This is a genomic window from Sphingomonas daechungensis (assembly GCF_014489495.1).
Lineage (GTDB): Bacteria > Pseudomonadota > Alphaproteobacteria > Sphingomonadales > Sphingomonadaceae > Sphingomicrobium > Sphingomicrobium daechungense.
This window is the reverse complement of sequence record NZ_CP060780.1, coordinates 2,793,093-2,848,495: the sequence shown is the minus strand read 5'-3', so window position 1 is coordinate 2,848,495 and position 55,403 is coordinate 2,793,093. Positions and strand designations below refer to the sequence as shown.

The 55,403-nt window shown below is 63.4% G+C and carries 52 protein-coding genes and 15 pseudogenes (2 of these 67 cut by a window edge); 32 read left to right on the top strand and 35 right to left on the bottom strand.

Annotation, left to right across the window (positions count from 1 at the left end; translation table 11 throughout):
- Positions 1-1,498: pseudogene (locus H9L15_RS15565) on the top strand (PHA/PHB synthase family protein) (it extends 276 nt beyond the left edge of the window).
- A 14-nt stretch (positions 1,499-1,512) separates the two neighbouring features.
- On the opposite strand, the gene H9L15_RS15560 reads toward H9L15_RS15565, so the two are convergent.
- From H9L15_RS15560 to rarD, 3 genes are all read right to left on the bottom strand, one after another.
- On the bottom strand, positions 1,513-1,734 hold the full coding sequence (locus H9L15_RS15560; RefSeq protein ID WP_187714724.1) for a hypothetical protein: 222 nt from the start codon (positions 1,732-1,734) through the stop codon (positions 1,513-1,515).
- Positions 1,735-1,773: 39 nt separating this feature from the next.
- On the bottom strand, positions 1,774-2,124 hold the full coding sequence (locus H9L15_RS15555) for a hypothetical protein (RefSeq protein WP_187714723.1): 351 nt from the start codon (positions 2,122-2,124) through the stop codon (positions 1,774-1,776).
- A gap of 204 nt (positions 2,125-2,328) precedes the next feature.
- Positions 2,329-3,237 (bottom strand): EamA family transporter RarD, encoded by a 909-nt coding sequence (gene rarD, locus H9L15_RS15550; protein ID WP_187714722.1) that lies wholly within the window; start codon positions 3,235-3,237, stop codon positions 2,329-2,331.
- Positions 3,238-3,355: 118 nt separating this feature from the next.
- On the opposite strand from rarD, the gene H9L15_RS15545 reads away from it, so the two are divergent.
- Genes H9L15_RS15545 through H9L15_RS15515 form a run of 7 tightly spaced genes read left to right on the top strand, consistent with a single transcriptional unit; the run spans position 3,356 to position 7,659 of the window.
- Positions 3,356-3,991: a DUF4893 domain-containing protein gene (locus H9L15_RS15545; protein ID WP_223276336.1), complete on the top strand. Its 636-nt coding sequence runs from the start codon at positions 3,356-3,358 to the stop codon at positions 3,989-3,991.
- Complete coding sequence (locus H9L15_RS15540) at positions 3,991-4,362, top strand: ribose-phosphate pyrophosphokinase (protein ID WP_187714720.1); 372 nt, start codon at positions 3,991-3,993, stop codon at positions 4,360-4,362. The genes H9L15_RS15545 and H9L15_RS15540 overlap by 1 nt, the downstream gene beginning before the upstream one ends.
- Positions 4,363-4,371: 9 nt before the next feature.
- Entirely contained in the window at positions 4,372-5,469 is a 1,098-nt protein-coding gene (locus H9L15_RS15535) for an RluA family pseudouridine synthase (RefSeq protein WP_187714719.1), read from the top strand.
- Positions 5,469-6,080, top strand: coding sequence for an FMN-binding negative transcriptional regulator (locus H9L15_RS15530; protein ID WP_187714718.1), 612 nt, complete (start codon positions 5,469-5,471; stop codon positions 6,078-6,080). Before H9L15_RS15535 ends, H9L15_RS15530 begins: the two co-directional genes overlap by 1 nt.
- Positions 6,073-6,744, top strand: a complete 672-nt coding sequence (locus H9L15_RS15525; RefSeq protein ID WP_187714717.1) for an HAD-IA family hydrolase — start codon at positions 6,073-6,075, stop codon at positions 6,742-6,744. Before H9L15_RS15530 ends, H9L15_RS15525 begins: the two co-directional genes overlap by 8 nt.
- Entirely contained in the window at positions 6,737-6,967 is a 231-nt protein-coding gene (locus H9L15_RS15520) for a hypothetical protein (RefSeq protein WP_187714716.1), read from the top strand. The genes H9L15_RS15525 and H9L15_RS15520 overlap by 8 nt, the downstream gene beginning before the upstream one ends.
- Positions 6,964-7,659, top strand: coding sequence for an ATP12 family chaperone protein (locus tag H9L15_RS15515; RefSeq protein WP_187714715.1), 696 nt, complete (start codon positions 6,964-6,966; stop codon positions 7,657-7,659). The genes H9L15_RS15520 and H9L15_RS15515 overlap by 4 nt, the downstream gene beginning before the upstream one ends.
- Here H9L15_RS15515 and gmk read toward each other — a convergent pair.
- Positions 7,656-8,312, bottom strand: a complete 657-nt coding sequence (gene gmk, locus H9L15_RS15510) for a guanylate kinase (RefSeq protein ID WP_187714714.1) — start codon at positions 8,310-8,312, stop codon at positions 7,656-7,658. The genes H9L15_RS15515 and gmk overlap by 4 nt on opposite strands.
- Positions 8,313-8,437: 125 nt before the next feature.
- On the opposite strand from gmk, the gene H9L15_RS15505 reads away from it, so the two are divergent.
- The 3 genes from H9L15_RS15505 to murA all read left to right on the top strand — a co-directional run bounded on the left by H9L15_RS15505 (position 8,438) and on the right by murA (position 11,003).
- The gene (locus H9L15_RS15505) at positions 8,438-9,172 is read left to right on the top strand and encodes a phasin family protein (RefSeq protein WP_187714713.1); all 735 of its coding nucleotides are present in this window, start codon (positions 8,438-8,440) and stop codon (positions 9,170-9,172) included.
- A gap of 152 nt (positions 9,173-9,324) precedes the next feature.
- Positions 9,325-9,672 carry an ATP-dependent Clp protease adapter ClpS gene (gene clpS / locus H9L15_RS15500; protein WP_398286376.1) on the top strand — a complete coding sequence of 116 codons (348 nt, stop codon included), beginning with the start codon at positions 9,325-9,327 and terminating at the stop codon, positions 9,670-9,672.
- A 47-nt stretch (positions 9,673-9,719) separates the two neighbouring features.
- Positions 9,720-11,003 (top strand): UDP-N-acetylglucosamine 1-carboxyvinyltransferase, encoded by a 1,284-nt coding sequence (gene murA / locus H9L15_RS15495; protein WP_187714711.1) that lies wholly within the window; start codon positions 9,720-9,722, stop codon positions 11,001-11,003.
- Here murA and H9L15_RS15490 read toward each other — a convergent pair.
- From H9L15_RS15490 to H9L15_RS18170, 7 genes and pseudogenes are all read right to left on the bottom strand, one after another.
- Positions 11,000-11,257 (bottom strand): GNAT family N-acetyltransferase, encoded by a 258-nt coding sequence (locus H9L15_RS15490; RefSeq protein ID WP_262984993.1) that lies wholly within the window; start codon positions 11,255-11,257, stop codon positions 11,000-11,002. The genes murA and H9L15_RS15490 overlap by 4 nt on opposite strands.
- 5 nt (positions 11,258-11,262) lie before the next feature.
- Positions 11,263-11,427 (bottom strand): hypothetical protein, encoded by a 165-nt coding sequence (locus H9L15_RS15485; RefSeq protein ID WP_187714709.1) that lies wholly within the window; start codon positions 11,425-11,427, stop codon positions 11,263-11,265.
- Positions 11,424-12,626: a DUF445 domain-containing protein gene (locus H9L15_RS15480; protein WP_187715943.1), complete on the bottom strand. Its 1,203-nt coding sequence runs from the start codon at positions 12,624-12,626 to the stop codon at positions 11,424-11,426. The genes H9L15_RS15485 and H9L15_RS15480 overlap by 4 nt, the downstream gene beginning before the upstream one ends.
- 101 nt (positions 12,627-12,727) lie before the next feature.
- Positions 12,728-15,887, bottom strand: a pseudogene (locus H9L15_RS15475) (efflux RND transporter permease subunit).
- Between the two features lie 12 nt (positions 15,888-15,899).
- Positions 15,900-16,373, bottom strand: coding sequence for an efflux RND transporter periplasmic adaptor subunit (locus H9L15_RS19200; RefSeq protein ID WP_262984839.1), 474 nt, complete (start codon positions 16,371-16,373; stop codon positions 15,900-15,902).
- Between the two features lie 92 nt (positions 16,374-16,465).
- A pseudogene (locus H9L15_RS19195) lies at positions 16,466-16,846 on the bottom strand (efflux RND transporter periplasmic adaptor subunit); the annotation flags it as partial.
- Complete coding sequence (locus H9L15_RS18170) at positions 16,843-17,082, bottom strand: hypothetical protein (RefSeq protein WP_223276334.1); 240 nt, start codon at positions 17,080-17,082, stop codon at positions 16,843-16,845. The pseudogene H9L15_RS19195 and the gene H9L15_RS18170, both read right to left, overlap by 4 nt.
- 206 nt (positions 17,083-17,288) lie before the next feature.
- Between H9L15_RS18170 and H9L15_RS15465 the strand changes: the two genes are divergently transcribed.
- Positions 17,289-17,549 carry a GlsB/YeaQ/YmgE family stress response membrane protein gene (locus H9L15_RS15465; protein ID WP_187714708.1) on the top strand — a complete coding sequence of 87 codons (261 nt, stop codon included), beginning with the start codon at positions 17,289-17,291 and terminating at the stop codon, positions 17,547-17,549.
- A gap of 98 nt (positions 17,550-17,647) precedes the next feature.
- Positions 17,648-18,367 carry an SIMPL domain-containing protein gene (locus tag H9L15_RS15460; protein WP_187714707.1) on the top strand — a complete coding sequence of 240 codons (720 nt, stop codon included), beginning with the start codon at positions 17,648-17,650 and terminating at the stop codon, positions 18,365-18,367.
- A 60-nt stretch (positions 18,368-18,427) separates the two neighbouring features.
- Here the strand turns inward: H9L15_RS15460 and H9L15_RS15455 are convergent, their stop codons facing one another.
- From H9L15_RS15455 to H9L15_RS15445, 3 genes are all read right to left on the bottom strand, one after another.
- Positions 18,428-18,679, bottom strand: a complete 252-nt coding sequence (locus H9L15_RS15455) for a GlsB/YeaQ/YmgE family stress response membrane protein (RefSeq protein ID WP_187714706.1) — start codon at positions 18,677-18,679, stop codon at positions 18,428-18,430.
- 173 nt (positions 18,680-18,852) lie between these two features.
- Positions 18,853-19,152 (bottom strand): CtrA inhibitor SciP, encoded by a 300-nt coding sequence (gene sciP, locus H9L15_RS15450; RefSeq protein WP_187714705.1) that lies wholly within the window; start codon positions 19,150-19,152, stop codon positions 18,853-18,855.
- 17 nt (positions 19,153-19,169) lie between these two features.
- The gene (locus H9L15_RS15445; RefSeq protein WP_187714704.1) at positions 19,170-19,475 is read right to left on the bottom strand and encodes a hypothetical protein; all 306 of its coding nucleotides are present in this window, start codon (positions 19,473-19,475) and stop codon (positions 19,170-19,172) included.
- Positions 19,476-19,557: 82 nt separating this feature from the next.
- Here H9L15_RS15445 and mnmA point away from each other — a divergent pair.
- Both mnmA and H9L15_RS15435 read left to right on the top strand, forming a co-directional pair.
- Positions 19,558-20,674: pseudogene (mnmA, locus tag H9L15_RS15440) on the top strand (tRNA 2-thiouridine(34) synthase MnmA).
- Positions 20,658-21,176 (top strand): NUDIX domain-containing protein, encoded by a 519-nt coding sequence (locus H9L15_RS15435; RefSeq protein ID WP_187714703.1) that lies wholly within the window; start codon positions 20,658-20,660, stop codon positions 21,174-21,176. Before mnmA ends, H9L15_RS15435 begins: the two are co-directional and overlap by 17 nt.
- Here H9L15_RS15435 and H9L15_RS15430 read toward each other — a convergent pair.
- The 3 genes and pseudogenes from H9L15_RS15430 to pdxH all read right to left on the bottom strand — a co-directional run bounded on the left by H9L15_RS15430 (position 21,111) and on the right by pdxH (position 23,950).
- On the bottom strand, positions 21,111-22,250 hold the full coding sequence (locus H9L15_RS15430) for an APC family permease (RefSeq protein WP_187714702.1): 1,140 nt from the start codon (positions 22,248-22,250) through the stop codon (positions 21,111-21,113). The two genes, H9L15_RS15435 and H9L15_RS15430, sit on opposite strands and share 66 nt — an antisense overlap.
- A gap of 133 nt (positions 22,251-22,383) precedes the next feature.
- The gene (locus H9L15_RS15425) at positions 22,384-23,250 is read right to left on the bottom strand and encodes a cation diffusion facilitator family transporter (RefSeq protein ID WP_187715942.1); all 867 of its coding nucleotides are present in this window, start codon (positions 23,248-23,250) and stop codon (positions 22,384-22,386) included.
- 77 nt (positions 23,251-23,327) lie between these two features.
- A pseudogene (gene pdxH, locus H9L15_RS15420) lies at positions 23,328-23,950 on the bottom strand (pyridoxamine 5'-phosphate oxidase).
- A 50-nt stretch (positions 23,951-24,000) separates the two neighbouring features.
- On the opposite strand from pdxH, the pseudogene H9L15_RS15415 reads away from it, so the two are divergent.
- The 5 genes and pseudogenes from H9L15_RS15415 to H9L15_RS15400 all read left to right on the top strand — a co-directional run bounded on the left by H9L15_RS15415 (position 24,001) and on the right by H9L15_RS15400 (position 28,562).
- A pseudogene (locus H9L15_RS15415) lies at positions 24,001-24,945 on the top strand (DnaJ C-terminal domain-containing protein).
- Between the two features lie 128 nt (positions 24,946-25,073).
- Positions 25,074-25,418 carry a YhjD/YihY/BrkB family envelope integrity protein gene (locus H9L15_RS19190; RefSeq protein ID WP_262984838.1) on the top strand — a complete coding sequence of 115 codons (345 nt, stop codon included), beginning with the start codon at positions 25,074-25,076 and terminating at the stop codon, positions 25,416-25,418.
- Positions 25,364-25,819: pseudogene (locus H9L15_RS19185) on the top strand (YihY/virulence factor BrkB family protein); the annotation flags it as partial. The gene H9L15_RS19190 and the pseudogene H9L15_RS19185, both read left to right, overlap by 55 nt.
- 196 nt (positions 25,820-26,015) lie before the next feature.
- Positions 26,016-26,819 carry an enoyl-ACP reductase FabI gene (gene fabI, locus H9L15_RS15405; RefSeq protein WP_317617546.1) on the top strand — a complete coding sequence of 268 codons (804 nt, stop codon included), beginning with the start codon at positions 26,016-26,018 and terminating at the stop codon, positions 26,817-26,819.
- A gap of 12 nt (positions 26,820-26,831) precedes the next feature.
- On the top strand, positions 26,832-28,562 hold the full coding sequence (locus tag H9L15_RS15400; RefSeq protein ID WP_187715941.1) for a carboxylesterase/lipase family protein: 1,731 nt from the start codon (positions 26,832-26,834) through the stop codon (positions 28,560-28,562).
- A 9-nt stretch (positions 28,563-28,571) separates the two neighbouring features.
- Here the strand turns inward: H9L15_RS15400 and H9L15_RS15395 are convergent, their stop codons facing one another.
- From H9L15_RS15395 to H9L15_RS15385, 3 genes and pseudogenes are all read right to left on the bottom strand, one after another.
- Entirely contained in the window at positions 28,572-29,861 is a 1,290-nt protein-coding gene (locus H9L15_RS15395; protein ID WP_187714700.1) for an adenylosuccinate synthase, read from the bottom strand.
- 140 nt (positions 29,862-30,001) lie between these two features.
- Positions 30,002-31,584: pseudogene (gene serA, locus H9L15_RS15390) on the bottom strand (phosphoglycerate dehydrogenase).
- A gap of 94 nt (positions 31,585-31,678) precedes the next feature.
- Positions 31,679-32,837: pseudogene (locus H9L15_RS15385) on the bottom strand (phosphoserine transaminase).
- Between the two features lie 361 nt (positions 32,838-33,198).
- On the opposite strand from H9L15_RS15385, the gene H9L15_RS15380 reads away from it, so the two are divergent.
- The 4 genes and pseudogenes from H9L15_RS15380 to H9L15_RS15365 all read left to right on the top strand — a co-directional run bounded on the left by H9L15_RS15380 (position 33,199) and on the right by H9L15_RS15365 (position 35,986).
- Entirely contained in the window at positions 33,199-34,149 is a 951-nt protein-coding gene (locus H9L15_RS15380) for a M23 family metallopeptidase (RefSeq protein ID WP_187714699.1), read from the top strand.
- A 38-nt stretch (positions 34,150-34,187) separates the two neighbouring features.
- Positions 34,188-34,522: pseudogene (gene erpA / locus H9L15_RS15375) on the top strand (iron-sulfur cluster insertion protein ErpA).
- A complete protein-coding gene (xth, locus tag H9L15_RS15370) occupies positions 34,519-35,292 on the top strand; it encodes an exodeoxyribonuclease III (protein ID WP_187714698.1) in 774 nt (257 codons plus the stop codon). Before erpA ends, xth begins: the two are co-directional and overlap by 4 nt.
- A 385-nt stretch (positions 35,293-35,677) precedes the next feature.
- Positions 35,678-35,986, top strand: a complete 309-nt coding sequence (locus H9L15_RS15365; protein WP_223276332.1) for an excalibur calcium-binding domain-containing protein — start codon at positions 35,678-35,680, stop codon at positions 35,984-35,986.
- Between the two features lie 8 nt (positions 35,987-35,994).
- Here H9L15_RS15365 and H9L15_RS15360 read toward each other — a convergent pair whose 3' ends face one another.
- A complete protein-coding gene (locus H9L15_RS15360; RefSeq protein ID WP_187714696.1) occupies positions 35,995-37,134 on the bottom strand; it encodes an N-acetyltransferase in 1,140 nt (379 codons plus the stop codon).
- Between the two features lie 95 nt (positions 37,135-37,229).
- Between H9L15_RS15360 and H9L15_RS15355 the strand changes: the two are divergent.
- Positions 37,230-38,329, top strand: a pseudogene (locus tag H9L15_RS15355) (fatty acid desaturase family protein).
- A 269-nt stretch (positions 38,330-38,598) separates the two neighbouring features.
- Here the strand turns inward: H9L15_RS15355 and lptG are convergent.
- Both lptG and lptF read right to left on the bottom strand, forming a co-directional pair.
- Positions 38,599-39,696, bottom strand: coding sequence for an LPS export ABC transporter permease LptG (lptG, locus tag H9L15_RS15350; protein ID WP_317617545.1), 1,098 nt, complete (start codon positions 39,694-39,696; stop codon positions 38,599-38,601).
- Complete coding sequence (gene lptF, locus H9L15_RS15345) at positions 39,693-40,895, bottom strand: LPS export ABC transporter permease LptF (RefSeq protein WP_187714695.1); 1,203 nt, start codon at positions 40,893-40,895, stop codon at positions 39,693-39,695. Before lptF ends, lptG begins: the two co-directional genes overlap by 4 nt.
- A gap of 160 nt (positions 40,896-41,055) precedes the next feature.
- Between lptF and H9L15_RS15340 the strand changes: the two genes are divergently transcribed.
- Entirely contained in the window at positions 41,056-42,039 is a 984-nt protein-coding gene (locus H9L15_RS15340) for a diacylglycerol/lipid kinase family protein (RefSeq protein WP_187714694.1), read from the top strand.
- 1 nt (position 42,040) lies between these two features.
- Complete coding sequence (locus tag H9L15_RS15335; protein WP_187714693.1) at positions 42,041-42,904, top strand: hypothetical protein; 864 nt, start codon at positions 42,041-42,043, stop codon at positions 42,902-42,904.
- Between the two features lie 165 nt (positions 42,905-43,069).
- Here the strand turns inward: H9L15_RS15335 and H9L15_RS18165 are convergent.
- The 8 genes and pseudogenes from H9L15_RS18165 to H9L15_RS15300 form a co-directional block, all read right to left on the bottom strand.
- Positions 43,070-43,624 (bottom strand): annotated as a pseudogene (locus H9L15_RS18165) (ATP-binding protein); the annotation flags it as partial.
- A gap of 869 nt (positions 43,625-44,493) precedes the next feature.
- Positions 44,494-44,844 carry a hypothetical protein gene (locus tag H9L15_RS18160; protein ID WP_223276331.1) on the bottom strand — a complete coding sequence of 117 codons (351 nt, stop codon included), beginning with the start codon at positions 44,842-44,844 and terminating at the stop codon, positions 44,494-44,496.
- 50 nt (positions 44,845-44,894) lie between these two features.
- Positions 44,895-46,094 (bottom strand): serine palmitoyltransferase, encoded by a 1,200-nt coding sequence (spt, locus tag H9L15_RS15325; RefSeq protein WP_187714692.1) that lies wholly within the window; start codon positions 46,092-46,094, stop codon positions 44,895-44,897.
- Complete coding sequence (locus tag H9L15_RS15320; RefSeq protein WP_187714691.1) at positions 46,091-46,339, bottom strand: acyl carrier protein; 249 nt, start codon at positions 46,337-46,339, stop codon at positions 46,091-46,093. Before H9L15_RS15320 ends, spt begins: the two co-directional genes overlap by 4 nt.
- A 241-nt stretch (positions 46,340-46,580) precedes the next feature.
- Complete coding sequence (locus H9L15_RS15315; RefSeq protein ID WP_223276330.1) at positions 46,581-47,096, bottom strand: DUF1993 family protein; 516 nt, start codon at positions 47,094-47,096, stop codon at positions 46,581-46,583.
- Positions 47,097-47,338: 242 nt separating this feature from the next.
- Complete coding sequence (locus H9L15_RS15310) at positions 47,339-48,391, bottom strand: acyltransferase family protein (RefSeq protein WP_223276329.1); 1,053 nt, start codon at positions 48,389-48,391, stop codon at positions 47,339-47,341.
- Between the two features lie 158 nt (positions 48,392-48,549).
- Entirely contained in the window at positions 48,550-49,053 is a 504-nt protein-coding gene (locus H9L15_RS15305) for a hypothetical protein (RefSeq protein ID WP_187714690.1), read from the bottom strand.
- Between the two features lie 2 nt (positions 49,054-49,055).
- The gene (locus H9L15_RS15300; protein WP_187714689.1) at positions 49,056-49,367 is read right to left on the bottom strand and encodes a helix-turn-helix domain-containing protein; all 312 of its coding nucleotides are present in this window, start codon (positions 49,365-49,367) and stop codon (positions 49,056-49,058) included.
- A gap of 128 nt (positions 49,368-49,495) precedes the next feature.
- Between H9L15_RS15300 and H9L15_RS15295 the strand changes: the two genes are divergently transcribed.
- From H9L15_RS15295 to H9L15_RS20630, 4 genes and pseudogenes are all read left to right on the top strand, one after another.
- A complete protein-coding gene (locus tag H9L15_RS15295) occupies positions 49,496-50,116 on the top strand; it encodes a LacI family DNA-binding transcriptional regulator (protein ID WP_187714688.1) in 621 nt (206 codons plus the stop codon).
- Positions 50,013-50,536, top strand: a pseudogene (locus H9L15_RS15290) (substrate-binding domain-containing protein). The gene H9L15_RS15295 and the pseudogene H9L15_RS15290 overlap by 104 nt, the downstream one beginning before the upstream one ends.
- Positions 50,529-50,873, top strand: a pseudogene (locus H9L15_RS20635) (pyridoxal-phosphate dependent enzyme); the annotation flags it as partial. The pseudogenes H9L15_RS15290 and H9L15_RS20635, both read left to right, overlap by 8 nt.
- Positions 50,773-51,396, top strand: coding sequence for a pyridoxal-phosphate dependent enzyme (locus H9L15_RS20630; protein WP_398286964.1), 624 nt, complete (start codon positions 50,773-50,775; stop codon positions 51,394-51,396). The pseudogene H9L15_RS20635 and the gene H9L15_RS20630, both read left to right, overlap by 101 nt.
- A gap of 89 nt (positions 51,397-51,485) precedes the next feature.
- On the opposite strand, the gene H9L15_RS15275 is transcribed toward H9L15_RS20630, so the two are convergent.
- From H9L15_RS15275 to H9L15_RS15260, 3 genes and pseudogenes are all read right to left on the bottom strand, one after another.
- The gene (locus tag H9L15_RS15275) at positions 51,486-52,403 is read right to left on the bottom strand and encodes an NAD-dependent epimerase/dehydratase family protein (protein ID WP_223276328.1); all 918 of its coding nucleotides are present in this window, start codon (positions 52,401-52,403) and stop codon (positions 51,486-51,488) included.
- A pseudogene (gene obgE / locus H9L15_RS18155) lies at positions 52,388-53,428 on the bottom strand (GTPase ObgE). Before obgE ends, H9L15_RS15275 begins: the two are co-directional and overlap by 16 nt.
- A gap of 37 nt (positions 53,429-53,465) precedes the next feature.
- Positions 53,466-54,053 carry a TetR family transcriptional regulator gene (locus H9L15_RS15260; protein WP_187714682.1) on the bottom strand — a complete coding sequence of 196 codons (588 nt, stop codon included), beginning with the start codon at positions 54,051-54,053 and terminating at the stop codon, positions 53,466-53,468.
- Positions 54,054-54,080: 27 nt separating this feature from the next.
- Between H9L15_RS15260 and H9L15_RS15255 the strand changes: the two genes are divergently transcribed.
- Positions 54,081-54,959, top strand: a complete 879-nt coding sequence (locus H9L15_RS15255; protein WP_187714681.1) for a metal-dependent hydrolase — start codon at positions 54,081-54,083, stop codon at positions 54,957-54,959.
- Here H9L15_RS15255 and H9L15_RS15250 read toward each other — a convergent pair.
- On the bottom strand, positions 54,956-55,403 hold the 3' portion of the coding sequence (locus H9L15_RS15250) for a GNAT family N-acetyltransferase (RefSeq protein ID WP_187714680.1). It continues 101 nt past the right edge of the window; only the last 448 of its 549 coding nucleotides appear in the window; its start codon lies off the right edge, out of view; the stop codon is at positions 54,956-54,958. The genes H9L15_RS15255 and H9L15_RS15250 overlap by 4 nt on opposite strands.

Here is a 55,403-nt window from a genome sequence, read left to right as displayed (position 1 = left end):
CTCGATCCCGAGGCGAAGGAGAATGCCAAGGATCGGCGCTTCGCCGCGCCCGAATGGCAGGAGAGTCCGGTCTTCGACACCATCCGCAAGACCTACCTGGCGCTGTCCGACAAGCTGCTGGGACTGCCGAGGAACTGGACGGGCTCGACGACGAAAGCCGTCACCGGCTGATGTTTGCGGTGCGCAGCTTCGTGGACGCGATGAGCCCGTCGAACTTCGCGCTGACCAACCCGCAGGTGCTGAAGCGAACAATGGAAACGCGCGGCGAGAACTTGCTCAAGGGCCTCGCCAACATGCTCGACGATATCGCGGCCGGGCAGCTGACGCAGACGAAGCAAGGCGTGTTCGAGGTTGGCCGCAACCTGGCGACGACGCCCGGGAAGGTCATCAAGGAAACGCCGCTCTACCAGCTGATCCAATACACGCCGACCACGGACGAGGTGCTTGAAACGCCGCTTGTCATCTTTCCGCCGTGGATCAACCGCTTCTACATCCTCGACCTCACGCCCGAGAAGAGCTTCGTCAAATGGTGCGTGGACCAGGGCATCAGCCTGTTCATGGTCAGCTGGAAGTCGGCCGACGAAAGCATCGCGGACGCAACGCTCGACGACTACGTCCTCAACGGACAGATTGATGCGATTGACACCGTTCGCGACCTGCTGGGTGTCGAGAGTGTGCACACCATTGGCTATTGCGTGGCGGGTACGACCCTTGCGGCAACTCTCGCCTATCTGACGGCCCACAAGCAGCAATCGAAGGTGAAGTCCGCGACCTTCCTCACGGCTCAGGTCGATTTCTCGAGCGCGGGGACCTCAAGCTTTTCACCGGTGCGGACACCGTCGCGCTGCTGGACGAGATTACCCGCGACAGCGGCTATCTCGACGGACGCTACATGGCTGCGACCTTCAACCTGCTGCGCGGCCGCGACCTCATCTGGAGCTACGTCGTCAACAATTACCTGATGGGAGATGAGCCGGCGCCATTCGACCTGCTCCACTGGAACAGCGATACGACCAACCTGCCGGCCTCATGGCACCGCGATTACATCGAGAGCTTCTACAAGGGGAACAAGCTGGCGGAGAAAGGCGGAATCAATGTCGCCGGGACCGCAGTCGACATCGATACGGTCAAGACGCCAACCTATGTCCAGGCCGGGCGAGAGGACCACATCTCGCCGCCAGAAAGCGTGTGGAAGATCATGGGTCATTTCACCGGGCCGAAAAGGTTCGTGCTGGCGGGGTCCGGACATATCGCCGGGGTAGTGAACCCGCCGGCGGCGGAAAAGTACCAGCATTGGACCAATAACGAGCCTGCCGACACTCTGGAAACCTTCATTGCCGGCGCGGAAGAGCACAAGGGAAGCTGGTGGCCGGACTGGCTCGCCTGGCTGAAAAGCCAGGATCCGGCGACTGTGCCGGCCAACGGCGCAAGAGTCCCAGGCAAGGGTAAGCTGAAGCCGATCGAGGACGCGCCCGGGCGCTACGTCAAAGCTCGCTGATCAGCGCGAGCTGATCAAAGAATCCCGCCGCCGAGCATCAGGCGGACAATGCCGACGACAATCACGAACAAGTTGAGGTTACGGCCAGCCGTTCCTCCGCCCAGCGTTCCGACGCCTGCGCCAATAATCGCAAGCGGGATGATCAGCCAGTTGGCCCATCCCAACAGCGGAAGAAAGGCGACAACCGCCAATACAAGCGCGACAAGCCCGATGATCACTGAAACGATATTGAACATGCGCGGCAATTCCTTCTGCGTGGGCCGACCTCGGCAGTCCTAGTAAGCGGTCTGGATGCGCGTGATGTCGGCGAGGGTCTTGTCGCCGCAACTGACGATGACGCTGCCCACCGGCTGATTGAGCGGCCATTCCCAGCGGACTTCGTGCGTCACGGTCGCCTGCGTGGCGGGGCCGGTCGGCGCGGCGACATTGAGCGTGACGAACGCCTGCGCCGGATAGCCCTTGCGGATCTGGATGCGCGGGTCGAACGCAACCTGATAGCCGCCGGTCGGCGTAGTAACCTTTCCACTGACGACGAGGGTCGGTGCGCCTGTTCCGGGCATTCGATTGATCCAGGCCGTCCATTCCCGTGACGCGCTGATCAGGCACTCCGGGGCGTCGGCTGGCACGGTGGCTGCCCTGGGTATGGAGTAGGCGGGTAGGGCGCGGGGCCCGGATACGGCTCCTGCGGATAGGGAGCCGGACCGGGATACGGTTGCGGACCGTAGGGATCCTGACCGTAATACGGGTCGCAGGCGGTGACCGAGAGCAGCGCGGCGGCGGCAAGAATCTTCTTCATATGCATGGCAATTATCGAGCCTGCGCCATGTTCCTCATTCCGGCAAGGTCACGGAGGCCCGGGCATGCCGGACCAGCGCGATGACATAGAGCGCGAGAGCCGTCCAAATCGACCCGAAAGCGATTGCGTGGGCCGTCGTGAACGGCTCGCCGTAGATTAGGACGGCAAGCAGGAACTGCAGAGTGGGGGCCAGGAACTGGAGCATTCCGAGTGTCGAATAGCGCAGGCGCTTGGCCGCGGCCGTGAACAATAGGAGAGGGATGGCGGTGACCAGGCCCGCGCCGGCAATGAGTACGATGTCCATCGTCGAATTTCCGAAGATCGCATTGCCGGCGGCGAGGTCCCAGATCAGCCAGCCCGCGGCGAGCGGGAAAAGAATGCCCGTCTCGATTGCTAGTCCCGCTACCGCGTCGACGGGAGCAATCTTCCTCAGCAGCCCGTAGGTCGCGAAGCTGACGCAGAGCGTCAGGCTGATCCACAATTGACCAAGAGCGCCGATGGCCAGCGCGCTGATGCCCGCGGCCGCCAGTGCGACCGCCGCCCATTGGAGCCAATGCAGGCGTTCCTTGAGGATGACCCTGCCGAGCAGTACGTTGGCGAGCGGGTTAAGGTAATATCCAAGGCTGCCGGCCAGGATATGGCCGCTGTTCACTGCGTAGACGTAGAGCAGCCAGTTTACTCCGATCAGCAACGCCGTGATGGTGAGCATGATGACGGCGCGGCGGTTTCTCAAAGCCTCGCGAACCTCGCTCCAGCCATTGGTGAAGGAGAGCAGACCTGCAAGAACCGGGATCGACCAGACGATGCGGTGGGCGACGATGTCGACGGAGTCGATCGCCCGTAACGCCTTGAAGTAGATCGGAAGTACGCCCCACAGGCCGTAGGCTGCGGCTCCGAGCAAGAAGCCTTGGCGTGCGTGGCCGTGCGTGTCGGGACGATTCATGATTGCGCGCCTACCGGCGGTAAGCGGCAATTCAAAGGGCATGCTGAACGCCATGTTAGTTGCAACTGGCCACCGCCGGTGCCACCTTCGCGTCGTGGCACGTCGCAGCCTGTCCCTCATGATGGCTCTGTGTCTCGCCGCCTGCACGACCGGGGGCGAGAAGGAGAAGCTGCGCCCGGTCGTGACGGCCGAGCCGCCGACAAAAGCCGACACATGGAAGGGCGTTGCGACCGACGCCGACGAGCAGAGGATCGCTCGGCTCGGTATCGCATGGCAGGAAGGCCTTCAGGAAGCCAACAAGACGTCGCCCAAGGACGTCGAAGCCGAGGGCGCGCTTCTGCTTCCTCGTGCGGGTCTTGCGCGGCCGGCACCGACGCCTGGAAGTTACAATTGCCGCTTGATCAAGCTCGGCAGGGTCGAGCCGAAGGGGCCCGCGTTCGAGCGATTCAAGCCCTTCTTCTGCTACGTCGAGGTGGAGGGCGACCTCCTGACCATCGTCAAGCAGACCGGGAGCCAGCGACCCGCTGGACGCCTTTGGGAGGATGACCGGCCGGAGCGCCTCATCTTTCTCGGGAGCCTTGCGCTTGGCGATGAGGAGCAGCCGCGAGCCTATGGCGAGGATGCCAAGCGCGACATGGCCGGCGTGCTCGAGCGCATTGCGCCGTTCAAGTGGCGCCTGGTCATTCCATGGCCGCAGGGCAATTCGAAGCTCGACGTGTTCGAGCTGACGCCGGTCGCCCAACAGCCCCAGTGATGGACGCAGACCGCGCGGGCCTGCTCGCCGATCCCGCGGAGGTACGAGCGATCCTTGTCGCGAGCGCCTCGGCGGGTGAGCCGATCACCTATTCGGAAACGCTTGCTCTTCTCGGGCACCATTTCACGCGCCCGAAGATGCGGGCTTTGTGCAAGGTGCTGGCTTACGTCGACGACAACGCCGAGGAATTGGGTGAGCCCGAGCTTGCAGTACTTGTCGTACGGCAATCGGACGGCCTGCCGGGACAGGGCTGGTGGATCGGAGGCGCCAAGAAGCATGGCTTCACCGGGCTGTGGGAAGGACCCAAGGCGAAGCGGCTGATCAACAAGCTCCAGCGCCAGGCGTTCGACTATTGGAGAACGCGCGGCTAAGCGGCGGGCATGGCCGAGCCGCGCACTTTCACTGTTTCCGAAGACGATGATGGCATCCGCCTCGACCGCTGGTTCAAGCGGCATGCGCCGGACATCAGCTTCAACATCCTGTCGCGCTGGTCGCGGACCGGTCAGCTCAAGCTCAACGGCAAGCGCGCGACGCCGGGAGACCGGATCGAGGCCGGACAGACAATCCAGGTACCTGCGGCGGAGGCGACGCCCACGCGGGCTGCAAGGCCCGAGCGCAAGCGCGAGCCGCTGACTCCGGAGGAAGAGGAACTCGTTCGTGAAATGGTCATCTACGAAGACCCGAGCGCGTTCGTTCTCAATAAGCCGCCCGGCCTCGCCACACAGGGCGGGACCAAGACGCATTTTCACCTCGACAAGCTGCTCGATGGCCTCGCCGACGACGAGGGCAGTCGGCCGAAGCTCGTCCACCGGCTCGACAAGGACACCTCTGGCGCCCTGCTAGTTGCCAAAACTGCGCGGTCCGCGGGGCATTTCGCCAAATCCTTCTCCGGAAGGACTGCTCGCAAGGTCTATTGGGCGCTGGTCGTCGGCGTGCCTTCGGGCGACGAAGGACTGATCGATGCTCCGCTTGCCAAGCAACCGGGCACCGGCGGCGAGAAGATGCACGTTAGCGAAGAGCACGGGCTGCCCGCAAAGACCCGCTGGCGGATTGTCGACCGAGCCGGCAATCGCGCGGCATGGGTCGAACTGCAGCCCTTAACCGGCCGGACCCATCAGCTGCGCGCGCATATGGCCGCGATCGGGCATCCCATTGTCGGCGATGCGAAATATGGTGGACCCGAAGCATTTTTGACCGGCGGGATCAGTCGCAAGCTTCATCTCCACGCCCGGCGAATCCGGATCGATGCGCCGGGCGGGGTGATTGACGTCACGGCGGAATTGCCGCCGCACATTGCGGAAAGCCTGGGCACTCTGGGCTTCGAGCTAATGCATGGCGAGAACATGCCGCTCGACGTTGAGAAGCTCTCGCAGACGCCGGAGGCTAAGCAGCGCAAGGCGAATGCCATCGCCCGCGACCGCCGCCGTGGCCGACGCGGAGAGAGGCGCGGGCGCAGCCAGTCGACGCGGCGGGGCTGATGCATCCGAACCGCGCCTTCGCCTGGGAGGATCGCGACGAGCTCCTGCGGTTCGTCGCCGACCGCGCGTTCGCCCACGTCTTCACATCGTCCGATTCCGGTCTGTTTGTCGTGCACGCTCCAGTCCTCGTGACCGCCGAGGGGAACATTCGCTTCCACGTTGCTCGCCGGAACCGAGTTGCCGATCATCTGGGCGAACGCCGTGTCCTGATCAGCGTCTCCGGCCGGGAGGCGTATCAGAGCGCCAACTGGTACGTTGCGGAGAACCAGGTCCCGACCTGGCATTACGAAGCCGTCGAGATCGAGGGGACTGCGCAAACGCTTGCCGATGAAGAACTCGTCGATCTTCTCGACCGGCTGAGCAAGCACTTCGAAGACATTCATCAGCCCGAGAAGCCTTGGACCCGGGACAAGATGGAACCTGGAAGGTTCGACGCGATGACCAAGGCGATCGTCGGCTTCGAAGTCAGTCCGACCGGAATCCGCGGAACGCGCAAGTTCAACCAGCACAAGTCTGACGCCGACCTTGCGGCAACGATCGCCGGGCAGGAGGAGGCCGGCAGGGCAGATATCGTCGCGGCGATCCGGGAAGCGCGTGGCTACAATGAATAAGCTGGCGGTGTTCGATTGTGACGGAACGCTGGTCGACAGCGGCGCCAACATCTTCACGGCCCTGTCGGGCGCGTTCGGTGAGCATGGCATTGCCGTCCCGTCGCCCGAGGTTAGTCGCAAGGTAATCGGCCTAAGCCTCGTCGAGGCGATCGCCACCCTGCTTCCGGAAGAAGAGCGAGATCGACACGTGCTCCTGGCGGAGAGCTACAAGCGCCACTTCCAGCGGGCTCGTGCTGAAGGGCGTGTCGAGGAGCCCTTGTTCGAAGGGATCCCGGACTTGCTGGACCGGCTGGAAGCCGATGGTTGGCTTCTCGCGGTGGCGACTGGGAAGTCGGACCGCGGGCTGACGCTCTGCCTCGACTGTCACGGGATCGTCGACCGTTTCGTTTCGCTGCAAACGGCCGACCGGCATCCGAGCAAGCCGCACCCTTCGATGGTCGAACAAGCGATGGCGGACGCGGGCTCTTCGCCGGAAACAACCATTGTGATCGGCGACACGGCCTTCGACATGGCGATGGCTGCAGCCGCAGGTGCGACCGGGATCGGTGCGGGCTGGGGCTATCACGAGGCCCACGAGATGCTCGAAGCCGGCGCAATTGCGGTCGCGGCCGCACCGCGCGATGTCTTCTCTCTCATTCCCGGCAAGGAGGCCGCAATTGGCTGACGACGACCTTTGGCGCAGGCGCTTTCAGATCTTCATGGCTGTCCGGCTGATCGGGGTCCTCACATTCTTCCTTGGCCTTGCAATTGTCTACACTGACCTGGTGCGAGAGGGCGGCTGGCCGTCGCTGGGCGCGATCATCGTCATCGTTGGCGTGATCGACGCGGTGTTCGCGCCAATGGTGCTCAAGCGCGCCTGGGACCAGCAGGACAACGACGCCCGGTGAAGCGATTCTGGGCGAAGGCGGAGGTCGTCGAAGCAGACGGCGGTTGGGGTGTTGTGCTGGATGGCAAGCCGGTCAAGACGCCGGCGCGAGTGCCGCTGGTCGTGCCGACCGAAGCTCTTGCGGAAGGCATCGCGGCCGAATGGAATGACGTCGCCGAAACCATCGATCCGAGAGCAATGCCGCTCACGGGGTTGGCCAATGCCGCAATCGATCGCGTCCAGCCCGCCAGGAAAGCCTTTGCTGCGGATCTTGCGCGCTACGCGGAGGCCGATCTCGCCTGTTATCGTGCGGAGGAACCGCAGGGTCTGGTCGACTTGCAATCCCGGGAGTGGGATGCCCTCATCAATTGGGGCAGGCGGCGCTTCGACGTCGATTTCAACGTCACCACCGGGGTGGTGCATGTCAGCCAGCCGGTGGCGACGGTAGAACGTCTGTCACATGCGGTGGCCGCTCTCGACGCCTTCCACCTCGCGGGACTCTCGCCGCTCGTCACGATCGGCGGCTCCCTTCTCGCAGCGCTTGGTGTGCTGGAAGACGCCTTCGATGCAGCGAGGGCGTGGGAGGCCGTCAGCGTCGATGACCGCTGGCAGCTTGAGCAATGGGGATCCGACACCGAGGCCGAGGCGGCACTCGCCAACCGTCGGCGGGATTTCCTCGCCGCGGCGCGGTTCCTGGATTTGTTGGAGGCCTAGTTCGGCCGTTCTACCAGCTTGCGAACGAACGGAATGAGATAGGGCTGGCGGTCCCGCTTCATACGTTCGGCAGCGATGATTGCCTGAACGTCATGCAGGCAGTGATCCATATCCTCGTTGATGAGCACATAGTCGTACTCGCCCCAATGGCCGATCTCCGACGCAGCGCGCTTCATCCGGCTCTCGATAACCTCGTCGCTGTCGGTGTTGCGCGCCCTTAGGCGGCGTTCCAGTTCCGCCATGGACGGCGGCAAGATGAAAATGCGTACGAGGTCCGTTCCGAACGCGCCGCGGAGCTGCTGGGTGCCCTGCCAATCGATGTCGAACAGGATATCGCGGCCGAGGCGGAGCGCTTCCTTGATCGGCTCTTTCGGGGACCCGTATCGGTGATCGAACACGTAGGCCCACTCCGCCAACTCGTCCTGATCGACCAATTCCTGGAACCGCGCGGGGGCCACGAAATGGTAGTCGACGTCGTCCACTTCGCCGGAGCGTCTCGGCCGAGTCGTTGCCGAAATCGACATCGTGATCTGGGGATCCGCATCGAGAAGCATTCGGGAGATCGTCGATTTGCCCGCGCCGGAGGGGGAGGACAACACCACCAGAAGGCCACGGCGGCGGCGGGTCGAAGGATCGGCGTCGTCTAGGTCCATGACTGTTCTTGGTCCGACGCTGAAAAAGCGTCAAGGAGCGCTCTGTTGCACTGCACAAAAAAAGACCTTGAAAGGTGCACTGCAAAAGATTATGTTGCAGCGCACAAAAGAAGGAAATTGTAGCAATGGCAGACGAAACTCAGACGGCAATCGACACCAGCGCGGAGGTCGCCACCAAGGCGGTTGAAGCCGCAGGCGAGGTTGCGAAAGAGGTTCCGGCCGTTGCCGTGAAGACTACCAAGCGGACGACCTCGAAGGTGGCACGGGCCACCAAGCGTCAGGCGAAAGCCACCCGCTCGGCTGTGAAAACCGCTCGCCGCGCCAAGCCGCGCCGCGCTGCAAAGGTCGCCGGTGCTCGTAAGCCCCGCGTGGCCCAGGAAAGGATTGAGACTGTGACCAAGACCACCAACAACTGGTTTGCGGGCTTCAACGCCCTCCCCAACACGGGTTCGTTCCAGACGCTGTTCGCCGACGCCGGCGAGCGTGGCCAGGAAGTCGTGAAGCGTTCGCAGAAGGCGATGGAAGAGCTGACGGAAGTCAGCAAGGCCAACGTCGAAGCGCTTGTCGACGCCGGCAAGATTGCCGTCGAAGGCGCCAAGTCGCTCGGCCAGGACGTCGTCGAGACCAGCCGTGAAGGCGTGGAGAAGGCTGCTGACGCAGTCCGCGCCCTCGCCGAAGCCAAGTCGGCCAGCGAGTTCCTTCAGCTGCAGAGCGAGTTCGCTCGTGCGCAGTTCGACCGCTTCGTCGCCGAGAGCTCGCGTTTGACCGAGACGTTCGTGAAGCTCGCGGGTGAGGCCATCCAGCCGATCCAGACCCGCGCCACGCTGAACGCGGAGCGTATCAACAAGCTTGTTGCCTGACGCCTCTCCCCTCCTGATCAGGCAATGACCAGACGGCCGCCCACCTCTCTCCCCGGGCGGCCGTCTTTTTTTGTGCCCGACGCTTTTTTGGACGCTCCCGGCCACTAGCCTCCTTGCGAGGCGTTCGCCGCTTGCCATATCTTAGGGGTGTTATGGGTATGCGTTGGACGATGACAGACGAGCCTGATGATGGCGGCGTTGGCGACATGGAAACAGGTGTCGCCACGCGCACGCGCCCGCGCACCAAGAAACCGAGCAATTACAAAGTCCTGATGCTGAACGACGATTACACTCCGATGGAGTTCGTCGTCCTGGTGCTGCAACAATTCTTCTCAATGGGAATCGAGGACGCGACCCGCGTCATGTTGCAGGTGCATCAACAGGGAATCGCCGTCTGCGGTGTGTTCACTTACGAAGTCGCCGAAACCAAGGTCAGCCAGGTGATCGACTTCGCGCGGGAAAATCAGCACCCGCTGCAGTGCACTCTCGAAAAGGCCTGAGCCCTACCGCTGCTTGCGAGTCCGCTGATCGGCGCTAAAGCGCGCCGATGGACAGTATCTGGATCAAGGGCGGCAGCACGCTCAAGGGCGACATTCCCATTTCGGGCGCGAAGAATGCTGCGCTGACCCTGATACCCTGCGCCCTCCTTACCGAGGAGAAGCTGACCCTCGCCAACCTGCCGCGGCTCGCGGATGTCGACAGCTTCGGGCATTTGATGAACCAGCTTGGCGTCTCGACCAGCGTCGCGGGCGTCAAGAAGGGCGAGTTCGGACGGAAGGTCACCTTCCAGGCCAGTGACATTAGCTCGACGGTCGCGCCGTACGACATGGTGCGCAAGATGCGCGCCTCAATCCTTGTGTTGGGGCCGATGCTGGCGCGCGCTGGCGAATCCACGGTATCGCTGCCGGGCGGCTGCGCCATCGGCGATCGACCGATCGACCTTCACCTGAAGGCGCTAGAAGCAATCGGCGCCGAAATCGAACTGGCTGCCGGCTACGTGAAGGCTTCGGCGCCCAAGGGTCGGCTCACGGGAGGGGACTACAGCTTTCCGGTCGTGTCGGTCGGCGCCACCGAGAACGTGCTGATGGCGGCGGTTCTGGCAAACGGGCGGACTCAATTGTTCAATGCTGCCCGTGAGCCGGAGATCGTCGATCTCTGCAATCTTCTGGTTGCCATGGGCGCAAAGATCGAAGGCATCGGATCGGGGCACCTGATCGTTGACGGCGTCGAGGGCCTTCATGGAACGACTTACGAAGTCATGCCGGATCGCATCGAAGCCGGTAGCTACGCCTGCGCTGCCGGGCTGACGGGCGGGTCGATCAACCTGATTGGCGCCCGGCCGGACGACATGCAGGCCACGCTCAATGCGCTTGCCCAGGCCGGCCTCGTCATTGAGTTCCACGAAAAGGGCATCAGGGTAAGCGCGAATGGTGGGCTCAAGCCGTTGGCGCTTTCGACATCTCCGTTCCCTGGTTTCGCCACGGACATGCAGGCTCAGTTCATGGCGATGCTGTGCCGGGCAGAGGGCCAGAGCTTCCTCGAAGAGACGATCTTCGAGAACCGTTACATGCACGTGCCCGAGCTGCGCCGCATGGGCGCGGAGGTCGAAATTCACGGCCGTTCCGCAGTTGTTCACGGCGTGCCGAAGCTGACCGGCGCGCAAGTCATGGCAACCGACCTTCGTGCCTCGATGAGTCTGATCCTAGCCGGTCTGGCTGCTGAGGGTGAGACGGAGGTTCTGCGCGTCTATCACCTCGACCGTGGCTATGAGCGACTGGAAGAAAAGCTCAGTGCCGTCGGGGCGACGATCGAGCGGCGCAGCGCCGGCTAGGCTAGCGTCTTCATGAAGCGGTAGCTCGTACGTTCGTACCCGAGCTTTTCGTAAAACTGGTGGGCGCGCTCGCGGCTGACGTTGCTCGTCACTTCCAGGATATGGCATCCGTGCGCGGAGAGGCGCTTCTCCGCTTCGGCCATGAGCAAGGCACCAATTCCGCGTCCGCGATAGCTCTCGTCGACAATCATTACTGAAACCCGGCCGACGGGTGCCGGACGATGGACGGTCACCATGGCTGACAGGCCGCACATGCCGATCACTCGCTCGGCATCCGTGGCGACCAGGGCAGGATCTCATTCTTCCCAAGGATCTCGAGATTACGACGGACATCCGCCTCTTCGATGGGATGTCCCAGGGCAATGATGAGTTCGACGAGCCGCGGTGCGTCCGACTCTCGGGCTTCGCGGATGACGATCGTCAAAGCGTATCCAGAACGTGAATGGCGACACCGACGAGTCCGCCGACAAGGGTACCGTTGATGCGGATGTATTGGAGGTCGCGGCCCACCGCGCTTTCCAGGCGCGCCGTCACCGTCCCCGCATCCCAGCCTCGCACGGTCTCCGACACCAGTTTGACCATGGATCCGCCGTAGCTCGCGGACATGCCGACGACAGCGCGGCGGGCAAACTGGTTGATGGCGGCGCGGATGCGGGCGTCGCTTTCCAGCGTCGTTCCCATCGACTTCAGCACCTCTCCGAGCTTGCCGGCAAAAGCGGCATCGGGATTGCGCGCCGCCTTGATCACCGCCTCGCGCGACTTCTGCCACAAGGTGTCGAGCCACAGGCTGACCGATCGATTATCGAGAAGCTGCTCCTTGATCGCCTCCACCCGCTTCCGTGTTTCCGGACGCGTCTGGAGGTCGTTGGCAAGTTGGGCGAGCGCTTCCTCGACCTTCACGCGAACGGGGTGGGCGGGATCGGTTGACATTTCGACCGTGAGCTTGCGCAGTCCGTCGAGGATCGCGTCGGCGAGCTTGGCATCCAGCCCGGCCAACTTGAGGGCCCAATTGGCCTTCTTTTGCACCATCTCCCGGATCAGGGGCTCGTTCGCTTCGAGGGCTCGCGCGGTCCAGCGGATCGCGGCCTCGAGCATCGGAACATGGCGATCCTCGTTGATCGCTGACGCCAGCGCATGGCCGAGGAGCGGCGATACCTCCATCTTGCGGATGCGGGTCGAGATTGCACCCTTGACGATGCCGCCCAGCCGCTCGTCGTCGAGACCTTCGAAGACGTCGGCGATCAGGCGGGACGCGCCGGCACGGATGCGGGTGCCCTCTCCCGCAGGGGTTTGCAGGAAACGGCCGACGGCTCCGGCCACGTCGATGTTGCGCATGCGCCGGGCGACCACTGACGGGATGAGGAAGTTCTCACGGATAAAGTTCGCGAGCGCTTCGCCGATGCGATCCTTGTTCCTCGGAATGATCGCCGTGTGCGGGATGGGCAGGCCGAGCGGGTGGCGAAAGAGCGCGGTGACTGCGAACCAGTCTGCAAGGCCACCGACCATTGCCGCTTCAGAAAACGCCTTCACGTACGACAGCCACGGATACTGCTGCTCGTATGCGCGCGTCACGAAAAACAACGCGGCCATCAGGACGAGAAGTCCGGTCGCGGCCAGCTTCATTCCGGCAGCACCGGGCTGCGCCGGGTTGAACCGCGCTAGGGCATTCCGGGACTGAGTTCTCGCATCCATCGGCCCATCAATAGACGAGCTTGGCCGCCGGTTCACTCCGCGGGTTGCGGCGCTTGCCCTGACGAGGGCGCGCGGTGTGCGCCCTGGCCGACCATCTTGTGGAATCTCCGCCCAATCCACTGCTCGATGTCGATGGCGATCGAGAAGAAGGCAGGGACCAGCAGCAGGGTCAGGATCGTCGAGAAAATCAGGCCGCCGATCACGGTGACGCCCATCGGTGCGCGCCAGCTCGAATCGCCCGTCAGGGATAGCGCGATGGGAACCATGCCCGCGACCATTGCGACGGTCGTCATCACGATCGGCTGGGCGCGCTTGTGCCCGGCTTCATAAATCGCCTCATCCTTGGGCATTCCGTGGTTCATCATCTCGACCGCGAAATCGACCAGCAGGATCGAGTTCTTGGCAACGATGCCGAACAGCATCAGGATTCCGATGAACACCGGCATCGATAGCGGATTGCCCGTGATGTGGAGTGCGATGGCAGCTCCGAGCGGAGCGATCAGAAGCGACCCCATGTTCACGAACGGAGCGAGGAAGCGTCGGTAGAGCAGCACCAGCACCGCGAAGACGAGCAAGACGCCCGATCCGAGCGCGATCAGGAAGTAATAGAACAACTCGGCCTGCCATTTCTGGTCGCCCAGATCGAGCTTGTTCACGCCGCGCGGAAGGTTCTTCACCGTCGGCAGCTCGTTGATCTTCGGCCAGACGTCGCCGGACACGAGACCGGGCGCCAAGTCCGCACCGATCGCGATACGGCGAATCTGGTTGGTGCGCTGGACCGTGGTGGGGCCAGCGCCGAACCCGATCTCCGTGACCGACTTCAGGGTACTGAACCGCCGCTTGAAGTCGGGACCGGGAGGTTCTCGAGCGTTGCCAGATCACGACGGCTCCTCTCCGATAGGGACACCATGATCGGCACCTGGCGATCGGCGAGCGAGAACTTGGCGCTGTTCTGCTCGATATCGCCCAAGGTCGCGATGCGGATCGTCTGGCTAAGAGCGGTGGTGGTCACGCCGAGATCGGCGGCGAGATCGAAACGGGGCTTGATCGTGATTTCGGGACGGACGAGGTCGCCTGCGACGCGGGGTGCGCGCAGCCCTGGCAACTTCGCCATTTCGTCGGAAATCTTGTTCGCCGTTTCATAGAGCAGGACGGGATTGTCGCTGCCAAGATATAGCATGATATCGCGGGCAGCGCCGCCAGGTCCGCCACCATTCTGGCTGAGGAAGTTGACCTGCGCGTCCGGAATTGCCGAAATTTCCGGCCCCAGGCTGCGTTCGAATTCCGTGCTGGTCTTCTTGCGGTCCTTCTTGAGGACGATATTGACGTAGCCCGAGCCGACATAGACGCGCTCGAACACTTTCTCGACGTCCGGATCCTTCATTACGATCGCCGCGGTCCGGTCGACGACGGCCTCGGTCTGCTCGAGCGTCGATCCCGGCGCCATGCCGATGCGCACGTTCGAAAAATCGAAATTCATCGCCGGCTGAAAGGTGATCGAAAGCGTGGCGAACAGGACACCTTGAAGGACGAACAGTCCAAGGCCGACGCCGACCATCCAGACGCGATGATCGCGGAACATGGACAGCACGGCCCGGATCGCCCCGGGCTTCCGCTCGCGGTAGGCGCGCGCCCGCTCCGTGCTGAGACTCCACTTCAGGATGTCCAGATACTTGTTCATCATCGGGCCGGACGCGTGCGGCTGAATGCCCTTGGCACGCAGGAAGTAGGCGGCAATCATTGGCGTGATCATTCGGGCGACGAGCAAACTCATCAGGACCGCGATGACGACGGTGAAGCCGAATGCCTTGAAGAACTGCCCCGAAATGCCCGGCATGAGCGCGACCGGCAGGAAGACCGCGACGATCGACATTGTCGTCGCGAGAACGGCGAGACCGATCTCGTCGGCCGCATCGATCGAAGCCTGATACCCCGATTTGCCCATCCGCATGTGTCGGACGATGTTCTCGATCTCGACGATCGCGTCGTCGACCAGCACGCCGGCGACGAGGCTGAGGGCCAGCAGCGACAGGCCGTTCAGCGTGATCCCCATCAGGCTCATGAACCAGAACGCCGGGATTGCGGACAACGGAATAGCGAGAGCCGAGATCAGCGTAGCGCGAATATCGCGAAGGAACAGGAAGACCACCAGGACGGCGAGGACCGCGCCTTCCCACAAACCTTCCATCGCCGAATGATATTGAGCGATGGTGTAATCGACGTTGTTCGAGATTTCCGAGAAGTGGATGCGCGGATCGTCCTTCTCGATCTTTTTCAACTCTTCCCAGGTCTTGTCGTAGACGGTGACCTCGGATGAGCCCTTGGAGCGCTGGACGTTGAAGCTGATGACCTGGCGGCCATTCATCTTCGCGATAGTGCGCTGTTCGGAATAGGCGTCCCGCACTTCGCCAAGATCGGCGAGCCGAACAGTCCGTCCTCCTGGGACCGAGATCTGCGTCTGCGAGAGTTCATAGGCATCGCGGGCATTACCGAGCACGCGGACCGACTGCTCCGATCCGGCAATCTCGGCCCGCCCGCCCGCGGCATTGAGATTGGTCTGGCGAAGCTGTTGGTTGACCTGCGCGGCCGTAATGCCCTGCGCCTGGAGCGCGGCAGGGTCGAGGATGATCCGGATCTGGCGATCGACGCCGCCCTCGCGGGAGACCGCCGCGATGCCTTCGACGCCGAGGAGGCGCTTGGCCACGGTGTTGTCGACGTACCAGCTGAGCTCTTCAAGGCTCATGTCCGACGTCTCGGCGGCAACGAAGACGATCGGATCGCCGGCGATGTCGACGCGGCTGATCTGCGGCTCGAGGATGCCTTCCGGCAGGTCGCCGCGAATCTGCGCGAGTGCGTCGCGGATATCGTTGACCGCGCGGTCGGTCGGCGTTCCGATCTCGAACTGGACGAAGGTGTTGCTGTTCCCCTCGCGGATCGAGCTGTTGATCTCATCGACGCCGTTCACGCCGCGAATGGCCGATTCCACTCGCTGCGTAATTTGCGTTTCCATTTCCGAAGGTGCCGCGCCCGGCTGGGAGATGTTCACCTGCGCCGCCGGGAAATCGATGTCCGGGTTGTTGTTAACCTGCATCCCATGAAGGAGACGATGCCGGCCAGCAGCAGGCCGGCGAAGAAGACAATCGGCGGGACCGGGTTGCGAATGCACCAGGCTGAGATGTTACGGAAATTCATCGCGACTGAGCCTTACTCGATCCTCACCTTGCGCTTTGACGCTTCGGCGAGACTTTCTGTCCGGGTTGAGGAAGGGCCAGCCGACAGGACGACCGCCTCCTGACCAGTGAGACCTTCGGCGATCGTCACGCCGGCATCGCTGATCGTTCCGATCTTGATACCGCGCCGTTCGACCTCATTCTTGGCGTTGACGATGTAGACGTAGTTGCCCTTGTCGTCGCTCAGCACGGCACTTTGCGGCAGCAGCGGAGCCGATGTCTCGCCGGCATTGATCCTTGCTTCCGCGAAGCCGCCGGGCCGGATGGAAGGATCGTAAGGCAACAGGATCCTAACTTCACCCTGGCGCGACTGAGGGTCGATGATCGGCGCAACCTGCCAGACCTGGCCCGAGAAGGCGCGGTCGGTGCCGATCGGCGTAACGCTTGCCGGCATCCCCGCATGAACGAGCACGAGGTCCTGCTGTGAAAGCTGCGCACGCATTTCCATGCGCCCGCCCTCGGCCAACCGGAACAAGGCCCGGTGCCTGGGCTGACGATCTGGCCGACCTCGACATTACGGGCGAGAACCAGCCCGCTGACAGGAGCCCGAACGTCCAGCCGTCCGATCTCGGCGCGGGTGGCGTCCAGCTGTGCCTGGCTGACCCGGACCTGGGCATTGGCGGCGTCGCGCGCCGCGCGCTTCGAATCGATCTCTGCCTTGGAGACGAACCCGCGGCCCTGGAGGGCAACCGCGCGCTCGTAATTGTTCTGGGCGAGCTGCGCGTTTGCCTTCGCCGACGCCACTTGGGCCGCAAGCTGCGCGGCCTGCTGGGACTGGACCGAGCGATCGACCGTCGCCAGCACGGCGCCCGCACCGACCCATCTGCCGGCATCGACGCGAACGCTGGTGACGCGACCGCCCGAACCGGCGATGCCGATCGGCTGATCGCGATGGGCCGCGAGCGCGCCGCTGGCCGTCACGGTTCTGGGTACGTCGCTCCTGCCGGGCACCACCACGGTGACCGTCGGCACCTGGCCGCTGCCCGACGCTCCGCCGGCGGCGGCCTGCTCATCCTTGCCCCGCGCATCAGCATGAATGCGACGATGATGACGATTGCCGCGACACCCGCCGCGATGAACATCATGCGGCGGCGGCGCGCGCGATCGACGACCACCAGCGTGTCGGAACTCTCGAACGATGATGTTTCCCGGTTCATTCTCACTTCTTTCGCCCTGTTCGCGATTCACTACAGCGGATCGGCGGCACTGTATTACGCGAATAAGTCAGTTGCCGCAACTGAACTTGTCAAATCGTGCCCCGCTACAGTTTTTCGACTAACGGCGGCACTTGAGTCGCGAAGACGCGTTGGCGCAAAACTGCAGTGCCCTTGCGTTGCACGGGCGAAACGAAAGGGAAGCGAATATGGAGCATTACGGTATCCTGGGCTGGATCGTAATTGGCGGTCTCGCTGGCGCGATCGCGAAGCTGCTGATGCCCGGGCGCGACCCCGGCGGATGCATCATCACAATCCTGCTCGGAATCGCCGGCGCCCTCCTGGCGGGCTTCCTCGGTCGCTCCGTCGGCTGGTACACCGACGGACAGGGTGCGGGCTTTATCGCCGCGATCGTCGGCGCCTTCGTGATCCTGCTGATTTACCGACTGGTCCTTTCCAGGCGGGGCTGAGCCCTTTCCCCGGGTGCAAACGTAACTCCGGCGTTCAGGGAACAGCCATTCGGCTGATGTGACGCTTGCGCCTCCTGATTCCGAGTTTGGAGGTTTGAATGAAGAGCATAATGGCGGCCCTCGCGCTAACCGCGGCCGCGCTGCCGATGGCGGCGAACGCGCAGGCGGAGGCCCCAATGCCTCCGATCACGGGAACACGCCTCGACATTTCGGCGACGGGTGAAGCCACCCGCGTTCCCGATATCGCGGTGATTTCGGCCGGAGTTGTGACCAAGCAGGCCACCGCGAGCTCGGCCATCCAGGAGAACAGTACCCGCATGGATCGGGTACTTTCGGCATTGAAGCGAGCCGGAGTTGCGGAACGCGACATCCAGACGAGCGCCATCAGCCTCAATCCCGACTATCGCTATCAGGATAACCAGCCGCCCCAGCTCGTGGGCTATTCGGCGACGAATCAGGTGACGGTCCGCTTCCGCGACATCCGCAACAGCGGGAAGATTCTCGACGCGCTGGTTGCCGAGGGCGCGAACCAGATCAACGGGCCGAACCTGACCATCGACAAGCCGGAAGCGGCGCTGGACGAGGCGCGTCAGAATGCCATCGCGAACGGCAAGGCGAAGGCCGCGCTCTATGCACGATCGCTCGGAATGCAGGTGGTGCGGGTTGTTTCCGTCAGCGAGGGTGGAGGAGGCGCGTACCCGCCGCCGCCAGCACCGCCCCCGATGTTCATGGAAGCGCGCGCCAGCGCCGACTCAAAGGTTTTGCCCGGCGAGCAGAAGCTGCAGGTCACCGTCTCAATGGTATTTGACCTGCGCTGATCAAGAAGAAGGCCGCCCGGGAGCCCCGAGCGGCCTTTGTTTCTCCCGAATGTTCGAACCTTAGCGAACCGTTCCGCGACGGATCAGGTTGACGATCGCCAAGAGGATCACTGCGCCTAGCAGCGCGTAAAGGAAGCTTTCGACCGTAATCCCCTGGTTCATGTTCTGACCGAAGAGGAATCCGGCGATGACAGCGCCCACAATGCCCACCACAACATTGAGGATGATGCCCTGTTGAGCGTCAGTGCGCATGATGAGGCTGGCGAGCCAGCCACAAATACCACCGACGACCAGCCAAATGATAATACCCATGTAGCGTTCCCTCCTGTTCGTGGGCCGCCAGTAACTACTCAGCGGCCTTCCGGCATCTAGACGCTGATGCAGGGCGGTTGTTCCGGATTCGGAAGGAACTGTCCAGTTTTTTGGTTAACTGCCCGCGGAACAGGCCGAAAGATTACTGCGCGTAACGATCAGCCACAGCCGCGTCAGTAGCGCTGCTGGCGCTCGTACTGGTCGCGATAATGCTTGATGCGAGTCACGCGCAGGCCGGGCATTCCACTGCGGTCGACCGCGCGCTGCCAGCTCGTGAACTCCTCGAGGCTCAGCGTGTAGCGCTGGCAAGCCTCGTCGACCGAAAGCAGGCCACCCGCAACAGCCGCGACGACCTCCGCCTTGCGGCGGACGACCCAACGGGTGGTGCTGGCAGGCGGAAGGCTGTCGAGCGTCAAAGGCTCTCCGAGCGGTCCGATGACCTGCGCTGGCCGAATCTTCTGGTTCTCGAGCATCTCTTGGTTAAACCCGCTTAGTCATTGTCGATGGCATTGGTCTTAAGCCGCGCCCCTTGAAGATATTCTGAAACGCGCTGGTTAATTTCCCCCTCACGACCCTTAACGTCCTTTGACTCTTCCTCGGACGCCGCTTCAGCAAAGGCACCGCCAACGCGATCCCGTGCCTCCGCCCACCCGGGGCTTGCCGCCAGGAGCCGGGCGATGGCCAAAGTCCGATCGTCGCAAGTCCTGCCCGACTGCGCGCCGAAAGCTGCAACGAGCTCCGCGGCATCCAGTCCAGCAAGTCCCGCGGCGGTGAATTTCGACTCCGGCCGAGACAAATTACCCTCTTGAACAACCCACTCCACGACCGGCCTAGCTGAGAGGGGTGAAATTCAGGTAAAGAGCGCCGAGATAGCTCCAATGCAGATTGATTTCGGCCTTGATCGCGAAGTTCGCGAAGCACGCATCGTCGTCGCCATGTCCGGCGGCGTCGACAGCTCGGTCGTCGCCGCGCTCGCCGCACGAACGGGTGCCGAGGTCATCGGCGTGACGCTGCAGCTTTACGACCATGGCGAAGCGGTGAAGCGCAGCGGGTCCTGCTGCGCCGGCCAGGATATTTACGACGCCAGCATGGTCGCCGACCGGCTCGGAATTGCTCACTACGTCCTCGATTACGAAAGCCGCTTTCGCGACAGCGTGATCGAGCATTTCGCCGACGAATATGCCCGCGGCCGAACGCCGGTCCCTTGCTCGCTCTGCAATCAGGGCGTGAAGTTCATGGACCTCGTCGCGTTCGCGAAGGAGCTTGGCGCCGACTGCCTGGCAACGGGGCATTATGTCCGGCGGGTCGTCAACGGCGACCGCGTGGAGCTTCACAAGGGCGCCGACCCGGCCCGCGACCAGAGCTATTTCCTCTACGGGACCACGCGCGAGCAGCTCGACTTCCTCCGGTTCCCGCTCGGCGACCTCCCAAGCGCGAGGTTCGCAGGCTTGCCGAGGAAGAGGGCTTGGTCGTCGCCAACAAGCCGGACAGCCAGGACATCTGCTTCGTTCCCGACGGGATTATGCGGGATTGGTGCAGCGGCTTCGGCCGGAAACGATCGCTGCGGGTGAGATCGTCGATCTGCAGGGGAAGGTCCTGGGGAGCCACCGAGGCGTCGTGCACTTCACGGTGGGCCAGCGCCGCGGGATCGAGGTCGGCGGGCAGAAGGAGCCGCTTTACGTCGTACGGATCGAGCCGGAGCAGCAGCGCCTCGTCGTCGGACCGCGCCGGGCCCTCGCGGTCGATTCAATGCGGATCGAGGAGATGAACTGGATCGCCGAGGATCAGACGGACGTCGGTGTGAAGGTCCGCTCGCTTGCTCCGCCCGTGCCGGCGACAATCCTGGGCGACCGGGTGCAGTTCGCTGGTGCCGAATATGGCGTTGCGCCCGGGCAAGCGGCGGTCTTTTATGACGGCACGCGGCTGCTTGGTGGAGGCTGGATCGCCGAGACGACCTCGGTGGCCGAGGGAGCCCTGGATGCCGCCGCCGCTTAGTGCGGGAATCCTGCTCTACCGCGAGCATGAAGGCATTACCCGGGTCCTGCTGATCAAGCCCGGCGGCCCGTTCTGGCGGCACAAGGACGAAGGCGCATGGATGATTCCCAAAGGCGCTCTTGAGCCCGGGGAGTCCTCCGCCGACGCGGCGATCCGCGAATTCGAGGAAGAAACCGGGACGGCGCTCGGGCGCGTACCCTTTCCGCTTTGCTGCGTCACCCAGGCCGGCGGGAAGAAGGTCGAGGTGTTCGCTGCCGAGGGTGAATTCGATCCGGGCTCGATCCGCAGCCTCGAATTCGAAATGGAATGGCCGCCCAGGAGCGGGCGGATGCAGAGCTATCCCGAAGCGGAAGAGGCCCGGTGGATGACGCTGGACGAGGCGCGCCGGATGATGCTGCCGAGCCAGCTGCCGATTCTGGATGCCCTGGGGCCAAGCTTAGTCTCGGGTAACCAGGCGAGTGGCAGTGGTCAGCCCGAACAGCGCGAGACCGGCAACCGCTAGTACGAAGAGCGTCAGCCTCGCCTTGGCGTCGGCCTGCGCGGCGACTGCAATGCAGATCAGAACGCCGATGCCGGACAGGAGCCAGTGCGAAGCCCGCAAACGTGCCGGACGCTCTGGTGCGCGGGGCAGGGCGAGGATCGTCACCGAATAGATGATCATCCGCGCGAGCGTGCTGATAACCGCCAGCCAGACGAAGCTCCCGCTCACTGCCAGGGCCGCGACGAGAATCGCGAAGAAGGCAATGCTCGCGACGGGAGTCTCGAACCGGCGATTGACCTTTGCGAGCCACCCGGGAAGTTCACCCCGCTCCGCCATGGCGAATGTCACTCGGGGAGTTGCGGCCATGTTGCTGTGCAGGTTTCCGGCAGTGGAGAAAATGGCCGTGAGCCCGATTACCAGAGCGCCGGGCGGACCCATGAGCCAATCACCGAGCGCCAGGAGCGGCGCGTCCGCACCTTCTTCGAGACCCCCAGGAAACACGGCAACGAAAGCGAGCTGGACGATGAAATAGAGCAAGGCGACCGTACCAATCGTCGCCAAGAGCGCTTGCGGCAGGGTACGGCCGGGATCCCTCGTCTCGCCGGCGGTGACCGTGGCGTTTTCAAAACCGACGAAGGCGTAAAAAACGATCAGGACGCCGGCTTCCACATCGCCGATCGGCGGTAGAGGGCCGGGTGCTGGAACTCCCGCCAAGGCGAGCACAGCGAAGGCGATGAGCATCAGCGGAAGAGTCTTGAGCAGGGTCAGGCCTCCAAGAACCCGCATCGCCGACTTTACGCCCGACACGTTGATCGCGGTGAAAGCCGCGACCAGGCCGAGGATCAGCGCAAGTCTCGCCAGTCCAGCGTCGGCCCCGATCAGCCAGCGTGCCAAATAGGACACCAGAACGTTAAGGTTGGCGGCAAAGGCGGTTGCCCGCGCGATGTAGTAAATCCATCCGAGTTCGAACCCGGCGAGCCGTCCGAAAACGCGGCCATAGGTCGCGGGTCCCCCGCTCTGGGGAATGCGGCGACCGACCGCGTGAACGGTATCGCGATGAGCAACGAGGCGAGCCCGACCAGCGGGAACAGCCACGGCGAAGATGTGCCGAAATCGCTCGCGAGCGTTTGCGGCAGCGCGAAAATCGAAGCGCCGATCGCACCGTTGAATGCAAGCAGGATCGCTCCACCGAAGCCGATACGGCGCGGCAGGGCATCCCGTGACTCGTTCAGGACGCCGTCTCCGTGATTTCCGACGGAAGCATGGTCTCGCGATCGGTGTGACCTTCGGGATCGAGATGGATCAGGATTTCCGTGGCCGGGAAGCGGCTCTGGAGCTCTTCCTCGATCCGATCCATCCGGTCATGTGCGTGCGCAATCGTCCAGTCCGCCGGGACCCAGACGTGAAACTGCGCGAAGTTGTGGGTGCCGCTGGTGCGTGTGCGCAGGTCGTGCAAGCCGGCCAGCTCCGGATAGTCGCCGCAGGCAGCGAGGAATTTGGCGCGCAGCTCTTCGGGCCATTCGCGATCCATCAACTGGTCTAGCGCATGGCTGGAGGAGGTCCAGGCGCCCCACAGGAGCCAGAGGGCGATCAGCACGCCGAAGACCGCGTCGGCCCCGGTCAGGTTGGCATACTGGTCCAGCACAAGCGCAACGATGACCGATCCGTTGAGCATGAGATCGGAGGCGTAGTGCAAGCGATCGGTCGAGATCGCGACGGAACCCGTCCGCTTCACCACGTGCCGCTGATACGTGATCAGCGCCAGCGTCGCAGCAATCGCGACGAGCGAAACTCCGATTCCAAGCTCGGCCGCGCTGGTCTGCGCACCGTTGATCAAGCGGATGACCGACTGGTAGCCGATGAACAACGCCGACAAGGTGATCAAGATGACTTGGACCAAGGCAGCGAGCGCCTCCGCCTTGCCGTGGCCGAAGCGATGGTCGGAGTCGGCCGGCGCCGCGGCGATGCGGACACCCATCAGAACGACGAGGCTGGCAAGCAGATCGAGGCTGCTGTCCGCCAGCGATCCGAGCATCGCCATCGAGGAGGTTTCGATGGAGGCCCAAATCTTCAGACCAATGAGAGAGATCGCCATGACGATACTGGCGAAAGCGGCGCGCGTCGTCAGCGACGCCCGTTCCTCACCATGCGCCTGGTGGGCGTGAACTCCGCTCACGGGTAGAGCAGGCCTTCGCGCCAGCCCCCGCCTTCTGCCGAGAAGATACGTCGCTCATGCAGCCTGTGTGGACGGTCCGTCCAGAATTCGAACGCGGTGGGTTCAATCGAAACCCGCTCCACCGAGGTGGACGCGGCACGACCTCGCCCTCGAAACGCTTGCTCATCTCTTCAAATCGACGCTCAAAGGTTTCGCGGCGATCCAGGCTCCGCGACTGCCAGGACGCCCAGGCACCAAGCTGAGAATCTCGGGCTCGGCTCTCGAAATAGGCATCGGCGTCGCTGTCCGGCACGGGTCCAACGCCTCCCTCGATGCGAACCTGCCGCCGGAGCGACTTCCAATGGAATAGCAGTGCAGCCTGGGAATTGGCTGCAAGCTCCGCTCCCTTCCGGCTGTCGAGATTCGTGTAAAATGTGAAACCGTCGGGACCGTGGCCCTTCAACAGGACCATGCGAACGGACGGACGCCCGTCAGGGGTGGCAGTCGCCAGTGCCATGGCCTCGGGATCGTTCGGCTCTGACTGGCGCGCCTCTGCGAGCCATTGTCCGAAAAGCTGGATGGGATCGGTCTCTGACACGGCTAGCCGCTTAGGCTTGGAGGCGCCGTCGCCGCAACCCATCTGGCAGGCCCCATCTAGAAACACCGAGTGTGTTACGGCATTGGAGCACTATGGACCTTTATCAACGGCTAGGCGTGCAGCGCGGCGCAAGCGAAGCGGAGATCAAGAAGGCCTACCGCAGCCTCGCCAAGCAACTCCATCCCGACCGCAACAAGGACAATCCGAACGCCGCTAAGCGGTTCGGCGAGGTCACGGCCGCCTACGACTTGCTCTCCGACAAGGACAAGCGCGCGCAATATGATCGCGGGGAAATCGACGAGGACGGCAACCCCAAGATGCCGTTCGGGTCCGGCGGGTTCGGCGGAGGCTATGGCGGCGGCCGTCCCGGCTCAGGTGGCGGCGGGTTCGACGGTTTCCAGGGTAGCGGCTTCGGTGGGGAGACGGCCGACCTCAGCGACCTGTTCGAAGGCTTGTTCGGCGGTGGGTCCGGAAAAGGCGGCGGTGGGTTCGGCGGCTTCCGGCAACGTCGAGCGCCGCAGAAAGGTGCGGACATCGCCTATCGGCTGAAGATTTCGTTCGTTGATGCGGCGACACTCAAGCCCCAGCGGATCACTTTGGCTGACGGCAAGACGATCGATCTCAAGCTTCCGGCCGGCGTCGAAGAGGGGACAAAGATCCGCCTCGCCGGCAAGGGCGAGCAAGGGCCCGGAGGCGCTGGAGACGGCCTGGTCACAATCGCCATCGAGCCCCACCCGTTTTACAAGCGTGAAGGCGACAACATCCGTCTTGAGCTCCCGGTAACCCTGAAGGAGGCTGTGCTTGGAGCCAAGGTCAAGGTGCCGACGCCGGAAGGACCCGTCATGCTGACGGTTCCGAAGGGGAGCTCGTCCGGACGCGTGCTTCGCCTGAAGGGCCGTGGTTTTACCGGGAAGGGCGGGAAGAGAGGGATCAATTGGTCGCGCTTGAAGTGGACCTGCCCGCCGACGACGCGCAGTTGCGGAAGTTTGCGGAGACGTGGAGGGCGGGGCAACCCGCGGGCTTCCCTTGGGGTTTAACGGCCTTAGTCTCTAGACCCACGCATGCAGGACCACTCACCGCTATCCCCGAGGAACGCCGCAAGCAGCTTGCCAGCCTGAGCGCCGCTTACGGCCGCGATGCCGCGGAGCGCGTAAAACCGCGCATCGTGGCTTGGGAAGTGATCAAGCGGGTCGCGGTTGGCGTTTACAACGACGGGTTCATTCACGCCGGCAATCTGGCCTATCTTGCATTGCTGGCGCTGTTCCCCTTCTTCATCGTCGCCGCCGCGCTCGCCAATCTGTTCGGCCAATCGGAGAGCAGCCGGAAGACTGTGGCGACGGTGCTTGCGCAGCTGCCGCCGAACGTTTCCGATGTCCTTCGGGAGCCGATCATCGAAGTCCTATCCGCGCGTACGGGGCCACTGCTTTGGATCGGGCCATCGTCGGATTGTGGACGGTGGGGAGCTTCATCGAAACGATCCGCGACATCCTTCGCCGGGCCTACGGCGTGAAATATTGCGCCCCGTTCTGGGAATATCGGCTTGGGTCGATGGCCATCATCATCGGCTCGGTCTTTCTCCTGATGGTGGCGTTCGCGGTCAGCATCACGTTGAGCTCGATCCAACATGGCATCGAACATTGGATTCCGCTTTTCCAGAACGTCGCCGATACGTTGACATTCTACCGCGTGATCCCGGCGCTCATGCTGTTCGTAACCAATTACCTCGTCTTCGTGGCGCTGACGCCTTCGAGGTACCGCCGACGCGGTTGCCGCAAGTGGCCAGGGGCTCTGCTGGTCACGGTCTGGTGGCTGATGACGGCCGAGTTGCTGCCGCAGGTGATTGGCCTGCTGGGTGGTTATGACCTGACCTACGGAAGCCTGGCCGGGGTGATGGTCGTCTTGATTTTCTTCTTCATGGTCGGGCTTGGCGTAGTTATGGGCGCGGAGCTCAACGCGGCGCTGGCGGAAGCTTCGCCGACGGCGCTAAGGGGCGAAATCTATTCCGGTCCGTTCCAGGACGAGCTCGAAGTCGAGGAGCCGCAACCTGGGGAGGACGTGGAAATAGTGCCGAAACCTGAAACCGCGCCGAAACGAGGGGAGCCCAGCTGTGAGTGGATTGATGCAGGGCAAGAAAGGCCTGATCATGGGCCTCGCGAACGATCGCTCGCTGGCATGGGGCATCGCCCGAGCCTTGGGCGAGCAGGGCGCCGAATTGGCCTTCTCCTACCAGGGCGACGCCCTCGAGAAGCGGGTCCGGCCCCTGGCCGAAGAACTAGGGTCAGACCTCCTGATCGACTGCGATGTCTCGGACATGCACGCGCTGGATAAGGCGTTCGCGGATCTCAACTCGAAGTGGGGCGGGCTCGATTTCGTCGTCCACGCTATCGGTTTCTCGGACAAGAACGAGCTTCGCGGAAAGTTCGTCGACACCACGATCGACAATTTCCTGCTGACCATGAACATCTCGGTCTACAGTTTCATCGCCGTCGCCCAGCGCGCCCGGGCCATGATGAAACCCGGCGGATCGATGCTGACTTTGAGCTACTACGGCGCCGAGAAGGTCATTCCACACTACAACGTCATGGGCGTTGCCAAGGCCGCTCTCGAGACCTCGGTGAAGTATCTGGCGGCCGACCTCGGCCCGGAAGGCATTCGCGTGAACGCGATTTCGGCCGGTCCGATCAAGACGCTTGCCGCGAGCGGCATCGGCGACTTCCGCTACATCATGAAGTGGAACGAATATAATTCCCCGTTGCGCCGCAACGTGACGATCGAAGACGTCGGCGGCGCCGGACTGTACCTGCTCAGCGACTTTGCGTCCGGAGTCACCGGAGAAATCCACCATGTGGATGCCGGCTACAACGTCGTCGGGATGAAAGCTGAAGACGCGCCGGATATCGCGACGGTGTGAAGGCCGGCTAGTCTGTCGGATCGATGCATTCCCGTCACGCATGGAACCGATAGCCCCCGCAGCGCTCGTTATTCGCTAAACTTCGGCCATGACAAAGGGATCGGTTTTCGCCCTTCTCTCGCTGCTTCTGAGCTTGGTACCGGGCCTTGCCGAGGCCGCTCCGGTCATGATCGACAGCGGGAAAATAGAGGGTCTCCAATCCGGCGCAATCCGGATCTTCAAGGGCATTCCGTATGCTGCCCGCCGGTCGGTCCGCTTCGATGGCAACCCCCGCACGCACCCTCGCCGTGGGCAGGAATCCGGCAGGCGACCTCTTTTTTCCCGGCCTGCCCTCAGCTTGAAACCTATCCTCCCGATGCGCCTAAGGAGCAAAGCAGCGAGGATTGTCTCGCCCTTAATGTCTGGGCGCCAGTCCCAAGATCCAACACGAAACTGCCAGTCATGGTGTGGATCCACGGCGGTGGACTGACCGGCGGATCGGGTTCTGTGCCTCAATATGCAGGCGAGCAGCTTGCCAGCCACGGCGTCATCGTGGTCACGCTTAATTACCGCCTCGGCGCCCTGGGCTTTCTCGCGCACCCAGAGCTCAACAAGGAATCGGCGCACGGCGTGTCGGGCAATTACGGATTGCTGGACCAAATCAGGGCGTTGCAGTGGGTTCAACGAAACATCGCCGCTTTCGGCGGCGATCCGGATCGGGTCACGATTTTCGGTCAATCTTCAGGAAGCTTCTCCGTCAGCATGCTAGCGTCGACCCCGTTGGCGAAAGGTCTCTTCCGTCGGGCGATTGGACAGAGCGGAGCGGTGTTCGAGCCTGTGGAGCTCGATCCACGATTCACGCCGGACGGCTCCGCGGAAGTGGGTCTGACCTTTGCCAGGAAGGCGGGAGCGAAATCGCTGGCGGATCTGCGCCGGCTGCCTTTCGCTGCGCTGTTGAAATTGCCGTTCAGTCCTCAGTTCAACGTCGACGGCTACGTGCTTCCGAAATCTCCGCGTGATGCGTATGCGTCGGGTAGTCAGAATGATTCCGATCTCCTTATCGGCACCAATGCCAGCGAGGGCTCGTTCTTCTTCGATTCTCGGAAGGTTACGACAACCAATTTCGACGCGGTGCTCGAACGCACCTATCCATCAATTCTGCTGCGAGCGATCGGCGCGTCGCCAGGCAAAACGGACTCGGATGCGCGCCTTGCCGCGGTGGCGATCGACTCTGACCTTAGGTTCATTTGGGATATGTGGGCTTGGGCACGCAATGCTTCCAAAACCGGACGGCGTCCTGTCTACTTCTATTCCTTCACCCAGCCGCCCGCTTATCGCCCAGGCCATCCCCTCTTCGGACTTGGCCCAACCCACGGCGCAGAGCTGCCCTACGTATTCGGCGACCTCGACCCTAACGTAGCCGACTGGAACTCGAATGATCGTGCGCTCTCCGAGGCGGTTCAGCTTTACTGGACGAACTTCGCGAAAACTGGAGACCCTAATGGAGCGAACCTCCCGCGCTGGCCGAAGTTTGACCGGCAAGGCGCTTGGGTCATGCAGCTGGGACCGATGTTGCAGGCATCAGTGGTTGCAGATCAGTCCCGGCTTCGTCGGATTGATCAGGTCTACGGAGTCGCGCGGTTCGTTTACTGGCACTTGTACGGCGTTCTCGCTGTGGCGGGCCTCTTGCTCATCGCCTTCGTCGCGGGCCTATATCGCTTCTTTAGGGCGCGCCGATCGAGAGTAGCAAATCGGCGTCCGTGAAGATCGCTCTCAACCGTTGAACGGATCGCGAACCAGGATCGTGTCGTCGCGCTCGGGTGACGTGCTCACCAAAGCTACCGGGCAGCGGATCAGCTCCTCGATGCGCCGCACATATTTGATCGCTCGCGCCGGCAGGTCGGCCCAGCTGCGGGCGCCGCGTGTCGACCCCGGCCAGCCCTCGATTTCCTCATATTGCGGAACGACTCGAGCCTGATCCTGCGCGTGCGGCGGGAGGTAGTCGAAGCTCTGCCCGTCGATGGTGTAGCCGGTGCAGATCTTCACCGTCTCGAAGCCGTCGAGGACGTCGAGTTTGGTCAACGCCACGCCGGTGACACCACTGACGGCGGCCGACTGACGAACCAGCACGGCGTCGAACCAGCCGCAGCGGCGGCGGCGTCCGGTGACGGTGCCAAATTCATGGCCGCGCTCGCCGAGCCGTTGGCCGATCTCGTCTTCGAGTTCGGTCGGGAAGGGACCTGAGCCGACGCGCGTCGTGTAGGCTTTGACGATACCGAGCACGAAGCCGGCCGCTGACGGACCCATGCCCGTTCCCGGACCCGTCGCTCCCGCTACCGTGTTGGATGAGGTGACGAACGGGTAGGTTCCGTGATCGACGTCGAGAAGCACGCCCTGCGCGCCTTCGAACAGTATCCTTTTGCCCCGGCGCTGCGCCGCATCGAGGTCGCGCCAGACCGGCTTGGCGAAAGGCAGCACGAACGCGGCAATTTCGGCGAGGTCGTTGCGGAGCCGCTCGCGATCGACCGGCGGTTCTCCGAAACCGGCGCGGAGGGCGTCATGATGTGCGCACAGGCGGTCAAGCAAGGGATCGAGCTCGCCGAGGTGTGCAAGATCGCAGACACGGATGGCGCGGCGGCCGACCTTGTCCTCGTAAGCAGGACCGATGCCGCGGCGCGTGGTGCCGATCTTGCCCGCACCGCTCGCATCTTCGCGAAGAGCATCGAGATCGCGGTGAATCGGAAGGATGAGCGGGCAGGTCTCGGCTAGCATCAGGATGTCAGGGGTGACCTTCACGCCCTGGCCCTGAATGCGCTCGACCTCGGCCTTCAGTGCCCACGGGTCGAGCACAACGCCGTTGCCAATGACCGACGGCGTGCCGGTCACGATCCCGGACGGAAGCAGCGAAAGCTTGAAAGTTTCGCCGTTGACGACGAGCGTATGCCCGGCGTTGTGACCGCCCTGGAAGCGGACGACCATGCCTGCCCGGCTCGCGAGCCAGTCCACGATCTTGCCCTTGCCCTCGTCGCCCCACTGAGCGCCGATGACCGTTACGTTGCCCAAGTCGAATCCCTTTTTGCGGAGGCAGGGGCGCTCCTACGGGCCGAAGCCTGCATCGTCCAGCCGTTGGAACAGGTGCGGTTGCGCGCCTTCGCCATTTCGGAGGGAACTGCAACAGGCGAGCGCGGTTGCAATGTGTCCGTCTAAAACTTCAGCGCGCGGACCAGCTTTACGCCGGGCAGCGCTTCGACCTTCGCGATGACCTGTGGATTCACGGGCTCGTCGACGGATAGCAACAGGACCGCCTCGCCACCGGCTTCCACGCGGCCGAGGTGGAAGGTGCCAATGTTGATGCCGGCTTCGCCCAGCGTCGTCCCGAGCCGACCAATGAAGCCGGGCGCGTCCTCGTTGACGACGTAGAGCATGTCGCCGACGAGGTCGGCTTCGACCTTGATCCCGAACAGCTCGACCAGGCGCGGCTGCGCGTTTCCGAACAAGGTGCCGGCGACCGTTCGCGGACCCGCTTTCGTCTCTGCCGTAACTCGCAGCAGCGTGTGGTAATCGCCCTCGCGGTCGTGCCGGACTTCGCGAACGTCGAGGCCACGCTCCTTCGCGAGGAACGGCGCATTGACCATGTTCACCGTGTCCGAATGCACGCGCATGAAGCCCGCGAGGACGGCGCCGGTGATCGGCTTCATGTTGAGATCCGCGGCCGCGCCTTCCGTCTCGATCGACAGGCCCGCAATGTTGCCGTGCGCGAGCTGCCCGACGAGGCTGCCGAGCTTTTCCGCCAGCGCCATGTAAGGCCTTAAGCGAGGCGCTTCCTCGGCCGAAAGCGACGGCATGTTGATCGCGTTGGTCACACCGCCGAGCAGGAGGAAATCGCTCATCTGCTCCGCCACCTGGATGGCGACATTGACCTGCGCCTCGTTCGTCGATGCGCCAAGGTGCGGCGTGGAGATGAAGTTGGGCGTCCCGAACAGCGGAGAATCCTTCGCGGGCTCCGTCTCGAACACGTCAAGCGCGGCACCCGCGATGTGACCGGAATCGAGGCCCTCCTTCAGAGCCGCTTCGTCGATCAACCCGCCGCGCGCGCAATTGACGATGCGCACGCCCTTCTTCGTCTTGGCGAGGTTCTCGCGGCTCAGGATGTTGCGCGTCTGATCGGTCAGCGGCGTGTGCAAGGTGATGAAATCGGCGCGGCGAAGCATGTCGTCGAGCTCGACCTTCTCGATACCCAACTCGACCGCTCGCTCCGCGGTCAGAAATGGGTCATAGGCGACCACCTTCATGCGCAAACCCAATGCGCGGCTCGCGACGATCGAACCGATATTGCCTGCGCCGATCAGACCGAGGGTCTTGCCGGTGACCTCAACTCCCATGAAGCGGTTCTTTTCCCACTTCCCCGCCTGCGTCGATGCGTCCGCTTCCGGCAGTTGCCGGGCAAGCGCGAACATCAGCGCGATGGCATGCTCCGCGGTGGTGATCGAGTTGCCGAACGGCGTGTTCATCACGACGACGCCGCGTGCGGTCGCAGCCGGATATCGACATTGTCGACGCCGATCCCCGCCCGGCCGACGACCTTCAGATTGGTCGCTGCATCGAGAATGTCCTGGGTGACCTTGGTCGAAGAGCGGATGGCGAGGCCATCATAATCGCCGATGATCGCTTTCAGTTCTTCCGGTGTCTTTCCGGTGATCTCGTCGACCTGAAGGCCGCGCTCCCGAAAGATCGCGGCGGCCTTCGGGTCCATCTTGTCGCTGATGAGCACTTTGGGTTGGGTCATTCGCTGATCCTGTAGAATTGTGTTCCTGCGCAGGCAGGAACCTAGCTTCCTGGAAAAAAAGGGACTGGGCCCCTGCCTTCGCAGGAGCACGGGGTCATCGAGAGGAGCGCACTTCCTCGTAGGCCCAGTCGAGCCACGGCCCGAGCGCCTCGATGTCTGCGGTGTCGACAGTTGCGCCGCACCAGATGCGAAGTCCGGGAGGTGCGTCGCGATATCCCGCGATGTCGTAGGCGGCGCCCTCTTTCTCGAGCAGGCCCGCGAAGGCCTTGATGAAGTCGGCGTCTGCCCCTCGACGGAAAGGCAGACCGATGTCGTCGAACGGCAGGCAGGATCGGCCGCGAGGTGGCTGACCCAGCTCCGCTCCTGGACAATGCGATCGAGCGCGGCGGCGTTGGCATCCGAGCGTTGCTGGAGCGCCTTCGCTCCGCCGATCGACTTCGCCCATTCCAGCGCCCAGATCGCGTCTTCGACAGCCAGCATGGACGGCGTGTTGATCGTCTCACCCCTAAAGATGCCCTCGGTCAGCTTTCCCTTTGAAACCAGGCGGAAGACCTTCGGCAGCGGCCGATCGGGCGTGAAGCTTTCGAGCCTCTCTACCGCTCTCGGGCCAAGGATCAGGATGCCGTGAGCACCTTCGCCGCCCAGAACTTTCTGCCAGGAGAAGGTCGCGACATCGATCTTCTCCCACGGCAAATGATAGGCGAAGACAGCGCTCGTCGCGTCCGCGAAGCTCAGGCCCTCGCGGTCGTCGGCGATCCATTCGCCATCCGGCACCCGTACGCCCGAGGTCGTGCCGTTCCAGGTGAACAGAACGTCGCTCGACCAATCGACTTGGGAGAGATCGGGGATCGCGCCGTAGTCGGCGCGCAGGACGGTGGGATCGAGCTGAAGCTGCTTAGCGGCATCGGTAACCCAACCCTCGCCGAAGCTTTCCCACGCGAGCGTGGTGACCGGGCGAGCGCCGAGCATGGTCCACATGGCCATCTCAAAGGCGCCGGTGTCGGACCCGGGAACGATGCCGATCCGGTGCGTGTCCGGAAGCTCCAGCAACTCGCGCATCAGTTCGATGCAATGCTGCAGGCGCGACTTGCCGATCTTGGCGCGGTGCGAGCGGCCAAGGGATTCGGTGGCGATTTTCGAAGCGTCCCAACCGGGCGGCTTTGCGCACGGTCCGGACGAGAAATGTGGCCTCGCGGGCGGGTATTGGGTTTTGCCGCGCGCACGTCCGCGCCGGCCGTCAGAAATTCCGTCAATTCAACTCTCCTCGCAGAGAGCACGCGCCGCGTTGGGACGGCGTGGCCCGTGGGCGGTTCTAACGGTGAATGCGGCGCGAGCAAGGCAGTGCGAAATTATCGCAGATCAAGGTCATGAAACGGTTGATTCGGGTGCCCTGCCTTCTGTGAATGCTGCGATTTGCTCGTTTCACCGCAGTGAGCCGACAGTTCGTCCCGGCAACCGGAACTGAAGGTTGAATTCATTAACCCCCCGGGTCAGTCTCCCTCTCGTCAGCAGGTGGTGGGCAATATCTGCAGGCTTTGGGGCTGGGGAGCTCCTGAAATTGTAGCTTCGGACCGCGCTTCCGTGCGGCCCGTGTAGTGCTTGGAGCGAGGGGTCATGTTGACGGTTCTGACGGCAACGTCCGGTCTTTTCAGGGATCGCGATTTTTTCGTGCATGATGGTGCGCAATTGCGGCGCTTTCGTCTGTCCGCGTCGGCCCAGGTCGTGGCCATTGCCGCTCTGCTCGCTCTCGTCGCCTGGTCCAGCTACGCCGTCGCTCGTTTCCTCACTCCTGCTCCTGCCGCCACCGCCCAGAACTCCACCACTGAATATTCCGCCCGCATCGCTCAGCTGACCGCTGAGACCGAACGCCGCGTGCAGGTGATCGAGCAGCGCCAGATGGCTCTGGCAGCAGCTCTCGCCAGTGAGAACATCGATCAGGCCACTCTTGCCCGCCTTGGCTTCACGCCGGCGAAGGCTGGCCAGGACGGCCAGGGCGGCCCGTTCGATGGCAATGCCGACCCGACCTTCAAGCAGCTCTTCACGAGTTGGAAGAAGCTCGACAATCTCGCTTCCGGCGCCATCGCCGTCCCGTCGGACAAGCCGGTAAAGACTGCGGCTTTCACCAGCGGCTACGGCGTCCGTTCCGACCCGTTCCGCGGCGCGGCTGCAATGCACCCGGGCATCGACCTGGCGGGTCCTTATGGCACGGCGATCTACGCGACTGCCGATGGCACTGTCCTCCGCGCCGGTTGGAACAATGGCGGATACGGTAATCTCGTCGAAATCGACCATGGCCGCGGAATTGCAACGCGCTACGGCCACCTTTCCCAAGTGCTCGTTTCGGCCGGTGACCGCATCACCCGCGGGCAGCTGATTGCCCGTATGGGCTCGACGGGCCGCTCGACCGGCAGCCACCTCCATTACGAAGTTCGCATCGACGGCCGTCCGGTCAATCCAATTCCGTTCATGAAGTCGACCGATTACCTGGTCGAAATGCAGAAGAATGCCGGTTCGCACTCGATGGATACGATTGCGCTCGGCGGACCGACCGGCGGCAAGCGCTAAGACCGGTTGCTCATTACCGGCCGCGTTCCTATCTCGCTCTGGTGAGCGAGCCTGACATCATCCTGACGGCAAGCGCTGCCAAGCGCGTTTCGTGGATCGCAGAACGGCAATCGAAGCCTGCAATCCTCCGGCTTGCTGTCGATGGCGGCGGTTGCGCCGGCTTCACATACAAGTTCGAATTGGCGGACGCTCAGGCCGACGACGATACAGTCGCCGAGACCGATGGCGTGAAGCTGGTTGTCGATCCCGTGAGCCTGGACCTGGTGCGGGCTCGGCGGTGGATTTCGTCGAGGATCTTGGCGGAGCATCGTTCAAGGTGACCAACCCGAATGCCGCTTCGGGCTGCGGTTGCGGCTCGAGCTTCTCAATTTGAGGCTCTCGACTTTCAACATCAACGGCATCCGCGCACGCCTCCCGCGGTTGCTCGAATGGCTCGAGCGCGAAAAGCCCGACGTCGTCTGCCTGCAAGAGCTGAAGTGCGCGGATGAGAGCTTGCCGATCGCTGACATCGAAGGCGCCGGCTACGGCGCAGTCTGGCATGGCCAGAAAGGCTTCAACGGGGTCGCCATCCTCGCACGCGGCGATACGCCTGAGCTGCGGCGTGTGGGTCTGCCTGGCGATCCGGACGACACCCACAGCCGCTACATCGAAGCGGAAGTCAGCGGCGTCGTGGTGGCTTCCATCTATCTTCCGAACGGGAATCCGATCGGCACCGAGAAATTCGACTACAAGCTGCGATGGATGTCGCGCCTGGAGGAACGGGCCGCCGAATTGCTGCGCGAAGAGCGTCCGGTCGTCCTCGCTGGGGACTTCAACGTCGTACCCGAAGACCGCGACGTCTTCTCGATCCGCGCCGCCGCCAACGACGCCCTCGTTCAGCCGGAAACGCGCGCGCAGTGGCGCCGGCTGCTCAACCAGGGCTGGACCGACGCTTTGCGGGCCTATCATCCCGATGATGCCGGACTTTATACGTTCTGGGATTACACCGCTGGTTGCTGGCAACGCGATGCCGGCTTCCGCATCGACCACTTGCTCTGTTCTCCGGAGGTATCCGACCGCCTGGACGGCGCGGGCGTCGACAAATGGGCGAGGGGAGAGGAAAAGGCGTCCGACCACGCGCCGACCTGGATTCAGCTGATCTGAAACGGCGATAGATTTGGGAGCGGCCAAGCGCCGAGTGGGTGCTCCTTACCCAACCGCTCCCGCCCTTGGGGGCATTGGGCGCCTTCATCCCAAGAGGAGCCTCTCGCTGCAGGGAACATCGCTAGACGATTCGCCGCAACGGAAGAGGCTCGCCGCCAACTTAGATCATCAAGAAAACTTTACAATTGGCTTAGTTGTTGCGGAATAGCGCGAAGTGAATCGCAGAGCGGCCCCGGGATTTGAACCCGGAGCAGCTCCGATGGACTTTTGGCGGAAATCAGGGCCCTCGATAAAGCCGTGCCCTGCCACAATTATATGTAAAGAGACATTTACATAAGGTTACCGATCGCCGAGAATGCGCTCGGTAGTCGGCGGGAGCAGGCAGGTGAACAAGTGGTTCGAGGGTCCGGTCGAGCGCACTCCTTGGACCTATGATCCAGCCTTCTTCGAATCTGCCGCAAGACGCCGCCGCGGGCTCGGCCAGACGATCGCCGTAGGGCTGCTCGCAACCACCCTGGTCTTCCTCCTCGGGATGGCCTTCACCAATCGCAACAACCTGCCGCTCTACTATCCGACCTGCGACTGGGCGCGCTTCGTTGGCGCAGCGCCGATTGCCAAAGGGCAGAAGGGGTATCGCCAAGCGCTTGATTCAGACGGCGACGGCATTGCGTGCGAGCCGTATCAGGACCCCTGACCGAGGCGTCAAAGCACCTTTTCGTAGATCCGGTAGCGATGATTGATGTGCGCCCCGGGGAGCTGGGCGATGGAAAGCATTCCCTTGTTGTCCTCGAGGATCCAGCCGAACTCGCCGTGAGTGGCCCCGAACTTGGAAACGGCGTCGCGCCGGGTGAACTCGATCATCATGAAAGCCAACTGGCTCGCCAGCCGTGAGCCGTGCAGCTTCTTTGCAACGCCCATGAGCGGCACCCGCAGCCGCCGTGTCCGGGGCTTCCGCAAGCGCCACAGCAGCTTGACGAAGTTGAACGGGAACAACTCGCCGTTGAGGTCCTTGGTCAGCTCATTGATGTCCGGGATGGTCAGCATAAAGGCGACTGCCTCGCCATCAACTTCCGCGATCCGCACCAACTCGCTGAAGATGATCGGCTTCAGCTTCTTGCCTGCATAGGCGATCTCGGCCTCGGTCAGCGGAACATAGCCCCAATTGTTGGACCAGGCGTCGTTCAGCAGGTTGAGAATGAGCCGGGCCTCCTCGTCGAAGCGCGACTTGTCGACGCTTCGAATACGGATGCGAGGATTGCGCTCACCCGCCTCGATCAGGCGGCTGATCAGCGGGTCGTGCCAGTTGGTAATGTCGAGCTCGTAGGTGATCAGGTCCTTGGCCTTTTCGTAACCGGCTGCTTCGATCCAAGGCTGATATTCCGGGCGATGATGGCCCATCATCGCGGTGGGTGGCTCGTCGAAGCCTTCGATTTCGAGGCCCGGCTCATCCCAGATTGACAGGCTGACGGGGCCAAGGGCTCTCGTCATGCCCTGCTCGCGGAGCCAGCCCTCCGCAGTCGCGATCAGAGCCGCCGCGGCCTCGCCGTCGAGAGCCTCGAACATTCCCCACTGGCCGGTGCCCCGCTCCATATGTTCCTGGACCAGATCGTCCACCTGTGCGCTGATCCGCCCGACGATTTTTCCGCCGTGCTCTGCCAGCCACAACTCCGCGCGAGCATGGCCGAACCAGGGATTCTTCTTTGGATTGAGGAGCCCGTGGACCTCGTCCTTCAGCGGCGGGACCCACGCCGGGTCGTTTCGATAAACGTCCCAGGCGAAGTTCACGAAGGCCTTGCGGTCGGCCTTGGTCACGACCGGGCGGATCGATACGGGGGCGTTCATTCGCGATGGCTAGCCGCTTGCCACAGGCAACGCCAGTAGCCGGCCCTTTCAACGCCATGATCGCGCCACTATCTCTTTGCAGAGGCAGTCAAATCATGTCCGGATCGACCACTCTCGAGCTGCAGCGCGCCAGCAACCGTCCGCTTTCGGGCGAGGCCGCGCGCACGCCCGCCAGCGACGACAAGGCGATGCTGAAGGCTGCGGCGGACCTGACTCGCGACCTCAATGTCGCCAGACCGGCGATCTACTGGGCCGATATGATCGGGTCGGCAGCCGTGGGATACGCGGGGTTGCTGTTGGCGATATTCGCGAACTCCGCTCTGGCTGCGGTCGCTGCCGGCGTCGTTGCCGTGCTGGCCCTTTACCGGGCTGGTAGCTTCATCCACGAGCTGACGCATATCAAGCCGAACGCGGTCCCCGGTTTTCGCCTGGTCTGGAACCTGTTGATCGGGATTCCGCTGCTGGTGCCATCCTTCATGTACGAGGGCGTTCACAACCAGCATCACGCCAAGCGTTACTACGGCACGGTCAACGATCCCGAATATCTGCCGCTGGCATTGATGAAGCCATGGACCCTGCCGGTGTTCATGGTCGCCGCCTTGCTGGCTCCCGTCGGGCTGTTGATCCGCTTCGGCATTCTGGCGCCGCTGTCGCTCCTGTCGCCCGTGCTGCGCGACCAGGTCGTGGCCAAATATTCGGGGCTGCAGATCAATCCGCAGTTCCGTCGTCCGCAGCCCGAGGGGAGTTCCGCCGTCAGTGGCTGGCGATGGAAGTTGCCTGCAGCCTCTGGGCAATCGCGCTGCTGGCGATGACCGCGACTGGCGTCGTTCCGTTTCGCGCCTTCCTGATTTTCCTGGGCGTCGCGTCAGGGGTAATGTTCCTGAACCAGGTTCGGACCCTGGTTGCGCATTTGTGGGAGAACGACGGCGAGCCGATGACGGTCACCGCCCAGTTCCTCGACAGCGTCAACGTTCCGCCACCCGCCACCCTACCGGTCTTCTGGGCACCGGTTGGGCTACGCTACCACGCGCTGCATCACTTGCTTCCGGGTCTCCCCTACCATGCGCTCGGCGAAGCTCATCGCCGGCTTTGCAAGGCGCTCGACAGCGGTTCGGCCTATCATGAGTCCAGCCACCGCGGCCTTTACGGGCTGGTTGGCCGGCTCGCGTCGAGCAGTTGGAATTCCACCCGCTAGATCACTCGTATTCGACAAGGCGAAAGGCGCGTTGCCGCCCGCCTTCAACGATGATCAGCTCTCGCTTGCGATTGGTAGGCATGCTTCGCCACTCGCTGGCCGATGCCCGGACGCCTCGAACAATCCGAATGCGTGCTTCCGCCCGGCCGCGAGGGACGGAGACCGGCTGTTGGACGGCAGCTGATAGGACGGCGAGCAGAAGCACCGCCGACCTTTCCGTGGAACGCGCTTAATCCCATGCTGTGCTTCCGTCCGAATTGGATACGAAGCTATTCCTCCGACCGGATAAGGACCGACTCGCCGACCAGCAGGAACAGCAGGAAAGGTGCCCAAGCTGCCAGGAAGGGCGGATAAGCGCCGACGTTGCCCATAGCGAGGCTGAAGTTGTCCGCGACGAAGTAAGCAAATCCCAGCGCCATGCCGATGCAGGCGCGGAGCAGCACCTGGCCCGAACGCGCGAGCCCGAAGGCGGCCGTTGCTGCCAGGAGCGGCATGAGAATCGTCGAAAGTGGACCGGAAACCTTGTGCCATAGGCCCGCACGTGCCTCGTCCGTCGGACGTCCCGCGCGTTCCAGCTCATCGATCCTCTTCCGCAACGTCCAGAAGTCGAGCTGGTCGGGGTCGACCTTTGCGAGCTTGAGTTGCTCCGGCTTCACGCCCTCCAGCGCGACCAACTCCGGCTGACGGCGGACCATGTTCATTGCCGTGCTGTAGATCGAGACGTCGCTGAGCTTCCAGGCATTGCCGTATGGGACGGCTCGCTTCGCGTTGATGACCTGCTGAAGCTCTCCACCTTCGCGGTCGTAGATGGTGAGATCTTCGATATGGAAGGCCGAGCCGCGGCCCCCGACGTGCCGCGCCTGGAGCAGATCGTTGCCGCTCAGCAGCCAGACATTACTCAGGATCCCGCTTTCCGGCGGCACGGGCTTGTAGTCGTTGTCGCTCCACGCCGTGACCTGACGATTGGCGTTCACCACGACTTTCTCGTTGAAGACGAAAAGGCCTGCCGCGATGATCAGGCTGGCCAGGATCAGAGGCGCAAGCATCTGGTGCGCCGAGATGCCCGCGGCCTTCATCGCCACGACTTCGCTGTGCTGGTTGAGCGCGGTGAATGCGATCAAGGTCCCGAGCAGAACGGAAAAGGGCAGGAACCGCGAAATCAGGAGCGGAAGCCGCAGGGAAACATACTTCCAGAGCTCGGCCTCGCCGTTCCCAGGCACCGCAAGAATCTTCCCGGATTCGCCTAGCAGGTCGAGCGTCATCAGGACGAGCACCAGCGCGATCAGCACTGCGAGGCTTCGCGTGACGAACAGCTTGATGGTGTAAAGCGCGATCCTTCGCGACGGAAAGAAACGAAGGTTGATCATGCCGGCTGGACCTTCGGCAGGAGCTTGCGGAGCGACTTGCCGACTCGGGCGAACGCACGTTCCAGCGCGCCGATCGGCTGGCCACCGGGTCGGTGCGCGAGCACATGATACATCCAGATGATCAATGCGCTCAGCGCGAAAAGCGGGATCCACATTGCAAGGATCGGGTCCATGCTTCCGCGTGCCGCCGCCTGCTCCGCATATTGGTTCACCTTGTGATAGGCGACGATGATCACGATCCCGATGAAGATGCCCAATGCCGAGCTGCTTCGCTTTGGCGGCACGGCGAGGGCCACCGCCAACAGCGGAAGCATCAGCATCATCAGGACCTCGACGATGCGGAAGTGGAAGTTGGCCTGCGCACCCATGCGGTCGTCCTTCGACGCCTTGGGGTCGAAGTAGCCGACCCGGAACAGCTCGGGCAGCGTCAGCTCTTCGAGCTCCTCGTGCCCGCGCTGCCGGAAGCTGTCGACGCGCGGCAGGTTGATGGGCAGATCGTAGAGATCGAACGACAAGGTCCGCGGTGTCGCGAACTTCGGCGAATTCTGGATCAGGCGGCCATGCTCCAGGCGGAACAGGATCACGTCGGGATCATCCGTGGACAGGAATCGCCCCTGCTGCGCGGTCGCCGCCACCGACATGCCGGAACGGTCGTCGACCTGGACGAAGATGCCGTGGAGCTGCGTCCCCTTATGCTCGCTGCGGTCGATGCGAAGAGTCATCTTCCGGCCGAGATTGTTGAACTCGCCGACCTTCACCGAAGCCCCCAGCGCGCCCGAGCGAAGATCGAACCGGAGCCGCTCATAGCCATAGTGGGTCCACGGCTGGATCCAGCCGACGATAAACAGGTTCAGCAGCAAAAGGACCACCGTGAACCCGTAGGGCACCCGCAATAGCCGTCCGAAGCCCGCGCCGATGCCGCGCAGGGCGTCCAGCTCAGACGACAGCGCCAGCTTGCGGAAGGCCAGCAGGATCCCCAGCATCAGCCCAATCGGGATTCCGAGCGAGAAATATTCCGGAAGCAGGTTGGCAAGCATTCGCCACACCACGCTGACCGGTCCGCCGGCCGTCACGACGAAATCGAACAGGCGCAACATCTTGTCGAGTACGAGCAGCATTGCCGCGAGCAGGAGGGTGCCGAACAGCGGCACCGCAATCTGCTTCGTGAGGTAGCGATCGATCAAAGACAGCCGGCGCACGGATTATGTCGTTCCAACACCATGATTTGGCCGCAAACCGGGCCGAGATAGCGTAGTGGGCAGTTGCACCTTGCTGAACGGTGCCGCGGCCCTTGGCAGGGCTATAGCGGACGGAACTCGAAAATCATGCGTAAATCGCGTTTCGTCGCACGGTGTAGCAATGGTTGAGGGATCGCGTCCGAGGATCGCCCTCCTGTCCAATCCGAAGTCGACAGGCAATATCGCGCAGCTCGCCCGCATCCGGGAGTATTGCGCCGAGCATCCGGACATCTTCCACTACGAGGTCGAGCACGCCGACCAGATCGGTGACGGCATGCGGACGATCGCCCGTGTCCGGCCGAAGATGCTGATCATCAATGGCGGTGACGGAACCGTCCAGGCCGCGCTGACCGAAATCCATAACGGCGGCCATTTCGAGGACGAGCCGCCGCCGGTCGCCGTGCTTCCGAACGGAAAGACCAACCTGATCGCCATTGATCTCGGCTCGCACGGCGATCCGATCGAGGCGCTCGAAAAGCTGGCGAAACTCGCCCAGTCGGACCTCAGCCCGCATATCGTCGCGCGGGAGCTGATTGCGCTCCGCTGCGATCCGACTTCGCGTCCGGTGATCGGCATGTTCCTCGGCGGCGCGGGCCTTGCCGACACGATGCTGTACTGCCGGGACAAGATTTACCCGCTCGGTCTGCCCAACGGCCTTAGCCATGCGCTGACTGCGGTAGCCTTCCTCGCGCGGATGTTCCTGCGCCTGAAGGCCAACTTCCTACCGCCGGAGCCGAGCCACATGCAGGTGTCGATCCGGCCGGACGACCCGATCCAGGGCCGCTTCGCATTCTTCGCTGTGACCACGCTCGAGAAAATGCTGCTCACCGCTGAGCTCAACGGTTCAGGCCAGGGCGGGCGGCTGAAGCTGGTAGCGATCGAAGAGCGCCCGGTGTCGCTGATCAAGGCCGTGGTTGCGAATGCGCTCGGCAAGCTCGGCGTTGCGCGGTTGCGCGGAGTGCATTTCGAAGAGGCTGACGAGATCAGCATCGAGGGCGAGAACACGAACCTCATCCTGGATGGCGAGATGTTCCAGACCAAGGTCGGCCGCCCAATCACCCTGAGTTCAGCGCAGCCGTTGTCGTTCGTCCGCCTCGCGGCCTGACATGCCTGCCTTGCGCGATCTCGTCGCTGAAGAACTGTCGACGCCCGTCGATAGTCAGGTCACCGGCATGGCCGCTGCGATTGCCGCGAAATACGGACAGGCCTCCCGCGCGGTCCTTTTCTACGGATCTTGCCTTCGGGAGAAGAAGCTCGAAGGGCTGATGCTCGATTTCTACCTGATCGTCTCCAGCTACCGCGAAGCTTTCGGCAAGACGTGGCTGGCCCCGGCCAACGCGATGATCCCGCCCAACGTCTTCTATTTCGAGCATGATGGCTTGGTCGCCAAATATGCCGTGCTCTGCGAGAGCGACTTCTATCGGCTGAACGGTCCCGAGACTCGCAACGTGTCGGTGTGGGCCCGCTTCGCGCAGCCGTCGCGGCTGGCGTGGTCGGCGGATGCCGAGGCGCGGTCGGCGGCAATTGCGGCAATCTCCCGCGCGGCCCCGACCTTGCTCGCGGCGGCCGGTCAGGTGGATGGCGAGAGCCCGCTGGAATGGTGGCGGCGTGCCTTCTCGCTCACCTATTCCGCCGAGCTGCGCGCCGAGCGGAAAGGCCGTAGCGGCTCCGTCGTCGATGCCGATCGTGAGCGTTACGAGCGCTTCAGCGAGCCTGCCATTGCCGCAGTTCCGGCGTTGCTCGCGCGACCGACGAGCTGGGCGCGTCGACGGGTGGAAGGGAAACTGCTGTCCGTCGCGCGTCTTGCGAAGGCCAGCTTCACCTTCGCCGGAGGCGCCGATTATATCGCCTGGAAAATCAATCGGCATGCGGGAACGGATATCGAGCTCAAGCCGTGGCAGCGAAAGTGGCCGCTGCTGGCCGCGATCAGCCTGCTGCCGCGGCTCCTCCGGTCCGGCGCGGTTCGGTAGGCCGGCGGGAAAGCGCGATCGCCACGGCGTTCGCAAGCGCGCCGACCGTGAACGGCTTGCGCAGCAGTTCGTGACCGACGAGGTCGCCCGTTTCGCCCTCCCGAAATAGCCGGTGACGAAGAGGACCGCGAAGTCGTCGTGGGACTGCTTCAGGTGCTTGATCAGCTCGGGTCCCGTCATCTCGGGCATGATGACGTCCGAAATGACGAGGTCGAACTGCTGGTTCGCGAAGATCTCGATCGCTTCTGCACCACTGCTGCAGGCGACCGGGTCGTAGTCGAGATCCTGCAGCGCCTCGATGGTCGACGACCGCACGCGAGGATCGTCTTCGACGACCAGGATGCGTGCGCCGGGCACATGCGCTTCATTATCCGCACGCTGGACGGTCGGATGCAGGCGGACGGGCGTCTCTGCGGCGATCGTCCGTGGAAGATAGATGGAAACCGTGGTTCCCTTGCCTTCTTCGCTCTGGATGCCGACCTCGCCGCCGGACTGGTGGGCGAAGCCGAAGATCTGGCTGAGGCCGAGGCCGGTGCCCTTGCCGACCGGCTTGGTGGTGAAGAACGGCTCGAACGCCCGTTCCATGACCTCGGCTGACATTCCGCAGCCGGTGTCGGTCACCGAAATGCGGACATAATCGCCGGCACGGACATCGCCGACTTCATTGGCTGTGAGCGCCTGGTTGCTCGCGGTAATCCGCATCAGGCCTTCGCCGCTCATCGCATCGCGCGCGTTGACCGCCAGGTTGACGATGGCGTTCTCGAGCTGATGCGGGTCGACGTAGATCGGCCAGACGTCCGGATCGAGATCGACCTCGACATGGATCCGCTCGCCGAGCGTGCGGTCGAGGAGGTCGGACATTCCCGACACAAGTTCGCGGCTGTCGACGCGCTCCGGCAGTAGCGGCTCCGACCGGGCGAAGGATAGCAAGCGGCGGGTGAGGGCGGCCGCGCGCGTCGCGCCCTCCATTGCGTTGTTGAGATGGTTGAGCACCTCGCGGCGCGGCCCGTTGAGACGCCGGCGGGCAAGGTCGATGCCGCCGACGACCACCGCGAGCATGTTGTTGAAGTCGTGCGCGATGCCGCCCGTCAGCTGACCGACCGCTTCCATCTTCTGAACCTGGCGCAGCTGCGCTTCCGCTGCCTCGCGCTCCTCGATCTCGGCCTTCAGGGCAACGTTGGCCTCGCTGAGCTCGCGAGTGCGCTCGGTGACGCGCTCTTCCAGCAGTTCCGCGCGCTCCGTTTCGGACTCGGCGAGCCGCTTCGCGTAGGCGAACTGGCGGATGGCCTGGACAGAGACAAAGCCAAGGAGGATCGCGCCGAGCCCGACGATGACGCCAAGCCAGCTCAAATAGTCGGTCAGGCGGTCGGCCTGCGCCGAGAAGAACTTGGTCTGTTCCATCCGCTGGCGAAGCAGCGTGCGTTCCGCCGCAGCAATCTCCGCGAGCTTGACCGAGAGGTCGACACCCACGGGAGACTGGGCGGCTTGATAGAAGTAGCCGGTGCCGCCGGACCCTTGCTTAGCGACCGTCGCTCGGGCGGCGAGGGCGAATTCCTCGCCGCGGATCTGGTATAGCCGCATCAGCTCCATCACCCGCTGGCGCTGCTCGGGTCTGACCGGACGAGGCGTTCCAGCTGATAGATCTGCTGTCCGGCGAGCCGCCATTGGCTGTAATAAATATTGCCGCTGGTCTTCACCTCCTCGTCGAGGACGAAGCGGCCGAGTCCAGCTTCGGCTCTGGAGATGCTCGCATCGACCGCGCGGGTCAGCAGGTTGACGTCGTAAGCGTGGCGCTCGCCCTGGAGCGCACTGTCGCGCGCGCCATTGGACATGGCGACAAGAGTGACCATGGCGAGCAGGATAAGGGTGGCAAGAAGCGCCCCTGCTGCTGCCCCACCCCGTCGCCAGTCGAACTGGAGATCGTCCCCACTGGGCGTCATGTCAGCAGTCTAAACCTGTCTGCATCCCGACGGAAGCCGCGCGTTAACGATTATATACAGCCAGTCGCACGGCCCGCCGCAGCGAACATTCCGAGTATCTCTTCAACCTGCTCACTGCTGTGCTCCGCACACAAGGAACAGCGCAAAAGCGTCATTCCGGCAGGTGTCGCGGGCGGCCGGGCGAGATTGACGTAGAGGCCTTCCTTCAGAAGCGCTTCCCACATTGCGGCGCCGGTTTCGAGGTCGGGCATGATGACGGCGATGATGGCGGACTGCGGCTCGTCGGTGCCGAGCGTGAAGCCAAGCTGGCGGAGGCCCGCGTGCAGCCGCTTCGAATTCTCCCACAGATGCGCGCGCTTGTCGGCGGCATTCATAAGCTTGCGGATCGAGGTCGCGGCGGTCGCGACCACCGAGGGTGGAAGCGAGGCGGTGAAGACGTAAGGGCGGCAGACCAGCCGCAGGATCTCGAACTTTGGATGGTTGGAGACGCAGAAGCCACCGACGGTGCCGACCGACTTGGAGAAGGTGCCGATGATGAAATCGACGTCGTCCATCACGCCCTGGGCTTCGGCGACGCCACGGCCATGCTCTCCGATGAAGCCCATCGAGTGAGCCTCGTCGACGAGGACCATCGCGCCGTTGTCCTTGGAGACCCGGACCATTTCCTTCAGCGGAGCGATGTCGCCCAGCATCGAATAGACGCCTTCCAGGACGACCAGCTTGCCGGCCCCTTCGGGCACGCGCTTCAGCCTTTTTTCGAGCGCCTCGATGTCGTTGTGGCGGAAGGGGACAACCTGCGCATTGCCCATCGCGCAGCCGTCGTAGATCGACGCGTGGCTGTCGATGTCGAGGATGATGTAGTCATCCTTGCCGGCGATCGTCGAAATGATGCCGAGGTTCGCCTGGTATCCCGTCGAAAACACCATGGCATGGTCCATGGCGTAGAAATCCTTGAGCGCATCCTCGACGGCGCGGTGGCCGGCGTAGGTGCCGTTGAGCACGCGGCTGCCGGTGGTGCCTGAGCCAAACTCGTCGAGCGCCTTCTTGCCGGCGGCGACGACGTCCGGATCGAAGGTCATGCCCATGTAATTGTAAGTGCCAAGCAGGATCGTCCGCTTGCCGTTGCAGATCGCGACCGTCGGGCTTTCGACCTTTTCCATCACCAGGTTGAACGGGTCGGTGACGCCAGTCGAAAGGAGACCTTCGCGCAGCGCGATGAGGTCGTCGAACTTGGAGAAAAGGTCGCTCAACGCTCGCCCTCAAGCTGGCGGACGGCATCGACGAGCTGGTCGACCGTCTCGATCTCCGCTGCGCGGTTCATGCTGATCAGGATGTCGAACTCGTCCTCGACCGAGGCGACGAAGTCCATCACGGTCAGGCTGTCCCATTCGAGGTCCTGCGCAAAGCGCGTGTCGCCGGAGATTGCGACGCCCTTTTTGTTGAAGGGGTCGATCAGGTCGCGGATCCTGGCTTCGGTTTCGTCACGGTCGGTCATGCATGGCCCCTATGCGGCAGCCCGCGCTTTCGCAACGCAATCGGGCGCGATTGCGGCGGCGGAGGGTCCGAAAGCGGCGCGAATGGTCCCAATGTTCGCACTGACGTGGTCGAAATCCGACACTCCTGCCGATCGCACGATCGCTTACGCTCCACGAACTGACAGGATTGTCCGAACACCGCTCGATCGAAGCAAACCGAATCCTACTTTGCCAGCTGAAAGTCCGGTCGGCGGATGAACGCTAGCTATTCGGCGTCCGGAACAATGTGCCGGGCCATATGCGGCAGGAAATCCATCTTGCCCAAGGGACGCCCGCGTTCCGCAGCAAGGCGTAGGCCATCGTCACGTGGAAATAGAAGTTCGGCATGATCCAGTCGCGGATGTTCTCTTCGGACGACATCAGGAAACGAACGCCGTTCGGCAATGTCAGGTCGACGACCGCGTCCGGTGCTGCCCATTCGGAAGGGTCGGCCTGATCGATCAGCGAACGAACCGCGGCAATCCGCTCGCGAACTTCGGCCAGCGAGCGATATTCCTCCTCCTCAAGCGGAAGAGCTTTCCCGCCCACCTGATTGAGCGCCAGCAGCACCTGGTTCAGCGCGACGCGTAACTGTAGCTCCAGCGGAAACATGTCCTCGGTGAGCTGCTCGGCAAGCACAGTATCCGGCATCCCGGCGTCTTCGGCCTTGGCAACAATACGATCGAGCGCGCCGAGCATATCGTCGAACACGATCCGAGCTGAATGAGCGTAGGTCATCGTGAACCTCTGACGTGGAGTGACGTCTCGTGCTAGCCGTAGCTCGATCAATGTCTCCGACGGCAGGCGATTGATCCTGTCCGCAATGGGTGAAAAGCGGGACCGGTCACCGGCAACGCCTGTCCCTTAGGCGGAAACCGCGTCCTGCTGGCGGCTACGAACCAAGAAGCGAGCGGCCAAGGCCCGGCGAACGGGCAGGTCGTACCATTTGAGGCACGCGTACGCGAGCGCTACGCACGCGACTAACACCCCCGCTCCGACCAAAGCTCCTTGAGCCGCCGGAACCTGGTTGTCGATAACCCAGCCTGTGTAAATGTACATGAGGGGATAGTGCGTGATGTACAGGGGTAGGACAGGTCGCCGAAAAAGCGAGCCACCCGTACCGACGTGCCACCGACCTCTTTCTGACCGGCACCGATCACAACGATTATCGGGAACAGCAGCATCACGCACAACACTTCGTAGACGCCGTTCATCCACATTGCCTCCGTCCCGCCGATCCGCGGAACCGAAAGGGCGGCCACCAGCAACAGGCTGCAGATGAGGAATGAGTGGTTCGTGTGAATGCGTTTGCCGAGCCGCATCAGGAGCACACCGACGAAGAAGGGAAACATCACTCGGGACAATCCGATCTGGATACCGGCGGCATCCAGCGCCCAGCCGCCGATCAAGTCTCCGCGCTTCCCGAAGACAGCCAGCGAGATCAGCGCTACGCCGGCCAATGCTACCAGAATCCCAAGAGCGCGGTTGGAGAGTTTCCGCAGGCCGACAGCATAGAGAATATTCGCCACATATTCGTAGAACAAAGACCAAGCCGGACCATTCAGAGGATACATCTCGTCCCAGCCCCGAATGTCCGCGGATTTCGGGAGCGGGATCATCGTGAACCCGATCAGCATGACCAGCAGCACCTGCCAGACCGAGGCAGATCCCACCTTCGGGAAGATCGAGAAATACTGGAACCAGAACAGCGCGGCGCCGATGAGGCTTCCCATCACGATCATCGGCTGAAGCCGGATCAGACGCCTCTTGTAAAAGTCCCATTGGGTCATCCCACCCCAGCGGCTGTCGTATGCGTAGGCGACGACGAAGCCGGACAGCAGGAAGAAGAAGTCGACCGCTAGATAGCCGTGGTTGATGATCTGCCTCTGCGGATTGTTGTCGGCGTAGGCCTCGAACAGGTGGAACACGACGACAAGGAGGGAGGCGACCCCGCGGAGTCCGTCCAGAACGACATAGTGGCTCTTTTCCGGCGCGAGGGCCGACGTCGATGTCGCTGCTGACGAAGTATCCACGCCCGAACTCTCCCCACCCGAATCAATCGAATGTAACCGGTTACATAACTACGGCGGGGCGATCAACGCGGGTGATTGGACTGTCTGGATGGGTCGGAATCCGACATCAGCGCTCGGGAAGAAAAAGACGGTCCATTCGCTGATTCCCCTCATGCATCCTAGCCAACGCGCCTGAAGTAGGTGGTCACCGTGCGCGGCGTGACGTTGCCTGCCCAGACGATGGTTTCCTTCATCGACTTCCGATCTTCTTCGATCGTGTAGACCCGGGTCGAGACGGGCTCGCCGCCTTTGGTGAACGTCAGGACCAGGGTGTTCGGCGCCGGCTGGCGCATCGAGACCTGGTCGGCGAAGCTCATGTTGCCGGTGAGCGGGACAGGGTTGCCGTCTGCCGGGCCGGTCGCCTCGGCGTGCTGGCGGGAGCCGTCGGGGCCGATGATTTCGCTCCGGCCGGTCCATACCTGATCCGCTGACACGCGGAAATCGAGCGTGACGCTGCGGGGGCGTTCATCGGGCGGGAGGCGCGAGACGTCCAGCGACCACTTTCCGACTAAAGGGAGCTGTTCGGACGCGGCGGCCTGGACGACCTGGGAGCGCGGCTCGGCCTGCGGTGAGTTGGTGACGGCCATTCCAATGGCGGCAACAGCGATGGGTATCACGATCATGATCAATCCTTTCGACATTCCCGGCCGCGATCGGCGGGCTGCGCCGGGTCTTGGGTCGGAGGATGCGAGCCGGATAGATCGATATTTTTGTCCCAGATTTTTTGTGCAGCAAGGATGCGGGCAAGCTCACGGCTGCTGCTGACGCCTGTCTTGCGGCGAGCATCGCGCAAGCGCTCGTTGATCGAGGCTTCGGACTGATCGAGACGCGTGGCGATCGACTTTCCCGTGTGGCCCATCGCCAGCAAGTGAAGCACCTCCAGCTCCTTCTCGGAAAGGGAGGCGATTGCGCTGGGCGGCACATTCGGAACAGGCATGGGCGGGGATCACCACAGGCCCGATCCGGCGTCCACCCAAATTTCTTGGCTCGCGCGCCGCTGCAGCCATTCAATCTTTGCATGCATGTGCACGTTGTCGCCGGGCTCGGGCGTGGCTAACTGCGTGGGTGAACGGCCGCAGGTCCACCATCGACGATGTCGCCAAGGCGGCGGGTGTAGCGCGCGTGACGGTCTCGCGCGTCCTCAATAATGAGCGCGGCGTCCGGCCGGAGACGCGGGAGAGAGTTCGCGACGCGGTTGCGGCGCTGCGCTTCTCGGTGAACCTGCAGGCGAGGGCGCTGGCCAGCGGCGTGGATCGGACGATCCTCCTCATCCACGCCCACGGCCGGGAAGGCGAGCCGAACAGCCACTATCATTCGGGCCTCGAACTCGGCGCGATGCGCGCCTGCTCCGCCATCGGGTACGAACTGGTCACGCGCTCCATCAATCCAATGCGTGAGGACCGCGGCCACCTGATTGCGGCCATCGTCCAGAGGCTTCGCCCGGCCGGGATCGTGCTGCCGCCGCCGTTTTCAGACGACGTAGACCTCCTCACGACCATGAAGGACACCGGCATTCGCGTTTCCACCGTTTCCGCTGGCAAAAGGGGACGGGGAGTGGTGTCCTCGGCGGGGATCGACGAGCGTGCCGGCGGCGCCGCGCTGGGCGGTACCTGGCCTCGCTGGGCCACCGGGATATTGCATTCATCAAGGGCCGAACGACCACCTTGCCGCCTCGCTGCGCTATGAGGGGTTCGTCGAAGCGCTCAAGGCAGCGGGGCTCGGCCGGGAGCCGTGGACGGCGAGCGGTGACTTCAATTTCAAATCCGGGGTCGAGGCGGCGGAGAGCCTTCTTGCCCAAGGAAAAAGCTTTACCGCGCTTGCCTGCGCGAACGACGACATGGCGGCCGGGGCGATGTTCGCGCTGCACCGGGCACGCAAGACCATTCCGGGGACATCTCGGTCACCGGCTTCGACGATTCGCCGATGTCGGAAATCGTGTGGCCGCCGCTGACGACGGTGCGGCAGCCGATCAAGGACATTGCCGAGCGGGCGGTTCGAATGCTTCTCGATCCGCCGCACGAAGGCGAGTACGCGCCGTTCGAAGCGCTGCCTCACGAGCTCGTCATTCGGGAGTCCACGGCGGCGCCGGGGAGGACGGATGATTGAACCTGTAAGGCCCATCACGATCGAGGACATCGAGGCTGCTCGCGAGCGGATCGCCGGCACCGTCCTTCGCACGCCGCTCGTCCGCCTGGAGCTGGGACGCGAGGTGCCCGAGATTTGGCTGATGCTGGAGAATTTGCAGCCGACCAACGCTTACAAGATTCGCGGCGCGGCCAATGCCGTTGCCCGGCTATCCGATGCGGAGCGAGCGCGCGGCGTGTGGACGATCAGCGCCGGCAATGCGGGGCAGGGAGTCGCCTATGCCGCCCGGACGTTCGGCATTCCCGCAAGCGTCGTGGCCATCGAGACAGCGCCGCAGACCAAGCTGGAAAGGATGCGGGCGCTTGGGGCGACCATCGTGCCGGTCTCCTACGACGAGGCGTGGAAGGCTGCAGAATCGCACTCCTATCCGGGGCTCGACGGCACCTTCATCCACCCTTCGACAATCACGATTTCATCGCCGGTCATGGCACGATGGGTCTGGAGATTGTCGAGGACTGTCCGGACGTCCGCACGGTCATCTGCGCGATCGGGGCGGCGGGCTGATCAGCGGGGTCGGCAGCGCGATCAAGGCGCTGCGTCCGGACGCGACTGTGCTGGGGGCCGAGCCGGAGACTGCGGCGCCCTATGCCTTGTCGCTGCGGGAAGGGGCGCCACAGAAATACGCGGACTGGGAGGCATCTTTCGTCGACGGTGCGGGCGGGAAGAGCGTCACCGAGCGGATGTGGGATCGCATGGGTCCGGTGACGGACGGATCGATCGTCGTCACGCTCGACCAGACCGCGAAGGCGATGCGCCTGATCGCGGAGAAAACGCGAACGATTGCGGAGGGGCTGGCGGTCTCGCGTTGGCGGCAGCACTGACCGGCCAGGCGGGCGACGGACCGATCGTCTGCGTCGTTTCGGGCGGCAACATCGACCTCGACAAGTTCGCCGAGATCATCTCGGACTAGCTACAGCCAACCCTGCCGCTGGTACCAGCGAGCGGTCTCCGCCAGGCCCTTCTCGGTCGAGATTTCAGGTCGCCACAAATTGGCAGGCACGGGCCGATCGCTCGATACGACCCAGTCAGGATGACAGAAGTAGGCGACGCGGTCCGGGGTAAGCTTGGCCTTGTCGCGGCGGAATAGTCGATCGATGCCTGACGCCACGCTGAGCAAGGCGCGCGGGGTCGAGACGACTCCAGTCTTGACGCCGACGGCCCGCCCCAAGGCATGGCCGAATTCGATGTGCGACCATCCACCGGGCCGTCCATCGTCCGGCTCGACGATGATCTTGCTGGGAGCGTCCGGATCGCATGCGGCGAGGAGCAGTCGCGCCAGGTCGTCGACCTGGATCACGGACAGGCGGCCCTTCGGCGGCATGTAGACGATTCCGCGCCGCGCCATCTTGAACAGCTCGAGCGTCTCCCTGTCGCCGGGACCGTAAACGGCGGGTGGCCGGACGATCACCCAGTCGAGCCCTGACCCTTCGACCAGTTCCTCCGAGCGGGCCTTGGATGCGCCGTACTGCGAAAGCCGCGGCTCGCGGGCGGCGAGCGACGACACGTGGACGAATCGATGAGTGCCCGCGGCGGTGGCGGCGGCGAGCATGGCCAGTGTCCCGGTTACGTTCCCGGCTTCGAAACCCGCGGCGTCCGGCGCGTTAATCACGCCGGCGACGTGAATGACGGCGTCGCTGTCGATAACCAGGCGTCCAAGGGCTTCGCGGTCTTCGAGATTCCCCTCGATCCACTCAACGCCGTGGCGCGGCGGCTGGGCCTTGCGTGTAAGCGCCCGAACCCGGTGACCGCGTTCTACCGCGAGGTCGATCAGGTGGCGGCCGACAAAGCCGGTGCCGCCCGTGATCGCCAGGGTTAGAGCGGCGACCAAGGGCGCCCCTCCGCCGCCTCTTCCTCGCGCGCTTCGACTTCGGTTCCCAGCTTCCGGATGATGGCGTCGAGAAGCGGCTCGATGCCCTCGCCGAGCGGGCGGAGATGGGGAAGGGAACCTGCCCCGTCGCGTCTTCCAGCTCGGCTTTGAGTTCGGCCAGCCGTTCTTCCGTGACGAGGTCCGACCGACTGAGCGCGACGACTTCAGCCTTGTTGGCGAGGCCCGCCCCGTAACTTTCGAGCTCGGCGCGAACCACGCGCCACGCTTCGACGGGATCGTCGCCGGCGGCATCGATCAGGTGAAGCAGGACCTCCGTGCGCTCGACGTGACCGAGGAAGCGATCGCCGATACCGGCGCCCTCCGCCGCGCCTTCGATCAGGCCCGGAATGTCGGCGAGCACGAATTCGCGACCCTTGTGGCGGACGACGCCAAGCTGCGGGCGAAGCGTGGTGAAGGGATAGTCGCCGACTTTCGCCGACGCATTGGTGACGCTGTTGAGGAAGGTCGACTTGCCAGCGTTCGGAAGCCCGACGAGGCCGACGTCCGCGAGGAGCTTCAGGCGGAGCCACAGCCACATCTCTTCGCCTTCGATGCCGGGCTGGTGCTGGCGAGGCGCGCGATTGGTGGAGCTTTTGTAGCTGGCATTGCCACGGCCGCCCATACCGCCTTCGAGAAGGACGAAGCGCTCCCCTCGACCGTCAAGTCGGCGAGAAGGGTGCGATCCTCGTCATCGGCGAGAAGTTGCGTGCCTACGGGAACCTTGATGACCAGGTCGGGAGCCGCCGCGCCGGTCCGGTTGGATCCGGAGCCGCCCGTGCCGCGCTTGGCCCGGAAGTGCTGCGTGTAGCGGAAATCGATCAGCGTATTGAGGCCGGCACAGCTTCAAAAATGATGTCGCCGCCCTTGCCGCCGTCGCCGCCGTCAGGCCCGCCGAATTCGATGAACTTCTCGCGGCGAAAGCTGACGGCCCCAGGTCCGCCGGAGCCGGAACGCACGTAGATCTTCGCCTGGTCGAGGAAATGCATGAGGCGGAGTTAGTCGCGCTTGCGTGCGAAAGCCACCTCAGTCCCGAGGGTGATCGGAGTCGAGCTGCAGGCGCAAGCGGTCGGCGGCCAGCTGCCGGGCCGTGTCGCGGTCGAGGGACAGGGCATCGGCGATCGATGCGCCGAGCAGGGAATCTCCGAGCGCGGCAAGCACGAGCCACAGGGTGGTCTCGCCGACATGATGATCCTCGTGACCGACGCTGAGTTGCGCGACCAGGACCCGAATCGATTCGAGGATCGGGTTCAAGGCATCGCGATTTCCCGAGATGATCATCCAGGCCGCAAGCGCACCGGCGCCCTCGCGGTCGAAGGCGTCGAAGGTGCCGTCGACCACTTCCCGGGCTTCCGCTTCTCCGGCGCGGGCCCGGGCGACGGCCTCGGCGATGCTGCCTGTCACGCGGTCGGCAATCGTTCGTGCAAGCTCCGCCTGGAGGCCGGCCGCAGAGCCGAAGTGATGGAGCAGATTGGCATGCGTCCGCCCGACCTTCGCGGCAACTGCCTTCAGCGTCACGGCCTGCGGCCCCTGATCAAGAAGCAACAGGCGCGCCGCCTCCAAGGCGGCGGAGCGGCTCTCTTCCGAATTGAGGCGTTTACGGCTTATTGACACTGTTGTCAGTTAATATACCTTATGACCATGAGTACAACGACTCTGCCGACTCCGGCTGACCTCACGATCACCCCGCGCGACCGCAAGTTCGAACGCGGCGATCTCGATCCGCGCCTGTGGCACGGCGGAAGCGTTGAGGCCACCGCGATTTACAACGCGCTCTCGGCCACTTTCCCAACCGGAGAAGCGTTCTTCGTCGAAAGCGTTCGCGCATTTCGCGACGGCGCGCCGCCGAAGCTGGCCGAAGAGATCAAGGGCTTCACCACGCAAGAGGCCATTCACAGCCGCGAGCATGCCGCGTTCAATCGCCGTGCCGCAGATACGGGTTACGATCTTTCGAAGCTTGAAGCGCAGATCGATTATCGCCTGGCGGTCACAAAGACGAAGCCGCCGATCGTCAGCCTCGCGGCGACGATGGCGCTGGAGCACTTCACCGCCATTCTCGCGCATGAGCTGCTCGCCGATCCAAAGCATCTGGCAGGCGCCGACAAGGATGCCGCCGACCTTTGGCGCTGGCATGCCTGCGAGGAGATCGAGCACAAGGGCGTCGCCTACGACACCTGGCTTCACGCAACCCGCAACTGGCCGCGTTCGAAGCGCTGGAAGGTGAAGGCGAAGGTGATGCTGTTTGTCACCCGCAACTTCGTCGTCGACCGTACCGCCGGGGCGCTGGAGCTGATGCGCCAGGACGGCGTGACTGGGTTCAACGCCTGGGCAAGGCTGCTGTGGTACCTCTGGATCCGCCCGGGCATGTTCCGCAAGATCGGGCTGGCGTGGGTCAAGTTCTTCCTGCCAGGCTTTCACCCGTGGAACGAGGACGACCGCGCTCTACTTCGGGCGTACGAGGCGAGTGCCGCCGCGATTGCGGCACCCGCCCCGCTCAAGAAGGTCCGCAACGCGGCCTAAGCGGCTAGCGCTTCCTCCTCCTCCTCGGCATCTGCGACCAATTCCAGACGCAGCAGGCGTGCCTGCGCCTCGGTCCCGCGCGCGCAGCTGATCCGTGGGGCTGTGATTCCTAGCGGGCTGAAGCCCAGTTTTTCGAGAACCCGGCCGGATGCCGGATTGTCGAGGAAATGCGATCCTTCCAGCTGCGGCAAGCCCAAAGCTTTGGCGATGTCGATCAGCGCGAAGCCCGCTTCAGTGGCGTAGCCGCGGCCCCAATATGCTCGGGAAATCCAGTAACCGAGTTCAACGGCGCCGGACGGGCGCCTTCCAAGTCCGCAAGAGCCGACCAGGTTCGGCGCGCCACCCGTCCGTTCGAAGATCAGGAAGGACGGCAGCACCGGGTCGCGCGGCTGCGCGAGGAACGCTTCCGCATCGCGGAGGCGATACGGCCAAGGCGCGGTCGCG

What these genes read in the sequence shown, in the direction of transcription:
- H9L15_RS15560 (WP_187714724.1), bottom strand. Translation starts at nt 1,734, where the DNA reads ATGTTCAATATCGTTTCAGTGATCATCGGGCTTGTCGCGCTTGTATTG.
- rarD (WP_187714722.1), bottom strand. Translation starts at nt 3,237, where the DNA reads ATGAATCGTCCCGACACGCACGGCCACGCACGCCAAGGCTTCTTGCTC.
- H9L15_RS15545 (WP_223276336.1), top strand. Translation starts at nt 3,356, where the DNA reads ATGATGGCTCTGTGTCTCGCCGCCTGCACGACCGGGGGCGAGAAGGAG.
- H9L15_RS15540 (WP_187714720.1), top strand. Translation starts at nt 3,991, where the DNA reads ATGGACGCAGACCGCGCGGGCCTGCTCGCCGATCCCGCGGAGGTACGA.
- H9L15_RS15535 (WP_187714719.1), top strand. Translation starts at nt 4,372, where the DNA reads ATGGCCGAGCCGCGCACTTTCACTGTTTCCGAAGACGATGATGGCATC.
- H9L15_RS15530 (WP_187714718.1), top strand. Translation starts at nt 5,469, where the DNA reads ATGCATCCGAACCGCGCCTTCGCCTGGGAGGATCGCGACGAGCTCCTG.
- H9L15_RS15525 (WP_187714717.1), top strand. Translation starts at nt 6,073, where the DNA reads ATGAATAAGCTGGCGGTGTTCGATTGTGACGGAACGCTGGTCGACAGC.
- gmk (WP_187714714.1), bottom strand. Translation starts at nt 8,312, where the DNA reads ATGGACCTAGACGACGCCGATCCTTCGACCCGCCGCCGCCGTGGCCTT.
- H9L15_RS15505 (WP_187714713.1), top strand. Translation starts at nt 8,438, where the DNA reads ATGGCAGACGAAACTCAGACGGCAATCGACACCAGCGCGGAGGTCGCC.
- clpS (WP_398286376.1), top strand. Translation starts at nt 9,325, where the DNA reads ATGGGTATGCGTTGGACGATGACAGACGAGCCTGATGATGGCGGCGTT.
- murA (WP_187714711.1), top strand. Translation starts at nt 9,720, where the DNA reads ATGGACAGTATCTGGATCAAGGGCGGCAGCACGCTCAAGGGCGACATT.
- H9L15_RS15490 (WP_262984993.1), bottom strand. Translation starts at nt 11,257, where the DNA reads ATGTGCGGCCTGTCAGCCATGGTGACCGTCCATCGTCCGGCACCCGTC.
- H9L15_RS15480 (WP_187715943.1), bottom strand. Translation starts at nt 12,626, where the DNA reads ATGAAGCTGGCCGCGACCGGACTTCTCGTCCTGATGGCCGCGTTGTTT.
- H9L15_RS19200 (WP_262984839.1), bottom strand. Translation starts at nt 16,373, where the DNA reads ATGGAAATGCGTGCGCAGCTTTCACAGCAGGACCTCGTGCTCGTTCAT.
- H9L15_RS18170 (WP_223276334.1), bottom strand. Translation starts at nt 17,082, where the DNA reads ATGAACCGGGAAACATCATCGTTCGAGAGTTCCGACACGCTGGTGGTC.
- H9L15_RS15465 (WP_187714708.1), top strand. Translation starts at nt 17,289, where the DNA reads ATGGAGCATTACGGTATCCTGGGCTGGATCGTAATTGGCGGTCTCGCT.
- H9L15_RS15460 (WP_187714707.1), top strand. Translation starts at nt 17,648, where the DNA reads ATGAAGAGCATAATGGCGGCCCTCGCGCTAACCGCGGCCGCGCTGCCG.
- H9L15_RS15455 (WP_187714706.1), bottom strand. Translation starts at nt 18,679, where the DNA reads ATGGGTATTATCATTTGGCTGGTCGTCGGTGGTATTTGTGGCTGGCTC.
- sciP (WP_187714705.1), bottom strand. Translation starts at nt 19,152, where the DNA reads ATGCTCGAGAACCAGAAGATTCGGCCAGCGCAGGTCATCGGACCGCTC.
- H9L15_RS15435 (WP_187714703.1), top strand. Translation starts at nt 20,658, where the DNA reads ATGCCGCCGCCGCTTAGTGCGGGAATCCTGCTCTACCGCGAGCATGAA.
- H9L15_RS15425 (WP_187715942.1), bottom strand. Translation starts at nt 23,250, where the DNA reads ATGGCGATCTCTCTCATTGGTCTGAAGATTTGGGCCTCCATCGAAACC.
- H9L15_RS15380 (WP_187714699.1), top strand. Translation starts at nt 33,199, where the DNA reads ATGTTGACGGTTCTGACGGCAACGTCCGGTCTTTTCAGGGATCGCGAT.
- H9L15_RS15360 (WP_187714696.1), bottom strand. Translation starts at nt 37,134, where the DNA reads ATGAACGCCCCCGTATCGATCCGCCCGGTCGTGACCAAGGCCGACCGC.
- lptG (WP_317617545.1), bottom strand. Translation starts at nt 39,696, where the DNA reads ATGATCAACCTTCGTTTCTTTCCGTCGCGAAGGATCGCGCTTTACACC.
- H9L15_RS15340 (WP_187714694.1), top strand. Translation starts at nt 41,056, where the DNA reads ATGGTTGAGGGATCGCGTCCGAGGATCGCCCTCCTGTCCAATCCGAAG.
- H9L15_RS15335 (WP_187714693.1), top strand. Translation starts at nt 42,041, where the DNA reads ATGCCTGCCTTGCGCGATCTCGTCGCTGAAGAACTGTCGACGCCCGTC.
- H9L15_RS18160 (WP_223276331.1), bottom strand. Translation starts at nt 44,844, where the DNA reads ATGACGCCCAGTGGGGACGATCTCCAGTTCGACTGGCGACGGGGTGGG.
- H9L15_RS15320 (WP_187714691.1), bottom strand. Translation starts at nt 46,339, where the DNA reads ATGACCGACCGTGACGAAACCGAAGCCAGGATCCGCGACCTGATCGAC.
- H9L15_RS15315 (WP_223276330.1), bottom strand. Translation starts at nt 47,096, where the DNA reads ATGACCTACGCTCATTCAGCTCGGATCGTGTTCGACGATATGCTCGGC.
- H9L15_RS15305 (WP_187714690.1), bottom strand. Translation starts at nt 49,053, where the DNA reads ATGATCGTGATACCCATCGCTGTTGCCGCCATTGGAATGGCCGTCACC.
- H9L15_RS15300 (WP_187714689.1), bottom strand. Translation starts at nt 49,367, where the DNA reads ATGCCTGTTCCGAATGTGCCGCCCAGCGCAATCGCCTCCCTTTCCGAG.
- H9L15_RS20630 (WP_398286964.1), top strand. Translation starts at nt 50,773, where the DNA reads ATGCGGGGCAGGGAGTCGCCTATGCCGCCCGGACGTTCGGCATTCCCG.
- H9L15_RS15255 (WP_187714681.1), top strand. Translation starts at nt 54,081, where the DNA reads ATGAGTACAACGACTCTGCCGACTCCGGCTGACCTCACGATCACCCCG.